This is a genomic window from Bradyrhizobium manausense (assembly GCF_018130615.1).
In the GTDB taxonomy this organism is placed as follows: Bacteria; Pseudomonadota; Alphaproteobacteria; order Rhizobiales; family Xanthobacteraceae; genus Bradyrhizobium; species Bradyrhizobium manausense_A.
The window spans coordinates 1-54,775 of sequence record NZ_JAFCKB010000003.1; the positions used below are offsets into that span (position 1 = coordinate 1).

Annotated in this window: 60 protein-coding genes (1 of these 60 cut by a window edge); 42 read left to right on the plus strand and 18 right to left on the minus strand. The window is 63.8% G+C overall.

The window, feature by feature from the left end:
* Window positions 1-271 precede the first annotated feature (271 nt).
* The 4 genes from JQ587_RS06470 to JQ587_RS06485 all read left to right on the plus strand — a co-directional run bounded on the left by JQ587_RS06470 (window position 272) and on the right by JQ587_RS06485 (window position 3,053).
* Window positions 272-889, plus strand: coding sequence for a TetR/AcrR family transcriptional regulator (locus JQ587_RS06470; RefSeq protein WP_212424757.1), 618 nt, complete (start codon window positions 272-274; stop codon window positions 887-889).
* Between the two features lie 67 nt (window positions 890-956).
* Window positions 957-2,150, plus strand: a complete 1,194-nt coding sequence (locus JQ587_RS06475) for an MFS transporter (protein ID WP_212424758.1) — start codon at window positions 957-959, stop codon at window positions 2,148-2,150.
* Between the two features lie 139 nt (window positions 2,151-2,289).
* Window positions 2,290-2,709 carry a DUF4118 domain-containing protein gene (locus JQ587_RS06480; protein ID WP_212424759.1) on the plus strand — a complete coding sequence of 140 codons (420 nt, stop codon included), beginning with the start codon at window positions 2,290-2,292 and terminating at the stop codon, window positions 2,707-2,709.
* A 134-nt stretch (window positions 2,710-2,843) separates the two neighbouring features.
* On the plus strand, window positions 2,844-3,053 hold the full coding sequence (locus JQ587_RS06485) for a hypothetical protein (RefSeq protein ID WP_212297643.1): 210 nt from the start codon (window positions 2,844-2,846) through the stop codon (window positions 3,051-3,053).
* A gap of 481 nt (window positions 3,054-3,534) precedes the next feature.
* Here the strand turns inward: JQ587_RS06485 and JQ587_RS06490 are convergent, their stop codons facing one another.
* Window positions 3,535-4,512, minus strand: coding sequence for a LysR family transcriptional regulator (locus tag JQ587_RS06490; RefSeq protein ID WP_212297644.1), 978 nt, complete (start codon window positions 4,510-4,512; stop codon window positions 3,535-3,537).
* A gap of 119 nt (window positions 4,513-4,631) precedes the next feature.
* On the opposite strand from JQ587_RS06490, the gene JQ587_RS06495 reads away from it, so the two are divergent.
* From JQ587_RS06495 to JQ587_RS06550, 12 genes are all read left to right on the plus strand, one after another.
* Window positions 4,632-5,669, plus strand: coding sequence for a class 1 fructose-bisphosphatase (locus JQ587_RS06495; RefSeq protein ID WP_212297645.1), 1,038 nt, complete (start codon window positions 4,632-4,634; stop codon window positions 5,667-5,669).
* Between the two features lie 12 nt (window positions 5,670-5,681).
* The gene (locus JQ587_RS06500) at window positions 5,682-6,557 is read left to right on the plus strand and encodes a phosphoribulokinase (RefSeq protein ID WP_212297646.1); all 876 of its coding nucleotides are present in this window, start codon (window positions 5,682-5,684) and stop codon (window positions 6,555-6,557) included.
* Between the two features lie 28 nt (window positions 6,558-6,585).
* Window positions 6,586-8,607: a transketolase gene (gene tkt, locus JQ587_RS06505; RefSeq protein ID WP_212424760.1), complete on the plus strand. Its 2,022-nt coding sequence runs from the start codon at window positions 6,586-6,588 to the stop codon at window positions 8,605-8,607.
* Window positions 8,608-8,621: 14 nt separating this feature from the next.
* Complete coding sequence (gene fba, locus JQ587_RS06510) at window positions 8,622-9,707, plus strand: class II fructose-bisphosphate aldolase (RefSeq protein WP_212297648.1); 1,086 nt, start codon at window positions 8,622-8,624, stop codon at window positions 9,705-9,707.
* A 31-nt stretch (window positions 9,708-9,738) separates the two neighbouring features.
* Window positions 9,739-11,199: a form I ribulose bisphosphate carboxylase large subunit gene (locus tag JQ587_RS06515; protein WP_212297649.1), complete on the plus strand. Its 1,461-nt coding sequence runs from the start codon at window positions 9,739-9,741 to the stop codon at window positions 11,197-11,199.
* A gap of 11 nt (window positions 11,200-11,210) precedes the next feature.
* Entirely contained in the window at window positions 11,211-11,618 is a 408-nt protein-coding gene (locus JQ587_RS06520; protein ID WP_212424761.1) for a ribulose bisphosphate carboxylase small subunit, read from the plus strand.
* A 98-nt stretch (window positions 11,619-11,716) separates the two neighbouring features.
* Complete coding sequence (cbbX, locus tag JQ587_RS06525; RefSeq protein ID WP_212424762.1) at window positions 11,717-12,649, plus strand: CbbX protein; 933 nt, start codon at window positions 11,717-11,719, stop codon at window positions 12,647-12,649.
* Window positions 12,646-13,377, plus strand: coding sequence for a ribulose-phosphate 3-epimerase (gene rpe, locus JQ587_RS06530; RefSeq protein WP_212424763.1), 732 nt, complete (start codon window positions 12,646-12,648; stop codon window positions 13,375-13,377). Before cbbX ends, rpe begins: the two co-directional genes overlap by 4 nt.
* A 178-nt stretch (window positions 13,378-13,555) precedes the next feature.
* Window positions 13,556-14,044: an FIST N-terminal domain-containing protein gene (locus JQ587_RS37130; protein ID WP_212424764.1), complete on the plus strand. Its 489-nt coding sequence runs from the start codon at window positions 13,556-13,558 to the stop codon at window positions 14,042-14,044.
* A complete protein-coding gene (locus JQ587_RS36865; protein ID WP_212424765.1) occupies window positions 13,929-14,705 on the plus strand; it encodes an FIST signal transduction protein in 777 nt (258 codons plus the stop codon). The genes JQ587_RS37130 and JQ587_RS36865 overlap by 116 nt, the downstream gene beginning before the upstream one ends.
* Window positions 14,702-16,579, plus strand: coding sequence for a putative bifunctional diguanylate cyclase/phosphodiesterase (locus JQ587_RS06545; RefSeq protein WP_212424766.1), 1,878 nt, complete (start codon window positions 14,702-14,704; stop codon window positions 16,577-16,579). Before JQ587_RS36865 ends, JQ587_RS06545 begins: the two co-directional genes overlap by 4 nt.
* Before the next feature lie 175 nt (window positions 16,580-16,754).
* Window positions 16,755-16,967, plus strand: a complete 213-nt coding sequence (locus tag JQ587_RS06550; RefSeq protein WP_212297655.1) for a hypothetical protein — start codon at window positions 16,755-16,757, stop codon at window positions 16,965-16,967.
* 22 nt (window positions 16,968-16,989) lie between these two features.
* Here the strand turns inward: JQ587_RS06550 and JQ587_RS06555 are convergent, their stop codons facing one another.
* Window positions 16,990-17,826 (minus strand): universal stress protein, encoded by an 837-nt coding sequence (locus JQ587_RS06555; protein WP_212297656.1) that lies wholly within the window; start codon window positions 17,824-17,826, stop codon window positions 16,990-16,992.
* 212 nt (window positions 17,827-18,038) lie between these two features.
* Here JQ587_RS06555 and JQ587_RS06560 point away from each other — a divergent pair, with 212 nt between their 5' ends.
* Both JQ587_RS06560 and JQ587_RS06565 read left to right on the plus strand, forming a co-directional pair.
* Window positions 18,039-19,586: a Do family serine endopeptidase gene (locus JQ587_RS06560; protein WP_212424767.1), complete on the plus strand. Its 1,548-nt coding sequence runs from the start codon at window positions 18,039-18,041 to the stop codon at window positions 19,584-19,586.
* Between the two features lie 264 nt (window positions 19,587-19,850).
* A complete protein-coding gene (locus tag JQ587_RS06565) occupies window positions 19,851-20,213 on the plus strand; it encodes a hypothetical protein (RefSeq protein WP_212298046.1) in 363 nt (120 codons plus the stop codon).
* Between the two features lie 10 nt (window positions 20,214-20,223).
* Here the strand turns inward: JQ587_RS06565 and JQ587_RS06570 are convergent, their stop codons facing one another.
* The gene (locus JQ587_RS06570) at window positions 20,224-20,493 is read right to left on the minus strand and encodes a DUF6496 domain-containing protein (protein WP_212297658.1); all 270 of its coding nucleotides are present in this window, start codon (window positions 20,491-20,493) and stop codon (window positions 20,224-20,226) included.
* A gap of 67 nt (window positions 20,494-20,560) precedes the next feature.
* Complete coding sequence (locus JQ587_RS06575; protein WP_200472691.1) at window positions 20,561-20,755, minus strand: DUF3072 domain-containing protein; 195 nt, start codon at window positions 20,753-20,755, stop codon at window positions 20,561-20,563.
* A gap of 115 nt (window positions 20,756-20,870) precedes the next feature.
* Between JQ587_RS06575 and JQ587_RS06580 the strand changes: the two genes are divergently transcribed.
* From JQ587_RS06580 to JQ587_RS06590, 3 genes are read left to right on the plus strand one after another with little or no spacing between them, the layout of a single operon-like run.
* Window positions 20,871-21,092: a hypothetical protein gene (locus JQ587_RS06580; protein ID WP_212424768.1), complete on the plus strand. Its 222-nt coding sequence runs from the start codon at window positions 20,871-20,873 to the stop codon at window positions 21,090-21,092.
* Between the two features lie 34 nt (window positions 21,093-21,126).
* On the plus strand, window positions 21,127-21,336 hold the full coding sequence (locus tag JQ587_RS06585) for a hypothetical protein (RefSeq protein WP_212297659.1): 210 nt from the start codon (window positions 21,127-21,129) through the stop codon (window positions 21,334-21,336).
* Window positions 21,337-21,371: 35 nt separating this feature from the next.
* Window positions 21,372-21,572, plus strand: coding sequence for a hypothetical protein (locus JQ587_RS06590; protein ID WP_212297660.1), 201 nt, complete (start codon window positions 21,372-21,374; stop codon window positions 21,570-21,572).
* A gap of 79 nt (window positions 21,573-21,651) precedes the next feature.
* Here the strand turns inward: JQ587_RS06590 and JQ587_RS06595 are convergent, their stop codons facing one another.
* Window positions 21,652-21,885 (minus strand): hypothetical protein, encoded by a 234-nt coding sequence (locus JQ587_RS06595; protein ID WP_212297661.1) that lies wholly within the window; start codon window positions 21,883-21,885, stop codon window positions 21,652-21,654.
* Window positions 21,886-21,978: 93 nt separating this feature from the next.
* Window positions 21,979-22,185 carry a hypothetical protein gene (locus JQ587_RS06600; protein WP_249149058.1) on the minus strand — a complete coding sequence of 69 codons (207 nt, stop codon included), beginning with the start codon at window positions 22,183-22,185 and terminating at the stop codon, window positions 21,979-21,981.
* A gap of 175 nt (window positions 22,186-22,360) precedes the next feature.
* Between JQ587_RS06600 and JQ587_RS06605 the strand changes: the two genes are divergently transcribed.
* On the plus strand, window positions 22,361-22,612 hold the full coding sequence (locus tag JQ587_RS06605) for a hypothetical protein (RefSeq protein WP_249154208.1): 252 nt from the start codon (window positions 22,361-22,363) through the stop codon (window positions 22,610-22,612).
* Here the strand turns inward: JQ587_RS06605 and JQ587_RS06610 are convergent.
* The gene (locus JQ587_RS06610) at window positions 22,609-24,102 is read right to left on the minus strand and encodes a sensor histidine kinase (RefSeq protein ID WP_212424769.1); all 1,494 of its coding nucleotides are present in this window, start codon (window positions 24,100-24,102) and stop codon (window positions 22,609-22,611) included. The two genes, JQ587_RS06605 and JQ587_RS06610, sit on opposite strands and share 4 nt — an antisense overlap.
* A gap of 14 nt (window positions 24,103-24,116) precedes the next feature.
* Window positions 24,117-30,413, minus strand: a complete 6,297-nt coding sequence (locus tag JQ587_RS06615) for a HAMP domain-containing protein (RefSeq protein WP_212297665.1) — start codon at window positions 30,411-30,413, stop codon at window positions 24,117-24,119.
* 284 nt (window positions 30,414-30,697) lie between these two features.
* Here JQ587_RS06615 and JQ587_RS06620 point away from each other — a divergent pair, with 284 nt between their 5' ends.
* Complete coding sequence (locus JQ587_RS06620; protein WP_212297666.1) at window positions 30,698-30,991, plus strand: hypothetical protein; 294 nt, start codon at window positions 30,698-30,700, stop codon at window positions 30,989-30,991.
* Window positions 30,992-30,996: 5 nt separating this feature from the next.
* Here JQ587_RS06620 and JQ587_RS06625 read toward each other — a convergent pair whose 3' ends face one another.
* A complete protein-coding gene (locus JQ587_RS06625) occupies window positions 30,997-31,509 on the minus strand; it encodes a DUF4142 domain-containing protein (RefSeq protein WP_212424770.1) in 513 nt (170 codons plus the stop codon).
* Window positions 31,510-31,606: 97 nt separating this feature from the next.
* On the opposite strand from JQ587_RS06625, the gene JQ587_RS06630 reads away from it, so the two are divergent.
* The 3 genes from JQ587_RS06630 (at window position 31,607) to JQ587_RS06635 (ending at window position 32,337) form a co-directional block, all read left to right on the plus strand.
* Entirely contained in the window at window positions 31,607-31,801 is a 195-nt protein-coding gene (locus tag JQ587_RS06630; protein WP_212424771.1) for a hypothetical protein, read from the plus strand.
* A gap of 113 nt (window positions 31,802-31,914) precedes the next feature.
* On the plus strand, window positions 31,915-32,046 hold the full coding sequence (locus JQ587_RS36870) for a hypothetical protein (protein ID WP_283815599.1): 132 nt from the start codon (window positions 31,915-31,917) through the stop codon (window positions 32,044-32,046).
* Window positions 32,047-32,130: 84 nt separating this feature from the next.
* Window positions 32,131-32,337, plus strand: a complete 207-nt coding sequence (locus JQ587_RS06635; RefSeq protein ID WP_212424772.1) for a hypothetical protein — start codon at window positions 32,131-32,133, stop codon at window positions 32,335-32,337.
* 134 nt (window positions 32,338-32,471) lie between these two features.
* On the opposite strand, the gene JQ587_RS06640 is transcribed toward JQ587_RS06635, so the two are convergent.
* Window positions 32,472-32,720 carry a hypothetical protein gene (locus JQ587_RS06640; protein WP_212424773.1) on the minus strand — a complete coding sequence of 83 codons (249 nt, stop codon included), beginning with the start codon at window positions 32,718-32,720 and terminating at the stop codon, window positions 32,472-32,474.
* 173 nt (window positions 32,721-32,893) lie between these two features.
* Between JQ587_RS06640 and JQ587_RS06645 the strand changes: the two genes are divergently transcribed.
* The 3 genes from JQ587_RS06645 (at window position 32,894) to JQ587_RS06655 (ending at window position 33,695) form a co-directional block, all read left to right on the plus strand.
* On the plus strand, window positions 32,894-33,052 hold the full coding sequence (locus JQ587_RS06645) for a hypothetical protein (RefSeq protein ID WP_212424774.1): 159 nt from the start codon (window positions 32,894-32,896) through the stop codon (window positions 33,050-33,052).
* Complete coding sequence (locus JQ587_RS06650) at window positions 33,036-33,230, plus strand: hypothetical protein (protein ID WP_212424775.1); 195 nt, start codon at window positions 33,036-33,038, stop codon at window positions 33,228-33,230. Before JQ587_RS06645 ends, JQ587_RS06650 begins: the two co-directional genes overlap by 17 nt.
* 90 nt (window positions 33,231-33,320) lie before the next feature.
* Window positions 33,321-33,695 carry a PRC-barrel domain-containing protein gene (locus JQ587_RS06655; RefSeq protein WP_212424776.1) on the plus strand — a complete coding sequence of 125 codons (375 nt, stop codon included), beginning with the start codon at window positions 33,321-33,323 and terminating at the stop codon, window positions 33,693-33,695.
* A gap of 22 nt (window positions 33,696-33,717) precedes the next feature.
* On the opposite strand, the gene JQ587_RS06660 is transcribed toward JQ587_RS06655, so the two are convergent.
* The gene (locus tag JQ587_RS06660) at window positions 33,718-34,182 is read right to left on the minus strand and encodes a winged helix-turn-helix transcriptional regulator (RefSeq protein ID WP_212424777.1); all 465 of its coding nucleotides are present in this window, start codon (window positions 34,180-34,182) and stop codon (window positions 33,718-33,720) included.
* 151 nt (window positions 34,183-34,333) lie between these two features.
* Between JQ587_RS06660 and JQ587_RS06665 the strand changes: the two genes are divergently transcribed.
* The 6 genes from JQ587_RS06665 to JQ587_RS06690 all read left to right on the plus strand — a co-directional run bounded on the left by JQ587_RS06665 (window position 34,334) and on the right by JQ587_RS06690 (window position 40,022).
* Complete coding sequence (locus JQ587_RS06665; protein WP_212424778.1) at window positions 34,334-35,071, plus strand: SDR family oxidoreductase; 738 nt, start codon at window positions 34,334-34,336, stop codon at window positions 35,069-35,071.
* 63 nt (window positions 35,072-35,134) lie between these two features.
* Entirely contained in the window at window positions 35,135-36,136 is a 1,002-nt protein-coding gene (locus JQ587_RS06670; RefSeq protein WP_212424779.1) for an NAD(P)H-dependent flavin oxidoreductase, read from the plus strand.
* 107 nt (window positions 36,137-36,243) lie between these two features.
* Complete coding sequence (locus JQ587_RS06675) at window positions 36,244-36,663, plus strand: hypothetical protein (RefSeq protein ID WP_212424780.1); 420 nt, start codon at window positions 36,244-36,246, stop codon at window positions 36,661-36,663.
* 118 nt (window positions 36,664-36,781) lie between these two features.
* Complete coding sequence (locus JQ587_RS06680; RefSeq protein ID WP_212424781.1) at window positions 36,782-38,347, plus strand: alkaline phosphatase D family protein; 1,566 nt, start codon at window positions 36,782-36,784, stop codon at window positions 38,345-38,347.
* A 343-nt stretch (window positions 38,348-38,690) separates the two neighbouring features.
* A complete protein-coding gene (locus JQ587_RS06685; protein ID WP_212424782.1) occupies window positions 38,691-39,509 on the plus strand; it encodes an aldo/keto reductase in 819 nt (272 codons plus the stop codon).
* A gap of 96 nt (window positions 39,510-39,605) precedes the next feature.
* Window positions 39,606-40,022, plus strand: coding sequence for a DUF7674 family protein (locus JQ587_RS06690; RefSeq protein WP_212424783.1), 417 nt, complete (start codon window positions 39,606-39,608; stop codon window positions 40,020-40,022).
* A gap of 150 nt (window positions 40,023-40,172) precedes the next feature.
* Here JQ587_RS06690 and JQ587_RS06695 read toward each other — a convergent pair whose 3' ends face one another.
* Window positions 40,173-40,394 carry a hypothetical protein gene (locus tag JQ587_RS06695; protein ID WP_212297687.1) on the minus strand — a complete coding sequence of 74 codons (222 nt, stop codon included), beginning with the start codon at window positions 40,392-40,394 and terminating at the stop codon, window positions 40,173-40,175.
* Window positions 40,395-40,512: 118 nt separating this feature from the next.
* On the minus strand, window positions 40,513-40,965 hold the full coding sequence (locus JQ587_RS06700; protein WP_212297688.1) for a hypothetical protein: 453 nt from the start codon (window positions 40,963-40,965) through the stop codon (window positions 40,513-40,515).
* A gap of 157 nt (window positions 40,966-41,122) precedes the next feature.
* Between JQ587_RS06700 and JQ587_RS06705 the strand changes: the two genes are divergently transcribed.
* On the plus strand, window positions 41,123-41,395 hold the full coding sequence (locus JQ587_RS06705; RefSeq protein ID WP_212297689.1) for a helix-turn-helix domain-containing protein: 273 nt from the start codon (window positions 41,123-41,125) through the stop codon (window positions 41,393-41,395).
* Here the strand turns inward: JQ587_RS06705 and JQ587_RS06710 are convergent.
* Both JQ587_RS06710 and JQ587_RS06715 read right to left on the minus strand, forming a co-directional pair.
* Window positions 41,392-42,624 (minus strand): aminotransferase-like domain-containing protein, encoded by a 1,233-nt coding sequence (locus JQ587_RS06710; RefSeq protein WP_212297690.1) that lies wholly within the window; start codon window positions 42,622-42,624, stop codon window positions 41,392-41,394. The genes JQ587_RS06705 and JQ587_RS06710 overlap by 4 nt on opposite strands.
* 260 nt (window positions 42,625-42,884) lie before the next feature.
* Window positions 42,885-43,412, minus strand: coding sequence for a DUF3124 domain-containing protein (locus JQ587_RS06715; protein WP_212424784.1), 528 nt, complete (start codon window positions 43,410-43,412; stop codon window positions 42,885-42,887).
* Between the two features lie 67 nt (window positions 43,413-43,479).
* Here JQ587_RS06715 and JQ587_RS06720 point away from each other — a divergent pair, with 67 nt between their 5' ends.
* From JQ587_RS06720 to JQ587_RS06735, 4 genes are all read left to right on the plus strand, one after another.
* Window positions 43,480-45,210 (plus strand): cation:proton antiporter, encoded by a 1,731-nt coding sequence (locus tag JQ587_RS06720; RefSeq protein WP_212424785.1) that lies wholly within the window; start codon window positions 43,480-43,482, stop codon window positions 45,208-45,210.
* Between the two features lie 189 nt (window positions 45,211-45,399).
* Window positions 45,400-46,476 (plus strand): 3,4-dihydroxy-2-butanone-4-phosphate synthase, encoded by a 1,077-nt coding sequence (gene ribB, locus JQ587_RS06725; RefSeq protein ID WP_212297693.1) that lies wholly within the window; start codon window positions 45,400-45,402, stop codon window positions 46,474-46,476.
* Between the two features lie 135 nt (window positions 46,477-46,611).
* Window positions 46,612-47,826, plus strand: coding sequence for an acyl-CoA dehydrogenase (locus JQ587_RS06730; protein ID WP_212297694.1), 1,215 nt, complete (start codon window positions 46,612-46,614; stop codon window positions 47,824-47,826).
* A gap of 136 nt (window positions 47,827-47,962) precedes the next feature.
* Window positions 47,963-48,883, plus strand: a complete 921-nt coding sequence (locus JQ587_RS06735; RefSeq protein ID WP_212424786.1) for an MBL fold metallo-hydrolase — start codon at window positions 47,963-47,965, stop codon at window positions 48,881-48,883.
* A gap of 68 nt (window positions 48,884-48,951) precedes the next feature.
* On the opposite strand, the gene JQ587_RS06740 is transcribed toward JQ587_RS06735, so the two are convergent.
* Window positions 48,952-49,806: a DUF1499 domain-containing protein gene (locus JQ587_RS06740; RefSeq protein WP_212424787.1), complete on the minus strand. Its 855-nt coding sequence runs from the start codon at window positions 49,804-49,806 to the stop codon at window positions 48,952-48,954.
* 198 nt (window positions 49,807-50,004) lie between these two features.
* Between JQ587_RS06740 and JQ587_RS06745 the strand changes: the two genes are divergently transcribed.
* Window positions 50,005-51,201, plus strand: coding sequence for an HTTM domain-containing protein (locus JQ587_RS06745; RefSeq protein ID WP_212424788.1), 1,197 nt, complete (start codon window positions 50,005-50,007; stop codon window positions 51,199-51,201).
* Between the two features lie 63 nt (window positions 51,202-51,264).
* Here the strand turns inward: JQ587_RS06745 and JQ587_RS06750 are convergent, their stop codons facing one another.
* Window positions 51,265-52,893, minus strand: a complete 1,629-nt coding sequence (locus JQ587_RS06750) for a fatty-acid--CoA ligase (RefSeq protein WP_212424789.1) — start codon at window positions 52,891-52,893, stop codon at window positions 51,265-51,267.
* Window positions 52,894-52,958: 65 nt separating this feature from the next.
* Here JQ587_RS06750 and JQ587_RS06755 point away from each other — a divergent pair, with 65 nt between their 5' ends.
* Window positions 52,959-54,062 (plus strand): extensin family protein, encoded by a 1,104-nt coding sequence (locus JQ587_RS06755; RefSeq protein WP_212424790.1) that lies wholly within the window; start codon window positions 52,959-52,961, stop codon window positions 54,060-54,062.
* A 37-nt stretch (window positions 54,063-54,099) separates the two neighbouring features.
* On the opposite strand, the gene JQ587_RS06760 is transcribed toward JQ587_RS06755, so the two are convergent.
* Window positions 54,100-54,775, minus strand: partial view of a L,D-transpeptidase gene (locus tag JQ587_RS06760; protein ID WP_212297700.1) — the 3' portion only. 5 nt of this gene lie beyond the right edge of the window; the window shows 676 of its 681 coding nt (coding positions 6-681); the start codon falls outside the window, past its right edge — the gene reads right to left on this strand; it ends in the stop codon at window positions 54,100-54,102.

The window sequence follows — 54,775 nt, forward strand, 5'->3', positions numbered from 1 at the left end:
CGCCCCGCCGCCGACCGTCCAAGATCAGCGGCAGATGTGCCTAAGTCTTCCTCAAACCTAAACCGGACAGCCGTGGGCTTGACCGGACGATCCAGTATTCCAGAGGCGGTTGGGATTGAGCTGAAAGGCCGCGGCGTACTGGATTCCCCGCCTTCGCGGGAAACGACAGCGTCATTTGGAGAACACTCTAAGAGAGCCGGGACACGGCGCTCCATCCCCAATCACAACCACGTGTCTTTATTTGGAAACGATCATTCCCTATTATCCCGCAATGCAAAAGGCTGCCCGAAAATCCGACCCGACCCATCCACCCGGCCGTCCCCGGGAGTTTGACATGGACACCGCACTGGACGGCGCGATCCGGGTGTTTTGCGAGCGCGGCTATCATGCCACCTCGATCGGAGACCTCACGGCGGCGATGCGGCTTGCCACTGGCAGCGTCTACAAGGCGTTTCGCGACAAACATGCCGTCTTCCTGGCGGCCTTCGAGCGCTACGCCGCGGTGCGCCGGGAGCAGACCCGCAACGCGGCTGCGCGCGGCGCGAATGGCCGCGAGCAGGTGCGCCACGTGCTGCTGTCCTATGTCGAGCACTCCCAGGGCAGCGAGGGGCGACGCGGCTGCATCGTGGTCGGCAGTGCGGTCGAGCTGTCGGCGGTCGATCCGGCGATGCGCGCGCGTGTCACGGCGCAGCTCAAGACCAACGAGAGCTTCATCGCCGGCCTCATTCGCGAAGGACACGCCGACGGGTCGATCCCTCGCCATGTCGAAGCCGACGACACCGCGCGGCTGATGATCTGCCTGACGCAGGGCCTGCGTGTTGTCGGCAAGGCGCGGCTGCCGCTCAACGGCGACCGCCTGGTCGGCGTCGCGATGAGGCTGCTGGCTTGAATTCTTGTCAAATTAGGAAACGAGCGTTTCCTATATGTGGAGTTTATGACTTGTCGGAGTGTTTGGAATGACGATGAATGCCACCATCGAGACCGCGCCGGAGACGGATGCGGTGTCGCGACGACTGACCTTCGTGCTGGCCGCGGCCTGTGGCATGGTCGCCGCCAACATCTACTATGCCCAGCCGCTGATCGCCCCGATCAGCGCCGCGCTCGGCCTGTCGCATGCGGCCGCAGGCCTGATCGTGACCATGACGCAGATCGGTTACGGCACCGGGCTGCTCTTCATCGTGCCGCTCGGCGATCTCGTCGAGAATCGCGCGCTGATCTGCACCGTCATCGCGCTCGGCGCGGCGGCGCTGCTCGCGGCCGCGTTTGCGACCCATGCGCTGCCGTTCCTGATCGCAGCACTGTTCATCGGCCTCGGCTCGGTCGCGGTGCAGATCATCATCCCCTATGCCGCCCATCTGGCGCCGGAAGCCGTTCGCGGCCGCGTCGTCGGCAACGTCTCGACCGGCCTGATGCTCGGCATCATGCTGGCGCGCCCGGTGTCGAGCTTCGTCACCGCGGCCTCGTCGTGGCATGCGGTGTTCTTCTGCTCGGCGGCGTTGATGATCGTCCTCGCAATCGTGCTGCGCCTCACGCTGCCGAAGCGCAGGCCGGTGGCGCGCATGCATTACGGCGCGCTGCTGCTGTCGATGCCGCATCTGGTGCGCACCACACCGCTGCTGCGCCGCCGCGCGCTTTACCAAGCCGGCCTGTTCGGCGCCTTCACGCTGTTCTGGACAGTGGTGCCGCTGCAGCTCGTCAGTCAGTTCGGCTTCACCCAGCGCGGCATTGCCTTGTTCGCGCTCGCCGGCGTGTCCGGCGTGTTCGCGGCGCCGATCGCAGGACGGCTCGCCGATCGCGGCCACAGCCGCATCGCCACGCTCGCCGCGATGCTGTTCGTTGCCCTGGGCTTCCTGGTGACCCATGTCGGGGTGGCCGGCTCGGCGCTCAATCTCGCCGGCCTCGTCGTGGCGGCGATCGCGATCGATTTCGGCGTGCAGGGCAATGTGGTGCTCGGCTTCCGCGCGATCTTCGTGCTCGGGCACGAGCACCGCAGCCGCCTCAACGGCCTCTATATGGCGACGTTCTTCGCGGCCGGCGCCGCCGGATCCGGGCTCGGCGCCTGGGCATTCGCGCAAGGCGGCTGGACGCTGGCCTCGGCCATTGGCCTTGCGCTGCCGGTCGCAAGCCTGATCTACGCGGTAACCGAATAGCGGTACGATTGTGTGCCGTCGCTGTTTACCAAGCGGCGGAGACGGCGGCACGGAGGAGGCAATTTCCACCTCGCAGATTCCCTGCTTCTGTAGTACTTTGGTCGCAAGCAGCCTGGTTAACGGCGGCAGGGGAGGCCTTATGAGGCGTGCGGGACTGTATGGCGTACCGCGGGTACGGCCATGGTCGTGGCAGGCATTTCTGCTCGGATTTATCGTAGTCGCAGCATCGGCTGCGCTTCAAGGCGTCTGCGTCGCGCTCGGTGCAAAGCTCTATTTCGCGGCGTTCCTGCCCAGCCTGTTCGTGCTCGGCATCGTCGCGGGCGTGCCGGCAGCGATGTTCGCCGCGCTGCTCACCATTCCGCTGGTATGGTGGGCGTTCATGCCGCCCTTCTTCGAGTTCACGGCGCTCTCCAGCGCGAACGCTGATTCCATCAATTTGTTCTGCCTGCTCGCCGTGCTGCTGATCGGCCTTGCCGATCTCTGCCGCGCGAGCATGACGATCAACAGCCGCGGCAGGTTGAAGTCGTCAGGCGAGAGCGCGGCAACGAATTCGCAATAAACAAGGCGTGTGCCATCGGCCGTTGCGCTCGCGCAACACTCGGGCAACCATCCGCGCGCCTGGATCGCGCCGCTAACTTTTCGAAAAAGATTTGGCCGCAATTTCTCCCGCGGGAATACGAGGGAGTTTTCGACATGAACGGCCAGATCAACGGACAGGCCATCTTTGAGAACGTGCGCCGCTACCGCGGCATCGCATCGCTCTATCGCCAGACCGCGGCGTTTCGGCCGGGCCAGCGCTGGTCACTGCTGGAGCAGGCCAGCGAGTGGGAAGCCCGCGCGCTGTCGGAGCTCGAAGCCTATTTCGCCGGTCGGGTGGACTACGCTGCTCCGCTCGCTGCCTGAGCATTAACCATCCGACGCGAACGTCAGCGAAGGGATCGCTGACGTCAAACGATCAGAATCGGTAGCTCGCCTGAACCCTCACCGTGCGTCCGTCGGCTGCGATGCAGTTCATCGCGCCCTCCCTCACACTTCAAAGCTTGCCCGATTCCCCAAGGATGCGGCCGGATGCGGGCAAGGAGCATCCGTGCACGCGAAGTCACTGCGTGCATGAACAAGTCGCGCGCTCAGCAATTCCTGAATGTCGGATTTGAATCGTTCGAAACATCTCGGGTTCCGGTGATCTGGTCGCGCGCGGAGTCCGTGGCGACTACGGAGTTGCCCCGCTGCGTCCGTGTGCTAGCAACTTGCCCGAATCTCCACGATGGCCGGGGCAAGCGATGGCGACCTTCAACCGCATCTTCACGACAGAGCGTCTGCTCCAGATCATCCTCATTCTGGCGGCGACGGTCGCGATGAAGCTGATGGTCTGAACGCCGGCTTGCTATCGCTCGCCGAAATCGGGCACCTCGGGCAGATAGTTCGAGCCTTCCGATCCGAGGAAGTCGAACATCGCCTGCGCCGGCGGCAGCAGCACCTTGTCGCTGCGGCGGATCACGTACCATTGCCGCACGATCGGCAGGCCCGCGACGTCGAGCACGATCAGGCGGCCTTCCGCCAGTTCGTGCGCAACTGTGTGTGCCGAGATGAAGGCGATGCCGAGACCTGCGATGACCGCCTGCTTGATGGTCTCGTTGCTGCTCATCTCCATGCCGATGATCGGCTCGAGATCCGACTTCTGGAACATCCCCTCCATCAGCGTGCGCGTGCCCGAGCCGGGTTCTCGGGTGAGGAAGGTCTCGTGCACGAGATCGGTCAGGCTGAGGCCTGAATCCTTTTCCAGCCAGTGACCCTTGCGTGCGACGATGATGTGCGGATTGCGCCCGAGCTGACGCACGTCGACGCTGACATCGGCCGGCGGCCGACCCATCACCGCGAAGTCGAGGTCGTAGCCGTGCATGGCCTCGCGGATCTCCTCGCGGTTGCCGATGGTGAGCTTGATCTCGATCTTCGGTGAGCGCTTGGAGAAGGCCGCGATCGCGTGCGGCACGAAATATTTCGCGGTCGACACTGCGCCAAGATGCACCGTGCCGCCGGTCTTCCCGGCAAGAAGGTCAAGCGCGCCCTGGCAGTCCGTGATCGCGGCTTCGACGCGCTCGGCGAGCGCCAGCACCTCGCGGCCTGCTTCGGTCAACAGCATGCCGTCGCCGGTCCGCTGCACCAAGGGCAGGCCGGCGAGGTCCTGAAGCTGCCGGAGCTGCTGGGTCACGGCCGGCTGCGTCAGCCCGAGCTGGGTCGACGCCGCGGTGACGCTGCCCTTGGCCGACAGTGCCGCAAGCGACCGCAGCTGCCGGATCGTCAGATGCCGGAGCTGGGCCGCCGCATGGCCGGGTCCATTATAAGAAAAATCTTTGACACTCATTATGATTAGAAATTTTCCTTATTAAGTGCGCCCTGTCAATCTCCTGATGCCGGGACTGACCGCACCGACCTCCAGAGGGGAGGGAACTGGATGCGGCGCCCGCAAGGGGATGAACGCAGATGACCGGGCAACTCAGGCTGGATGACCACCTTCAACGGTATTCCGAGACGGCGCCACACGCGCTGGCGGTGGCCGCTGCAGTCGATGCCATCGCGGCGGCTGCGATCGAGATCGCCGACCTCATCGCCACCGGCGATCTTGCGGATGCCTCGGGCCTGACCACGGGCCGCAACAGCGACGGCGACGTCCAGCGCGATCTCGACGTGCAGGCCGATGCGATCCTGCGCCGCTGCCTGAGCAGGCAGCCGATCGCCGCGCTCGCCTCGGAGGAGATGCGCGAGCCTCAGATCTGCGACCGCGAAGCAAAGATCTGCGTTGCGATCGACCCGCTGGATGGCTCCTCCAACATCGACATCAACATGACCGTCGGCACGATCTTCTCGATCCTGCCTTCGCTCGATGATCTCTCCCTCGCCTTCCATCAGCGCGGGTCGGCGCAGCTCGCGGCAGGGTTCATCACCTATGGTCCGCAGGTCTCGCTGGTGCTGACGCTCGGCGAGGGTGTCGACATCTTCACCCTCGACCGCAAGTCCGGCTGTTTCCGTCTGGCGCGGAGCGGCGTGCAAATCTCCGAGGCCAGCGAGGAGTTCGCAATCAACGCCTCCAACCGCCGCCATTGGGATGCACCGGTGCGAGCCTTTGTCGACGAGTGCCTCGCCGGTGTCGACGGGCCCGCCAACCACAATTTCAACATGCGCTGGATCGGCTCGCTGGTGGCGGAAGCCTATCGCATCCTGACCCGCGGCGGCGTGTTCCTCTATCCGTCCGATGCGCGGCCTGGCTACGGCGACGGCCGCCTGCGTCTCGTCTACGAGGCGCACCCGATGGCCATGATCATCGAGCAGGCCGGCGGCTCGGCCTCCACCGGCCGCGAGCGCATCCTCGATCTCTCAGCGCAAACCCTGCACCAGCGCGTGCCGCTGATCATGGGTTCCAGCAATGAGGTGCGGCGCGTCGCCGAACTGCATTGTGATCCGCTGCTGGTTGCCAGCGTCTCCGCACCGCTGTTCGCGCGTCGCGGCTTCTTCCGGCTGTGAGGGAGGTGACCCATGTCCAGGAAGCATCCGATTATCTCGATCACCGGCTCCTCCGGCGCCGGCACGACCTCGGTCAAGAAGACGTTTGAGCAGATCTTCTTCCGCGAGAAGGTCAACGCCGTCTACATCGAGGGCGACGCCTTTCATCGCTACGACCGCGCCGAGATGCGCGCACAGATGGCCACGGAGGCCGAGCGCGGCAACAAGCACTTCAGCCATTTCAGCCCCGAGACCAATCTGTTCGAGGAACTCGAGCGGGCCTTTCGCGACTACGGCGAGACGGGCTCCGCGACGACGCGGCACTATGTGCATGATGCCGAGGAATCCGCATTGCATGGCGCGGCCCCCGGCACTTTCACCGAATGGGAGCGGCTGCCGGAGAACTCGGACCTGTTGTTCTACGAGGGCCTGCACGGGGCCGTCGTCACGGACAGGGTGAATGTTGCGCGCTATGCCGACCTCAAGATCGGCGTCGTGCCCGTCATCAATCTGGAATGGATCCAGAAGCTGCACCGTGACCGTAGCGCGCGCGGCTATTCGACCGAGGCCGTCACCGACACCATTCTGCGGCGGATGCCGGATTACATCCACTACATCTGCCCGCAATTCACCGAGACCGACATCAACTTCCAGCGCGTGCCGACGGTGGACACCTCCAATCCGTTCATTGCGCGCTGGATCCCGACGCCGGACGAATCGATGGTCGTGATCCGGTTCAAGAACCCGCGGGGCATCGATTTCCCTTATCTGCTGTCGATGTTGCCGCACAGCTTCATGTCGCGCGCGAACTCGATCGTTTGCCCGGGTGCGAAGCTCGATTTGGCCATGCAGCTGATCCTGACGCCGCTGATCATGCAGCTGATCGAGCGCAAGCGGAGCCTGAAGTGATCCGCAAGACCAACAATTGGAGGATCTGATGAATATCTCGGTTCATGCCGACGCCGACCTCACGGCAGTCGCGCACAGTGATCTCGCCAACGCCGTCCGCTTCCTCGCGGTCGATGCCATCGAGACCTCGCAGTCCGGACATCCCGGCCTGCCCATGGGCATGGCCGACGTCGCGACCGTGCTGTTCTCGCGCTTCCTCAAATTCGACTCGGCGCACCCGAACTGGCCGGATCGCGACCGCTTCGTGCTGTCGGCGGGCCATGGCTCGATGCTGCTCTATGCGCTGCTGCATCTGACCGGCGGCGATGTCAGTCTCGACGACATCAAGGCCTTCCGGCAATGGGGCTCGAAGACACCGGGCCATCCGGAATACGGCCACACGCCTGGTGTCGAGACCACCACCGGTCCGCTCGGACAGGGCATTGCAACGGCGGTCGGCATGGCGCTCGCCGAGCGCATGGCCAACGCGCGTCATGGCGATGGCCTCGTCGATCACTTCACTTATGTGATCGCCGGCGACGGCTGCCTGATGGAGGGCATCAGCCAGGAGGCGATCTCGCTCGCGGGCCATCTCAAGCTTGGCCGCCTCATCGTGCTGTTCGACGACAACGGCATCTCCATCGATGGGCCGACGTCGCTTGCGACATCCGATGACCAGCTCGCGCGCTTTGCTGCGTCCGGCTGGTCGGTGCGGCGCGTCGACGGACACGACCCCGAAGCCGTTGCGCAGGCGATCGCGGAAGAGCGCGACACTGCAAAACCGTCGCTGATCGCCTGTCGCACCATCATCGGCTACGGCGCGCCGGACCGGCAGGGCACCGAGAAGGCGCATGGCGCGCCGCTCGGCACCGAGCAGGCCGCAGCAGCGCGGCGGACGCTGGGCTGGGACTACCAACCTTTCGTCGTGCCGATTCCCGTCGCGAAGGCGTGGCGAATGATTGGGCAGCGCGGGCAGGTCGAGCGTCTCGCCTGGCTCGACCGCTATGAAGATGCGACACCGGAGCAACGCGAGCTGTTCATCGAGGGCAAGCCGGTTGCCCTGCCGAACGCCTATGCCCAGGCCTCGGCGAAATTGCGCGAGCGATTTGCCACCGAGCGCCCCAAGCTCGCGACGCGGCAGGCCTCGCAACAGGTGCTCGACGGCATCGCGACAACGATCCCCGGATTTGTCGGCGGCTCAGCTGATCTGACCCATTCGAACCTGACGCATGCCAAGGCACAAGCGCCCGTCCGACGTGATGCATTCGCCGGTGACTACATTCACTACGGCATCCGCGAGCACGGCATGGCCGCCGCAATGAACGGCCTCGCGCTCCACGGTGGCTTCATTCCCTATGGCGGCACGTTCCTCGCATTCTCCGACTACAGCCGGCCGGCGATCCGCCTCGCGGCCCTGATGCGGCTGCGCGTCATCCATGTGATGACGCACGATTCCATTGGGCTCGGCGAAGACGGCCCGACGCATCAGCCGGTCGAGCACCTCGCGGCGCTGCGCGTCATTCCCAACTTGCTAGTGTTCCGCCCCGCAGACGCGGTCGAGACGTTGGAGGCCTGGGACTGCGCGCTCGAAGCGAAGAATCGTCCTTCCGTGCTTTGTCTATCGCGTCAGGCGCTGCCGACCTTCCGCAGCGACGTCCGCGGCAGGAATCGCGTTGCGCGGGGTGCCTATCTGATCGTCTCGCCGGACGGCGGCCGCGATGTCACGCTGATGGCAACGGGCTCGGAAGTCTCGATCGCGCTGGAAGCTGCACGCCTGCTCGCGACCGAGCACGTTCGTGCGGCTGTGGTGTCCGCGCCGTGCTTCGCGCTGTTCGAGGAGCAGCCGGACGATTATCGCGCGACCGTTCTCGGCGCCGCGCCCCGGGTCGGCATCGAAGCCGCGGTCGCTGGCGACTGGCATCGCTGGATCGGCGCTGACGGCGAGTTCGTCGGCATGCGCGGCTTCGGCGCCTCGGCGCCGGCGCCGGTGCTCTACCGGGAATTCGGCATCACGCCGCAAAGCGTTGCCGAAGCCGCCCGCCGGGCAATCGCCCGCGCCCGCAAGCCATAACAGGAGGACTCTTCGTGGCCCGTATCACCCTTCGCCAACTGCTCGATCACGCCGCCGGCCATGGCTACGCGGTGCCGGCGTTCAATATCAACAACATGGAGCAAGGCATCGCGATCATGCAGGCGGCGGCCGAGGTCGACGCGCCGGTGATCATCCAGGCCTCGCGCGGCGCGCGCAGCTATGCCGGCGATCTCATGCTGTCGCACATGATCGACGCGCTGGAGCGGACCTATCCCGACATCCCCCTGTGCATGCACCAGGACCACGGCAATGACGAGGCGACCTGTGCCTCCGCCATTGCCCACGGCTTTACCTCGGTGATGATGGACGGCTCGCTCAAGGCCGATGCCAAGACCGCGGCGGATTACGACTACAACGTCGCCATCACCCGCCGCGTCGTCGATCTCGCCCATTGGACCGGCGCCTCTGTCGAAGGCGAGCTCGGGGTGCTCGGCTCGCTCGAGCATGGCGGCGGCGAGCAGGAGGACGGGCATGGCGTCGAGGGCAAGGTCAGCCACGACCAGCTCCTGACCGATCCCGACCAGGCCGTCGATTTCGTCCGCGCCACCAAGGTGGATGCACTCGCGATCGCGATGGGCACCTCGCACGGCGCTTACAAGTTCAGTCGCAAGCCCGACGGTGACATCCTGGCGATGCGGGTGGTCGAGGAGATCCACCGCCGGCTGCCGAACACGCATCTGGTGATGCACGGCTCATCCTCCGTGCCGCAGCCGCTGCAGGACATGTTCAACCAGTTCGGCGGCGAGATGCCGCAGACTTGGGGCGTGCCAGTCGAAGAAATCGTCCGTGGCATCAAAAGCGGCGTGCGCAAGGTCAACATTGATACCGATTGCCGCCTGGCGATGACCGCAGTGTTTCGGAAAGTGGCTGCGCAATCGCGCTCCGAGTTCGATCCGCGCAAGTTCTTGAAACCCGCGATGGACGCAATGCGCGAGCTATGCCGTGACCGTTTCGAGCAGTTCGGCACTGCGGGCAACGCCAGCAAGATCAAGGTCGTTCCCTTGAGTGAGATGGCACGGCGCTACCGTACCGGCGAGCTCGATCCGCGCACCGGCGCGCGCGAGCCGGTCGCAGCCTAATCATTCAGAGAGAGAAGAGCAGGAGAGAGCCATGAATGCACATGCAGGAACCGTCCGCGGCAAGGAGCGCTATCGATCGGGCACGATGGAATACGCGCGCATGGGCTATTGGGAGCCCGAATACACGCCGAAGGACACCGACGTCATCGCGCTGTTCCGCGTGACGCCGCAGGAAGGTGTCGACCCGATCGAGGCGTCAGCGGCCGTGGCCGGCGAATCCTCGACCGCGACCTGGACGGTGGTTTGGACCGATCGCCTGACGGCGGCCGAGAAATATCGCGCCAAGTGCTACCGCGTCGATCCGGTGCCGGGCACGCCGGGCTCGTATTTCGCTTATATCGCCTATGACCTCGACCTGTTCGAGCCCGGTTCGATCGCGAACCTCTCGGCGTCCATCATCGGCAATGTGTTCGGCTTCAAGCCGCTCAAGGCGCTGCGCCTGGAGGACATGCGCTTCCCGGTTGCCTATGTGAAGACGTTCCAGGGGCCGGCGACCGGCATCGTGGTCGAGCGCGAGCGGCTCGACAAATTCGGCCGGCCGCTGCTGGGCGCAACGGTCAAACCGAAGCTCGGGCTTTCGGGCCGCAATTACGGCCGCGTCGTCTACGAGGCGCTGAAGGGCGGACTCGATTTCACCAAGGACGACGAGAACATCAACTCACAGCCCTTCATGCACTGGCGCGACCGCTTCCTCTATTGCATGGAGGCCGTGAACCGCGCGCAGGCAGCCTCAGGCGAGGTGAAAGGCACCTACCTGAACATCACTGCAGGCACGATGGAGGACATGTACGAGCGCGCCGAATTCGCCAAGGAGCTCGGGTCGTGCATCGTCATGATCGACCTCGTGATCGGCTACACCGCGATCCAGTCGATGGCCAAGTGGGCGCGCCGCAACGACATGATCCTGCATCTGCATCGCGCCGGTCACTCGACCTATACGCGGCAGAAGAGCCACGGCGTGTCGTTCCGCGTCATCGCCAAGTGGATGCGGCTCGCGGGCGTCGACCACATCCATGCCGGCACGGTGGTCGGCAAGCTGGAAGGCGATCCCAACACCACGCGCGGCTACTACGACGTCTGCCGCGAGGATTTCAATCCGACCAAGCTCGAGCATGGCCTGTTCTTCGACCAGTCCTGGGCGAGCCTGAACAAGATGATGCCGGTGGCGTCCGGCGGCATCCATGCCGGCCAGATGCATCAGCTGCTCGATCTGCTCGGCGAGGACGTCGTTCTGCAATTCGGCGGTGGCACCATCGGTCATCCCATGGGCATTGCGGCCGGCGCGATCGCCAACCGCGTGGCGCTGGAAGCCATGATCCTCGCCCGCAACGAGGGGCGTGACTACGTCCACGAGGGTCCGGAGATCCTCGCCAAGGCGGCGCAGACCTGCACGCCGCTGAAGTCGGCGCTCGAGGTCTGGAAGGACGTGACTTTCAACTATCAATCCACCGACACGCCGGACTTCGTGCCGACCGCGCTCGAAACCGTTTGAGGAGACGCAGCATGAAACTCACTCAGGGTTGCTTTTCGTTCCTGCCTGATCTCACCGACGACCAGATCACCAAGCAGGTGCAGTACTGCCTTGGCAACGGCTGGGCGGTGAACATCGAATTCACCGATGATCCGCATCCCCGCAATACCTATTGGGAGATGTGGGGTTTGCCGATGTTCGATCTCCAGGACGCCGCCGGCGTGATGATGGAGCTCGCGGAGTGCCGCAGGGTGTATGGCGACCGCTACATCCGCATCAGCGGATTCGATTCCAGCCACGGTTGGGAATCGGTGCGGATCTCCTTCCTGGTCAACCGCCCGCCGCAGGAGGCCGAGTTCGAGCTGGTGCGGCAGGAGGTCGGCGGCCGCGCGATCCGGTACAGCACGGTTCGCAAGGTGGCCACTCACGCCCCGCAATAGCCATTCTTCTCCGCGCGGAGCGCTCCCTGCTCCGTATCCTTGGCGGACCACTGCTTCGCCGCTTCCCCCGCGGCGAAGCTCTTTTCTTCGAGGTGCCGATGCTCGACGTTCCCCACGCGACGACCGCAGAAAGCAACGAGACCAGTTTCGATCTCCGCAAGGAGGCCGAGGCTGCCGGGATTACCGACACGCTGCAACAGCTCGAGCAGGAATTGATCGGGCTCAAGCCGGTCAAGAACCGCGTGCGCCAGATCGCCTCGCTGCTGCTGATCGAACGCATCCGGCAGCGCGCCGGCCTGGCATCGGCGCCACCGACACTGCACATGTCGTTCACCGGAAATCCCGGCACCGGCAAGACCACGGTGGCGCTGCGCATGGCAAAGATCCTGCACGGCCTCGGCTTTGTGCGGCGCGGGCAGGTGATCTCGGTGACGCGTGACGATCTCGTCGGGCAATATATCGGCCACACCGCGCCGAAGACGAAGGAGATCCTGAAGAAGGCGATGGGAGGCGTGCTGTTCATCGACGAGGCCTATTACCTGCACCGCCCCGACAACGAGCGCGACTACGGCCAGGAGGCGATCGAGATCCTGCTCCAGGTGATGGAGAACCAGCGTGAGGACCTCGTCGTGATCCTCGCCGGCTACGGCGAGCGGATGACGAGCTTCTTCGCTTCCAATCCCGGTTTCCGCTCGCGCATCGCTCATCACATCGAGTTTCCGGATTATGCGGAAGCCGAGCTGCTGGTGATCGCCGAGCTGATGCTGAAAGAGCGCGGCTATCGCTTCTCGAAGGCGGCTCGCGAGGCTTTTGAGAGGTACATCGCATTGCGCCGGACGCAGCCGTTCTTCTCCAACGCGCGCTCGATCCGCAATGCTGTCGACCGCATCCGCCTGCGGCAGGCCGATCGCCTGGTGTCCGATCTTGATCGCATGCTCGATGTCGCCGATCTTGAAACGATTGATCCCGCTGATGTCCTGGCGAGCCGCGTCTTCAGCGGCGGCGCTGACGCGCGGAGTGTCAAGCCATGACCCGGGAGATCATCATCGCTCCTTCGATCCTGGCCGCTGATTTTGCGCGCCTCGGTGAAGAGGTGACCGCGATTGACACAGCTGGGGCCGATTGGATCCATTGCGACGTGATGGACGGGCACTTCGTTCCGAACATCAGCTTTGGCGCCGATGTCATCAAATCGATCCGGCCGCTGACGAAGAAGACCTTCGACGTGCATTTGATGATCGCACCTGTTGATCCCTATCTGGACGCGTTCGCGAAGGCGGGAGCCGATGTCATTACCGTGCATGCCGAGGCGGGCGCGCATCTCGATCGTTCGTTGCAGGCGATCCGTGCGCTCGGCAAGAAGGCGGGTGTCAGCCTGTGCCCCGCGACGCCCGAAAGCGCGATCGAATATGTGCTCGATCGTCTCGATTTGGTGCTGGTGATGACGGTCAACCCGGGCTTCGGCGGCCAGTCCTTCCTCGAATCCCAACTCGAGAAGATCGCGCGGCTGCGGAGCATGATCGGCGAGCGGCCGATCCGGCTCGAGGTCGATGGCGGCGTCACGCGCGACAATGCGGCGGCGGTTGCCGCCGCAGGCGCAGATACGCTTGTGGCGGGTTCCGCTGTGTTTCGGGGCAAGAGCAACGCCGACTATGCCGACAACATCGCTGCCATTCGCGTTGCGGCAGAGTCCGGCCGGGTTCCGCGCGAAAGTTCCGTGCAGCCGGGACGTGCCGGCGAACGCGTGCGGGCCCGCTAGATTACGGACGCATTGCGCGTGCACGGGACAGTTCCCCGCGGTCCTACGGAGAATCGATCGCAAATCGGCAACAGCCTTCATGCCGGGGTAACCAACGGTCGTGAAGCAGGTGCCCGATTAACGGCGGCGCAATGCGCCGCGACACAATCTGTGGTTCAAGGACTGCAGAGAGTGTGGGATGCAGATTCAATATCGTCACTGGAATGCAGCTCATGGCTGGCGCGGAGCGAACGCCCTGCGCGAGCCTGCCCAGCTCGTGCTTTATTTCGGCAGTCGGCAGGCGCTGGCCAGCGGAGCGCGCTATCGCGAGCTGCGTGGTCTTTATCCCGATAGTCACATCGTGGGATGCAGCACCGGTGGACAGATCCATGGCGACGACATCAGTGACGATGAAGTGGTCGCTGTGGCCCTGCGTTTCGCGCATACGCAGGTGCGAGTGGTGAACGAAGTCATCGAATCGCGCGAGACGTCGCGGGCTTGCGGCGCCCGTCTCGCCCGCCAGGTGATGGCGGAGGCTGGCGGGGCTGTTCGTTCTGTCCGACGGATTGAGCGTGAACGGCACGGAGCTGCTTGCCGGCCTGACCGAGTTGCTCGGGCCGAATTTGCCCGTCACCGGCGGCCTTGCCGGCGACGGTGCTCAGTTCGAGCAGACATTGGTGGGGGCTGATGGTGAGCCTTTGCAGAACCGCGTTGCTGCAGTCGGATTCTATGGCAATTCCTTTCGTTTCACGCATGGCTGCGCCGGTGGTTGGGACGTGTTCGGCCCACGGCGCAAGGTGACGAAGTCGAACGGCCCGGTGGTCGAGGAACTCGACGGCAGTCCGCCGCTGGATCTCTACACGCGGTATCTCGGCGAGGAAGAGGTCGCGGCGATGCCCGGCTCGGGCCTTGCGTTTCCGTTGCGTATCCACGACGAGTCCGAGCCCGACCGGCAGATCGTGCGTTCCGTCTTCGCCGTGGACCACAGTGCCCGCACGCTGACGTTTGCGGCCGACATTCCGGAAGGGTGCACCGCACAGCTGATGCGCGCCAATTTCGACAGTCTCGCGGCAGGCGCGGGCGAAGCGGGCCGGCAGGCGCGCCGCGCACTTGCAGACGAGATCGCAGGCGACAAGCTTGCGATCCTGGTGAGCTGCACCGGCCGTCGCAAGGTCATGGGGCAGCGCACGCAGGATGAGCTCGACGCGGTTGCCGCCGAACTCGGCGACGACGTCACCCGTATCGGCTTCTATTCTTACGGCGAGATCGCGCCTCCGGTGGCCTCCGGTCGCTGCGAGTTGCACAACCAGACCATGACGGTCACGATGATCGCGGAGGCGGCAGCGTGACCACGCATCGCCTGTTGGCAAGGCAGATCAGGCAGGCGACGGACGAGTCCGGGCAGGTCGACCTGACCAGGCTCGGCGAGCTTGTCAGCGCGGCTTATGAGGAGAGCGACGGCGATCGCCGGCGCACCGACCGCGCAATCAAGCTGATGATCGAGGAGCTCGAGCAGACGCACAAGCGCGCCGAGCAGGACCTGTTGCGCGCGCGCGAATTTCTCGACAGCATCATCGAGAACATCCCGATCGCGGTGTTCGCAAAGGACGCGAAGGATTCGCGGTACATCCTGCTCAACCGGGCCGGCGAAGACTATTACGGCATACCCCGCGAGGAGATGCTCGGGAGGACCCCGGAGCAGATTTTTCCCGACGACATTGCCCGCGTCGTCAGCGAGCAGGACCGACGTGTGGTCGACAGCGGCACCCCGATGTTCCTGGAAGGGCATGTGCTCGAGGTCGGCGTCAAGGGCCACGATCGCGTCGTCAATTCGCGCAAACTGTTGATCAGAGACAGCAACGGCGCAGCACAATATCTGGTCGGCGTGATCGAGGACGTCACCGAGCGGATCACGAACGAAGCGCGGATTAGTCATCTCGCTCACCATGACGCGTTGACCGACCTGCCGAACCGCAGCGCTTTCAACGCGGCGCTGGACGAGCGGCTCGAGCGGGCTCAGGAAGCCTCGACCAGCTTTGCCGTCCTCAGCCTGGATCTCGACCGCTTCAAGGATGTCAACGACGTGTTCGGTCACCCCGTCGGCGACATGATGATGCGGGCGGCCGCCGATCGTCTTGTCGCGGAGGCCGATTGCGCTTTCGTCGCCCGCATCGGCGGCGACGAGTTCATGATCCTGATGCCCGATGACATCAGGCGTGAAGACGTGCTCTCGCTCGCCGAGCGTCTGGTCGAGACGATCGGCAAAGAGCTCGAGGTCGACGATTATCTTTCCCATGTCGGCCTCAGTGTCGGCATCGCGGTCTATCCGGACGATGGCGTCGATGCGGCGACCCTGCTTGCGAACGCCGATTCGGCGCTCTATCGCGCCAAGCGCGAGGGCCGGGCCAGGGTTTGCTTCTTCGAAACCGCGATGGACCGCGAGCTGCGCGATCGCAGGCTGTTGCAGCATGATCTGCGTCACGCGCTCGAGCAGAACCAGTTTCAGGTCTACTTCCAGCCGCAGGCGCGAATGGACGGAGAAATCATCGGCTTCGAGGCGCTGTTGCGCTGGAACCATCCGATGCGGGGCTTTGTGCCACCCGACCAGTTCATTCCGCTTGCCGAGGAGAACGGGCAGATCATCGAGATTGGTGAATGGGTGTTGCGTGAGGCCTGCCGCGAGGCGGCGTCGTGGCCGCGGCCATTGCAGGTTGCGGTCAACCTGTCCCCGATCCAGTTCCAGGCCGGCGACCTCGAGCGCTCCATCCACCAGATCCTGCTGGAGACGGGGCTCGCGCCGATGCGCCTCGAGGTCGAGATCACTGAGGGCGTGCTGATCGGCGATTTCACGCGCGCGCTCAATCTGCTGCGGCGGCTGAAGGCGCTCGGCATCCGCATCGCGATGGATGATTTCGGGACAGGGTACTCATCGCTGTCCTATCTGCAGTCGTTTCCGTTCGACAAGATCAAGATCGATCGCAGCTTCATTCTGAACCTCGAGGCAACGCCGCAATCGGCCGAGATCGTCCGCGCGGTTCTGAGTCTCGCTCACGCCCTGCACATTCCGGTCGTCGCGGAAGGGGTGGAGACGGAGGCGCAGCGCGCCTTCCTGGAGCGCGAGGCTTGCGAGGAGATGCAGGGCTATCTGATCGGGCGGCCCGAACCAATCGAACAGTATTCGAATTTGATCGGCATCAACGTCGAACGCCGCCGCTACGCATAAAATTGCACTGCAAGTTCCACGATCGGTTCGCCGACAGGAACTATCGCGCGTCTGCGCCTTTAAAAAAAGTTAACCTGAGTTGGGCGGCCGTGCGCTCAAAAAATGTTTTGCACAACTGCCATCGGCGTGACGTAAATGAGGGCAATAAGCCCGAGTGAGTACGAGGGAGGGTCTGATGGAAAACGTACGTCGCTACCGCGCGCTGGCGTCCCTCTGTCGTCAGCAGGCGGCCTATCGGCCGCTCCAGAACTGGCAGTTGCTAGGCCAAGCCGAGCATTTCGAATATCTCGCCGAGATGGCGCTGAAAGCGCATTTTGATGCGTGCAATGCACAACGCGAGGACGATGCCGTTGCAGCCGCGGCATGGGAGGCCCCTGCCGCAGCGTAAGGGTGTGACCGTTCCGCCTTCGCTAATGCGACATAAGCGTCGGGATCGTCATGGCTTCCAGCATGGCGCGGGTGACGCCGCCGAGAAAGCGCTCCTGCAGGCGGGAGTGGCCGTACCCGCCCATCACCAGCAGATCGAGGTTCTCGTCAGCCGCCAGTGACAGGATGGTCGGCTGGATATCGGCGCGCGTGGCCGACAGGCTGACGGCACGGGTCGACAGGCCGCGCCGTCCGAGATGCTTGGCGAGATTGTTCGCCGAGACGTCGCCGGGGACGGTCTCAGCCTCGTTGATCGCAATGATCACGATTTGCTCGGCGCGCGCCAGAAATGTCGCTGCATCGCGCAACGCGCGCGCCGCGACGCGGCTGCCGTCCCAGCAGATCCCGATCCGGTTCGCCTTGAAGGCTCCGCGGAACGTATAGGGCAGGAACAGGACCGGGCCACCGGCCTGAAACAGGATCTCGCGGGGCACGTCGTTGTCGAACGAGACCTGCTCGGGATCCGGCTGAAGCACGACGCTGAGGTCGTGAAGCCGCGCCATCTCGCCGAGCGAGCCGGCTGCGTCCACCGGAATCGCGCCGAGCGCACGACAGGTGTAGGAAATGTCGGCGCGCGCCGCTTCGCTCTTGAACACCGCAAGCGCCGCCTCGGCCCGCTCAACCGCGCGCTCGCGTTCCATCTCGAACACGGCCGCTACGGCAGCGCCGCCTTCCATCACATAAGCCGCGCTGCTTGCGACATAGCCGATCGCGACAGCATCGACATGGGCATTGAGGTTGGCTGCGAGCGAGATCGAGCCATCGACCACGGCGCGCATCGGCCGCTCGGTCGGGACGTGGACGAGAATGTCTTTGTACATGGCGGCGCCTCCAATGGACATCATTCGATTTGTCCAGCTTTTCACGGCGCGCAGGGCTCGCGTTGAGCTGCATCAAATGCACCGCGAGGATCATGCCTGCGTCCGCTGGACGCACCTTTCTTTGCCAAGATTTAATCGCGTGGACGGGACGCCGTAAGGTGACGACGTCCATGTTGGGTGCAGGGCGACTTACCCAACATGGACATTTCGACATGATCGATCGCGTCAATTCCGACACCACCAAGACCCGTACAATTCTGAAGCCGCGTCGGCTGGCGCTGCTTGGCACCGTGGCCGCGCTTGGCATCGCCGTGCTGGCTGCCTCTCCGGCCTCAACGCCGTTCGGCGTCACCTCCCTGATCTCGCCTGCGCAGGCCGCTGAGGGGACTGCGACGCCGCCGGGCTTCGGCGACCTCGTCAGCAAGGTCAAGCCGGCCGTCATCTCGGTCCGGGTGAAGATCGACCAGGACAACGACAAGAGCGCAATGCTGCAACAGAACCGGATGGATCAGGACGAGAATTCCCCGTTCGACCAGTTCTCGCGGGAGTTCGGGTTCCGCTTTCCGGGTGGCATGAACGGCATGCCGCGCCAGCGTCACCAGATGATCACGGGCGAGGGGTCCGGCTTCTTCATCTCGGCCGACGGTTATGCCGTGACCAACAACCATGTCGTCGACCATGCCGAGTCCGTGCAGGTGACGACAGACGACGGCACGATCTACACCGCGAAAGTGGTCGGTACTGATCCGAAGACCGATCTCGCGCTGATCAAGGTCGACGGCAAGAAGGACTTTCCGTTCGTCAAATTCGCTGACCAGAAGGCGCGGATCGGCGATTGGGTGGTTGCGGTCGGCAATCCCTTCGGCCTCGGCGGCACCGTGACCGCCGGCATTGTCTCGGCGAACGGCCGCGACATCGGCAACGGTCCCTATGACGACTTCATCCAGATTGATGCACCGATCAACAAGGGCAATTCCGGCGGTCCGGCCTTCGACATGAACGGCAACGTAATTGGCGTGAACACCGCGATCTTCTCGCCGTCGGGCGGCTCGGTCGGCATCGGCTTCGACATTCCGGCCTCGACCGCAAAGCTCGTCATCGCGCAGCTGAAGGACAAGGGGGCCGTTACCCGCGGCTGGCTCGGCGTGCAGGTGCAGCCGGTGACTGCGGAGATCGCCGATAGTCTTGGCCTGAAGGCGGCACGCGGCGCGATCGTGGACAACCCGCAGGATGGTAGCCCGGCGGCGAGGGCCGGCATCGAGGCGGGCGACGTCATCACCGCCGTCAACGGCACCGCGATCAAGGACTCCCGCGATCTCGCCCGCACCATCGCCACGCTGGCGCCGGGTACGTCCGTGAAGCTCGACGTCGTCCACAAGGGCGACACCAAGACGGTGACGCTCGCGCTCGGCGAACTGCCGAACGAGCGGCAAGCCAAAGGAGGCGACAAGGCTGACGACGGCAAGACGCAGCAGGCCCCCGGCACGCCGCGCCTCGGCCTCAGCCTGGCGCCGGCTGGCGACGTCCAGGGGGCCGGGCAGAAGGGCGTCGTGGTGACCGAGGTCGACCCGCAGGGGCCGGCGGCGCAGCACGGCATCCAGACCGGCGACGTCATCCTCAATGTCGGCGGCAAGGCGGTCGCCAATGTCGGCGACGTCCGTTCCGAGCTGGCGCAGGCCAAATCGTCCGGCAAGAGCAGCGTGCTGTTGCAGGTGAAGAACGCGGAGGCGACCCGGTTCGTCGCGGTGCCGCTCGCCTGATCGCTCAATCCTGCAGCAAATTCAAAAGGCGGCCCGCGGGCCGCCTTTTTCGTGCGCGACCGCGAGATACCCACAGGGCACCGATAACATTCTCGTTAACGGCAGCAATGATGACAGGTTCGTCCGAAAAAGCCGCGTTCGCTCGTCAGACTTCGGAATCGCTTTGGCGGCAATGACGGCGCCGAGGCAGTTGCAGGAGTGGAACTTCGGACGTCCGGCTGCTTTGTGGAACCGGCCGGTGGTCCGCATTTGATCGGTGCCGACATGGATCGATTGAAGCTCTCGCTGAAGCTTGCGCTGCTCGCGGCGCCGCTCGTGATGTCGACCGGAAGTGCCCTGGGACGCGATGACGGCCGCTTCGCCGACTCGCCGCTGAAGCCCTGGTTCGATAGCCTGCGCAGCCATCTCGGTCCGTGCTGCTCGGACGCCGACGGCGTTGCCGTGGCCGATCCTGATTGGGACTCCCATAATGGTCATTATCGGGTCCGTATCGATGGGGAGTGGGTCGATGTCCCCGACGAAGCCGTGATCACTGAGCCGAACCGCGCCGGCCGCACCATGGTCTGGCCGGTCAAGACGGCGTTCGGCGTTTCGATCCGCTGCTTCATGCCCGGCAGCATGATCTGACAGGTCGGCGCTATCGCTTGGTGGATTTGCGCTTCGAGCTCTTTTTCTTGGTGGTCTTTTTCTTGGACGTCTTTCGCTTCGACGACTTCTTCGGGACCTTCTTGCCCTTCTTGCGCGCCTCAGAGAGGCCGATCGCAATCGCCTGCTTGCGGCTCTTCACGGGTCCGCCGCGACCGCCCCGTCCGCTCTTGGCGGTGCCTTTCTTGTAACGCCGCATCTCGCGCTCGACATCATCGCCGGAGCTGCGCGAATAGCGGCGCTTCTTTGCCTTGCGTGCCATCAACTCTCTCCCTTGACCTCGGAAGAGAACAGGAGGGCTGACGCAACGTTCCAAAAGCTGTCGCGCCTCAGAATGAGTTCGCGAGCTCGATCTCCGCCTCCAGCACCTGGATGCGGCGCGCGGCTTCGGCAGAGGACAAGCCTCGATCATATTGCGCCGGCTGGTAAGCCTCTTCGCTCAGCCGTTTCAGCCGCAGCCCCTGCGCCCGGGTCATCTGCTCCATGAGAAAAGCCTTGGCGTCGTATTTACCCTGAACCTGCATGTTCGCTCTCCGTCCTGAATTCGTGGCTTGACTATATGTTCTTATTTTGTTCTAACAAGCCATGGACAACAGAATTAATGAAATTCGACGTAAAATCAGCGCCTTGAGGCTGGAGATGGCCGATGTGGAGGCGTCTGTACGCGATCTCATCAACCGTGATCGCGACTGCACCGAACGGGCCCGGGCGCAGATGGATCTGCGCCGGAAAATCAACCTGCTGATCGGCGAATGGAAGACTGCTAGCGGAGGCGAAGTATTGCCCGATATTCGCGACCGCGTGCGTCTTCGTCCCTTGAAGAACGAGATCGGGCCGGCCGGTGTGGCCGCGCGCCGCTGAGATAGGTCACGCACGCGGCAGAGGGAGGCGGGCGGTGGAGGAAGACCCGGACACCTACCGGATCCTGAAGCTGCGCGCCGAGATCCTTGAATTGGGCTCAGCGATCCGGCAATTGCAGCGTGAGGGTCTCGATGATGCAGCGGCCCAACTGCTGATCGCGCGCAAGCGGGCCCAGCTCGATCAACTCGTGAAGACGGGCTCCGCAGGCAGCGGCCTGAACATCACTGACATCCGACGCAGCTAAAGCGGTCGCGCAACGCGACATGCCGGAGCTCGTCCATGCCGGATCCCGAAATGGCCGCCCTGCTGCGAGCGGTTCTTGATGAAGTCTGCGCGGAAATTCCTCTGTCGGATACGACGACGCGCGAGCGTGTCGCTGCGAGGCTGCGTAAGGCCGCACAGACAAATCGCCACGCCGTGCAAGATCTGCGACAGGCCGCGCGTGACGCTCTGATCCGTGCACCGACGATGTGGCGCTAGAGCTCCGCTGCCGGCGCGACGTGGCTGTCGCAAAAAGCCCCGCGTGGCCGCGGGGCTCCTGATTGCGGTGAACCCGTCCTTACTTGCTCATTCCGTTCTGGGGCTTGGTCATGCTGCCGCCCTGATCGCTGCCGGGGCCGGCTCCGCCCTGTCCGGACGCGTCGGGCGGAACGGTCTTCTTCATGTTGGCGCCCGTCGTGGTCTGCGACATGGAGGCGTGGTGCTTCTTGTGCGACTTTGCTTCAGCCGCGAACGGCGCGGCGGCAAGGCCGGTTGCCAACATCACGGCAAGAGCGAGCTTGATCGTCTTCATGTGGGGAACTCCCTGAGTTGAATTGACGCAGGCAGCCAACCGCCATTTGTCCCAGGAGTTCCGAACAAAGCGTCGGATCGTTTCGCGTGCGATTCAAGATTCCTTGTCTTCGTCGAGGATGAACACGACGCCCGTCAGCGTTGAGCCGATGGCAAACGTCGTCACCATCGTGCCGACAAAAACCAACGCAGCCGCACTGCCGCCGTGGCTCAGCAGTTCTGCGACCGCAGGATTGGCCAGAATGAGCGCGAGTGTGAAGATCAGACCGAGTGCCGCACCCATCATTGCATGCGTCATCATCTTGATGACGCCCGTGGGAGAGATCAGGCCTGGCCACCTATTTGGCGACTTTTTTGCGCGCATGGAACTGCCGATCGATCTGGCATGCAAACGCGCGCGGTGATAGCGGGTTCCATTTCGCCTGAAGGAATTGTCATCAGCCGCTTCATCCGGCGTTCATGCCCAACTTGCGAGGATGAACACCATCAACACGGGAACATTCGCTATGGGTAAGGTGGTCTTCCTCTATCGCTCGCTGGCCTACCGTAATGCGGCGGCCGACATGTTGCGCAAGGCGCGCAAGCTGCCGCGCGGTGTGGAGCGCAGCGCGGCCCGCCGCTACGCGACCGCGTTGCGCGACCTCGCGCAAACAGAAGCCTGGCTCGAAGGGCGTGTCGCTGATGAACCGCGGCCGATGCTAAGGCTGAGGGTGGCTGCGTCGCGCTAACCCGATGCGCGCTGGAGTTCGGGAGAGGTGCTGGCCTCGAACTTGTCCTGCGCCGTCGACGTTGCCGCGCTCTTGCGCGTCAGCGGCACCTCGAGACGGCACACCAGGCCCTCTGAACGCCAATCGAATTGCGCCTGTCCGCCGAGCTGGGATTCGACGCTGGCGAGCAGGCTTCTCGTTCCGAAGCCGCGCGACTTTGGTATCCTGACCAGCGGCCCTCCGGTCTCCTCCCAGGTCAGCGTGAGAAGATCGTTCTCGGCCTGCCAGCCGATCGCGAGCCGCCCCGATCTGGTCGAGAGCGCGCCGTACTTCGCCGAATTGGTGAAGAGCTCATGCAACGCCAGAGCGAGCGTCTGGGCGGTCGTGGGCAGCAATTGAACTTCGGGACCCGCCAGCCTGATCTGCCCGCCGGGCGAATAGGGGGCAAGCTCTTCATCGATCAGCTTGGAGAGCTCGGCGCCCTGCCAGCTCGACAACGACAGGATCGTGTGCACGCGCGCGAGGGCATTGATGCGCCCTTCGACTGCATGGACATAGGCCTTCACCTCGTCGGCGCGGGTGAGGCGCACGATCGACTGCGCCAGCGCCAGCGCATTCTTGGCGCGGTGATCGACTTCGCGCGCCAGCAGATTCTGCCGTTCCTCGGCGCGCTTGCGTTCGGTGATGTCGACGGTGACGCCACTCACCCGCACCACGCGGCCGCCCGGATCCACCGTCGCGGCCGCCGTGCCGACGCACCAGCGCACCTCGCCATCGGGCCGGCACACGCGAAACTCTCCTTCATAGGCGTGCGCGCCGGTACTGAAGGCGGCAATCGCCTGGCCGAATTGAGCGACGTCATCCGGGTGCAGCAGCGCCTGGATATTGGCCGAGCTGACGTTGAACGTCTCCGGCGTCACGCCGAAAATGCGGTACTGCCCCTCGTCCCACATCCAGTCGCCGTTGACCCAGTCCCAGTCCCACGACCCCATCTTGCCGGCCGCAATCGCCATGCTGCGCCGCTCTTCACTCTCGCGCAGCTTCGCCGTGGAATTCTCCAGCTCCGCCGTGCGGGCGCGAACGCGGTCCTCGAGATCCTGGTTCAGCCGTTCGAGCTCTCGCGTCTTGCGATAGAGTTCGGCAAACACCTTGACCTTGGCGCGCAGCACTTCCGGCACGACGGGCACGGGGACGTAATCGACCGCGCCCATCTCGTAGCCGCGCAGACGGTCGATGTCGCTGACTTGAATCGCCGAGATGAAGATCATCGCGGTCTTCTGGAAGCGCGGATGCTCGCGGATCATCGCTGCGAGCTCGAAGCCGTCGAGCTCGGGCATGCAGACGTCGACGAGGATCACCGCGATTTCCGTCTTGAGCAGCACCTCAAGCGCCTCGCGGCCGGACGAGGCGATCACGAGGTTCTCGCCGAGTTCCTTCAGGATCACCTCGTAGGCAAGCAGCTTCGCCGGCTGGTCGTCGACGAGGAGGATGTTGACCTTTTCGTGGTCCATTCTCGGATCCAAGCTCAACGGTGCAGCCACATGCGGATCGCAAGCAGCAATTGATCGGTGTTGACGGGTTTGGCGAGGTAGTCGGACGCGCCGGCCTCCAGGCATTTTTCGCGGTCGCCCTTCATCGCCTTCGCCGTCAGCGCGATGATCGGCAGGCGCAGGAATGCCGGGTTCTCCCGGATCACGCCGATGGTCTGGTAGCCATCCATCTGCGGCATCATGATGTCCATCAGCACAATGGCGATTTCCGGGTTGGATTCGACCAGCGTCACCGCCTCGCGGCCGGTGGTTGCCGTCAGCACCTTCATGCCGCGCCGTTCCAGTACGCTCGACAGCGCGAAGATGTTACGGGCGTCGTCGTCGACCAGCAGCGCGGTCTTGCCGATCAGATCCTCATCGGAACTGTTCAGCTTCTCCAGCATGCGCTGTTTCTCGACCGGAAGTTCCGTGATCACGCGATGCAGGAACAGCGCGGTCTCGTCGAGCAGGCGTTCGGGCGATTCCACGCCCTTGACCACGATGCTGCGCGCCATGGTGTGGAGCTCGGCATCCTCCTCCGCCGAGAGCTCGCGCCCGGTGAACACCACCACGGGAACGTTCGACAGCGTGTCGTCGCGGCGGATCTGCTCCAGCACCTCGAAGCCGCTCATGTCGGGCAGCCGGAGGTCGAGCACCACGCAGTCGCACGGTGCCTCGCGCAGGGTCGAAAGCGCGCCGGCGCCGGTGTCGGTGGTCACGATCTCGATGTCGTCGTGATGCAGCAGCTCGCGAATCGACAGTTGCTCGGCCTCGTTGTCCTCGACGATCAAGAGCCTTTTGCGCCGCGGCCGGGCATATTCCTTGATCTGCGTCAGCGCGGCGGCAACGCCCTCGGTCGTCGTCGGCTTGTTGACGAAGGAGAAGGCGCCGCGGGCGAGCGCATGCTGGCGGTCTTCGTCGAGCGTGATGATCTGCACGGGAATGTGGCGCGTCAGCGGGTTGTGCTTGAGCTGGCTCAGCACCGTCCAGCCGAGCATGTCGGGCAGGAAGACGTCGAGCGACACCGCGCGCGGCTGATATTGTTTTGCGAGTTCGAGCGCCTCCGCGCCGCGCGCGGCGACCAGGACCTTGAAACCCTTGTCGCGCGCAAGGTCGACCAGGATGCGCGCATAATGCGGATCGTCCTCGACGATCAGCAGGATGCTGTCACCGGGTTCGAGATTGAGCCGGTCGTCGGGCAACTGCTCGATGACACGTTCGGGCGCCGTTGCGGCCGGCTGCAGGGCCAGCGGCTGGTTGAACTGCTGCGGCGTCGATACCGTGCGCGGCGCCAGCGTCGGGCCGGAATATTTCAGCGGCAGATACAGGGTGAAGGTGGAGCCCTTGCCGGGGGAGCTGCGCAAATGGATTTCGCCGCCGAGCAGGCTTGCGAGCTCGCGGCTGATGGCAAGACCAAGACCGGTGCCGCCATATTTGCGGCTGGTGCCGGCGTCCGCCTGCTGGAATGCCTCGAAGATCAGCTTCTGCTTCTCCAGGGGAATGCCGATGCCGGTATCGGAGACTTCGAAGGCGATCACGGCCGGCGCGGAGTTCAGCACCGGATGATCCGTGCCCCAGCCGCCGAGCGCGCCGGCGACCTGCAGCCGCACTTCGCCTTCGGCGGTGAACTTGAAGGCGTTGGAGAGCAGGTTCTTCAGCACCTGCTGCAGGCGCTTGGAGTCGGTGACGATGCTGCGCGCGAGGTTCGGATCGACGTCGATCTTGAACGACAGATTGCGGTTCTCGGCCTCATGCCGGAACGGCCGCCCGACCGTCTCGAGCAGGTTGGCGGTGAGAATTTCCTCGGCGTCGACCGTCACCGTGCCGGACTCGATCTTGGAGAGATCGAGAATGTCGCTGATGAGGTTGAGGAGGTCGGTGCCGGCGCCATGGATGGTGCGGGCAAATTCGACCTGCTTGGCGGAAAGATTGCCATCCGGATTGTCGGTGAGCTGCTGTCCGAGGATCAGGATCGAGTTTAGTGGCGTGCGCAGCTCGTGGCTCATATTGGCCAGGAATTCCGACTTGTACTTCGATGTCAGCGCGAGCTCGGTCGCCTTTTCCTCGAGCGCGCGGCGGGCCTGCTCGATTTCCTGGTTCTTGCGCTCGACCTCGACATTGCGTTCGGCCAGCTGCTGGGCCTTCTGCTCGAGCTGGTCGTTGGTCTGCTGCAATTCGCGCTGCTGGGTCTGAAGCTCTCCGGCGAGCTGCTGCGATTGCTTGAGCAGGCCCTCGGTCTGCATCGTGGCTTCGATCGAGTTGAGCACGATGCCGATGGAGTCGGTGAGCTGCTCCAGGAACGTCATCTGCGAGGTCGTGAACGAGGTGAGCGAGGCGAGCTCGATCACCGCCTTGACCTGGCCCTCGAACAGCACCGGCAGCACCACGAGGTTCTTCGGGGCGACGCGGAGCAGCGCCGAGTTGATGGGTACCACGTCGGCCGGAATGTCCGAGACCACGCGCGGGCGCCGGTCGATTGCACACTGTCCGATCAGGCCGTCACCGAATTGCAGCACGCGCTGATAGGGATAAACACCGTCGCCGGCATAGGAGGCAAGCAGCAGGAGCTGCGGATTGTCCTCGTTCTCGACCTGGTAGATCACGCCGGTATGCGCGTTGACCAGCGGCGACAGCTCCGTCAGCAGCAGCCGTCCGACGGTGGCGAGATCGCGCTGGCCCTGCAGCATGTTGGTGAACTTGGCGAGGTTGGTCTTCAGCCAGTCCTGCTCGGTGTTCACGTCCGTCGTCAGACGGAGGTTCGTGATCATCGTGTTGATGTTGTCTTTCAGCTCGGCCACTTCGCCGCGGGCATCGACCTGGATCGACCGCGTCAAATCGCCTTTGGTCACCGCAGTCGCCACTTCCGCGATCGCGCGCACCTGCGAGGTGAGGTTGGCCGCGAGCAGGTTCACGTTGCCGGTGAGGTCCTTCCAGGTGCCGGCGGCGCCGGGCACGTCGGCCTGGCCACCCAGGCGGCCTTCGACGCCGACTTCGCGCGCCACCGACGTCACCTGGTCGGCGAAGGTCGCGAGTGTCTCAGTCATGTTGTTGATGGTGTCGGCAAGCGCCGCGACCTCGCCCTTGGATTTGACGGTGAGATTTTGCTTCAAATCACCATTGGCGACGGCGGTCACCACCTTGACGATGCCGCGGACCTGCTCGGTGAGGTTCGCCGCCATGAAGTTGACGGTGTCGGTGAGGTCCTTCCACGTGCCGGCCACACCGGGCACCTGGGCCTGACCGCCGAGCTCGCCCTCGGTGCCGACCTCGCGCGCGACGCGGGTGACTTCGCCGGCGAAGGCGTTGAGCTGATCCACCATGGTATTGATGGTGTTTTTCAGCTCGAGGATTTCGCCCTTCACGTCCACGGTGATCTTGCGGGACAAGTCGCCGCGCGCGACCGCGGTCGTCACTTCGGCGATGTTGCGGACCTGCGTGGTGAGGTTCGCGGCCAGGAGGTTGACGTTGTCGGTGAGGTCCTTCCAGGTGCCACCGACGCCGGGCACGACGGCCTGACCGCCGAGCCGGCCTTCGGTGCCGACCTCGCGCGCCACGCGCGTCACTTCGGCGGCGAAGGAGCGGAGCTGCTCGACCATCGTGTTGAGGGTGTCCTTGAGCAGCAGGATCTCGCCGCGTACGTCCACCGTGATCTTCTTGGAGAGGTCGCCGCCGGCGATCGCGGTTGCGACCTCGGCGATGTTGCGGACCTGGGCCGTCAGGTTCGAGGCCATGAAGTTGACGTTGTCGGTGAGGTCCTTCCAGGTGCCGGCAACGCCCGACACTTCGGCCTGGCCGCCGAGCTTGCCCTCGGTGCCGACCTCGCGCGCCACGCGCGTGACTTCGCCGGCAAACGCGTTGAGCTGGTCCACCATGGTGTTGATGGTGTTTTTCAGCTCGAGGATTTCGCCCTTCACGTCCACGGTGATCTTGCGGGATAGATCGCCGCGCGCCACGGCGGTGGTCACTTCGGCGATGTTGCGGACCTGGGCCGTGAGGTTGCCCGCCATCGAGTTCACGGAGTCGGTCAAATCCTTCCAGGTGCCGGCGACGCCGGGCACGTTGGCCTGGCCGCCGAGACGGCCTTCGGTGCCGACCTCGCGCGCCACGCGCGTCACCTCACCCGCGAAGCGGTTGAGCTGGTCGACCATCGTATTGAGGGTATCCTTGAGCTGGAGGATCTCGCCGCGGACGTCCACCGTGATCTTGCGCGAGAGGTCGCCGCCGGCGATGGCGGTCGCGACCTCGGCGATGTTGCGGACCTGGGCGGTCAGGTTACCCGCCATCGAGTTGACGGAGTCGGTCAGATCCTTCCAGGTGCCGGCGACGCCGGGCACGTCGGCCTGGCCGCCGAGCTTGCCGTCGGTGCCGACCTCGCGCGCCACGCGCGTCACTTCGCCGGCGAAGGCGTTGAGCTGGTCGACCATGGTGTTGAGCGTTTCCTTCAGCTGAAGGATTTCGCCCGAGACGTTCACCGTGATCTTCTTCGACAAATCGCCCTTGGCGACCGCGGTCGCGACTTCGGCGATGTTGCGGACCTGGCCGGTCAGGTTCGACGCCATCGAGTTGACGGAGTCCGTCAAGTCTTTCCAGGTGCCGCCGACGCCGCGCACCACGGCCTGACCGCCGAGCTTGCCTTCGGTGCCGACCTCGCGCGCGACGCGCGTGACTTCGCCGGCGAAGGCGTTGAGCTGGTCCACCATGGTGTTGATGGTGTCCTTCAGCTCCAGAATTTCACCGCGCACGTCCACGGTGATCTTCTTCGACAGGTCGCCGCCGGCGACCGCCGTCGTCACCTCGGCGATGTTACGAACCTGTGCGGTCAGGTTCGACGCCATCGAGTTGACGCTTTCCGTCAGGTCCTTCCAGGTGCCGGCAACGCCGAGCACGTTGGCCTGGCCGCCGAGCCGGCCCTCGGTGCCGACCTCGCGCGCCACGCGCGTCACTTCGCCGGCGAAGGCGTTGAGCTGGTCCACCATGGTATTGAGCGTTTCCTTCAGCTGAAGGATCTCGCCCGACACGTTCACCGTGATCTTCTTCGACAAATCGCCGCCGGCAATGGCGGTCGCGACGTCGGCGATGTTGCGGACCTGCGCGGTCAGGTTTGACGCCATGAAGTTGACGTTGTCGGTGAGGTCCTTCCAGGTGCCGGCGACGCCGGGCACCTGCGCCTGGCCGCCGAGCTTGCCTTCGGTGCCGACCTCGCGCGCCACGCGCGTCACTTCGGAGGCGAAGGAGTTGAGCTGGTCCACCATGGTGTTGATGGTGTCTTTCAGCTCGAGAATTTCGCCGCGCACGTCCACCGTGATCTTGCGGGACAAGTCGCCGCGCGCCACGGCGGTGGTCACGTTGGCGATGTTGCGGACCTGGGCGGTGAGGTTGCCGCACATCGCATTGACGGAGTCGGTCAGATCCTTCCAGGTGCCGGCGACGCCGGGCACGATAGCCTGGCCGCCGAGCTTGCCGTCGGTGCCGACCTCGCGTGCCACGCGCGTCACTTCGGAGGCGAACGAGCGCAGCTGGTCCACCATCGTGTTGATGGCTTCCTTGAGCTGAAGGATCTCGCCGCGGACGTCGACCGTGATCTTCTTCGACAAGTCGCCGTTGGCGACCGCGATCGTCACCTCGGCGATGTTGCGAACCTGGTTGGTCAGGTTGTTCGCCATCGAGTTGACGCTCTCGGTCAGGTCTTTCCAGACGCCGGTCACCTCCGGCACCTGGGCCTGGCCGCCGAGCTTGCCCTCGGTGCCGACCTCGCGCGCGACGCGCGTCACCTCGGAGGTGAACACGCCGAGCTGCTTGATCATCGTGTTGACGATGGTCGCCGATTGCAGGAATTCGCCGCGGAGCGGGCGACCCTCGACGTCGAGCTTGACGGTTTGCAGCAGGTCGCCTTGCGCCACGGCCGCGACCGCGCGCGTCACCTCGCGCGTCGGCCACAACAGGTCGTCGATCAGCGTATTGACGGAGCCTTCCATGTCCGCCCAGGAGCCGGAGGCGAGGCCGAACTTCACGCGCTGGCGGGTCTTGCCTTCGCGTCCGACCACTTGGCCGACCAGCTCGAGCTGCTGCGCCATGCGCTGGTTGGCCGCGATGATTTCGTTAAAAGTGTCGGCAATCTTGCCGTCGATGCCGAGATAGTCGCCGCTCATCCGCACCGAGAAATCGCCACTGCGCATCGCCTGGAGCGCAAGGAGCAGTTCGGCCCGGGAATCCGGCTCGGACGTGCCGTTGGGTTTTGGCTTTTGGACGCGACGACCGGAGCGTGATGCTGTTCCGGGATCGAGGTCGCTCATACTGATTCCCCCGCAGGCGTCGGCCGAATCTCAAGGCGTGACGCGAGTGATCAAAATAGAGCGTCAGCCAAATTCGAAATCAAGCGCCAAGGTTGCGACGCGAGGAAATGGAACCTGCCGTGCTCAGCCCGACGAAGCTAACGGCGAGGATTGCCCAGGGTTCCATCCGATTGCAGAAAAACTCCGAGCCGCATGCTGTTCCTGTTCTGAAACCTCGGCGCCCTGCGGCATAGGAACGCCGACATAGTCCGCAAGGTTAGCCCGCAAAGACAGGGAGAGCGCATATGAAAGCCGGATTGGCCGTCTTCGTCGCCGCATTGTTCGCCGCCGGATCGGCACTTGCGCAAGGTGCGCCAAGTGGGCGCGGGGCCGTCACGGGCGATCCCGCTGCCAGCTCCGCCACGCCGCAGGCGGGTTCGCAGACAACGGGGACCGCCAACAGGTCAAACCCCAGCGGCAGCGGCACCTCGACCTCGGGTGGCAAGGATGCCAATGGCGACGCCGGGCGGGACAAGATGCCCGACAGCGATCGTACCGTCCGTCCGATGGACCAGCAGCATCATCCGCAGGACAAGTAAGGCTGCTATTTGTCGGCCATCGTGCGCTCCGCGTCCTTCAACTGCGCACGCAGCACCGGCAGATGCTCGCGCGCGAAGGTGGCGAGCGCGGGATTGTCGGGCGTCCTCAGATAGCGCTCGAGCAAGGTGATTGCGGTTTCATATTCGGGAATTTGGGCGGCATAGAAGTTTCTGACATACGCTGGCCCGTCCGTATCGTCGGGCTTGGCGAGGCTGACGCCAGCTGACGCCGTCTTGCTCACGCGCGGCTCGGCCCCGATGGTGTTCTGAATCTCCTTCAGCGTCCTGTCGCGTTTGGCCGCCTCTTCGGCGCGCAAGGCGGCGAGGTTCTTGACCTCGGCATTGCCTTTCAGGTCGGTGCTCTCCAATAGGGCCTGCTGGAAGCGGCTGAAGGTGTGGAGGCCGCTAATGACCATCGTCGCGTCAGGCGCGCGGTCGCCGCGCATCTGCTCGCCGGTGCTGTCGGCAAGCGCCGCGGTGCTGAAGAAAGCCAGAAAAAGCACGACGAATATCCGCATGATTCTCCAATGACCAATGGCGTGCTAAGTTCCGTCGGAAGTTACGATCCCGTAAGGGGCGGTTGCAGGGCAGGGGTTCCATGCCCAAGTGTTGTCCATGAAGCAGTCTGACATCTTCAGGGACAACGCCGAGAACTGCCTGCAACTGGCTGAGCGCTCGGACGGACGACCCGCTTATAATCGCTATTCGCGGATGGCGGACGCCTGGACGGCCCTGGCGAAAGAGCAGGACTGGCTTGATGGCGAAGTCCCGCCCGTCAAGGTCAACGTCCTGCGCAGCCAGGATGCTTGATTGATCTCGTTTTCGTGACTCCGGGTGTGAGACCGCTCACGGAATGAGCGGCATCGATCAGCAATCATACGGGAATAGTCGATCGCGTTGATTTTTCCAGAAGGAGGTTTGCGATGGCTCCACGTCTGGCACTTCTCTCACTCATTCTCGCCTTTGGCGTTTCGGTCGCGTTCGCGACGGTGACGACCGTCCGGCAGGTGCATCAGGAAAATGCATCGGTTGTGGTTCACGCGGCGCACAGCTAGCGCCGCGCGCCCTCGCCCATTTCGGAACATTCGACGCCCCGATGCGTAAGCGCTGCGAGGCATCGGAAGAGGCGAGAGGACAACATGGCACATTCCGACCACGGCATCGTCAGGGACAAGCGCGCGGAAGAGCAGCCGCGCGACAAGCAGCGTGCGCAGACCGCGCACAAGACGGACCAGAAGGGCTCGCCATCGCGCGAAGCGACACGGGATCCCAAGCTCAATGATGACAGCAAGACGTCCGGTTCGGGCATGACGCCGGACGATTCCGGCGCGGCGCCCAGCGGCTAATCGCGCGAGGAACGAAAGGCTTCACGAAGAGTCGACGGATTGCTTCCGGTGACATGCCCCCGGTGCTCCGGAAGCAATCTCCAAGGACGGCCCTGGCACCCACCGTGCCGGGGCCGTTTTGCCTTGTGGGATGATCAGTCTTCGTTGCCGCTCTCTGGCTCGCCCTGGGTATGGCCGTCAGGGCCGCGGCCGAACACGCCGAAGCTGCTCGACTTCACACCGGGCACTGCATCGACGCCCACGGAGGCCAGTCCGAACTTGAGGAGTTCGCGGACTGCTGCCGCTCGCGTCGGCATGCGATGTCTAAACCGGAAATCATCAACGGCGGCCAGCTCTTCCGGCGAAAGCATGACCTGAAGGCGCTCGGCGCGAAGGTCATTCATGGTCGATCACACAAAGTGAGTAAGTTGAGTATTTTGCTCAACGGACGAATTTGGCGCGAGTTCCGCAAGAGTCGGAAAAATCTCCAAATGAGTAAAAATACTCAATAAAATCAATCGGATAGCATTGAAACGACTCTGCCATTGGCGCATTCCCTTTGAAAGGGAGAGCCGCCATGACGGATGAAGTCAGGTTACCCCGCAAACTTTCCGAGGAGCCCGAGGCGCCGAAGCCGGTGCGCCCGAGCCACCAGAAGGTCATCGATCAGGTCGAGCGCTGGGCCAACAGCCCCGGCCTGCAACCACCAAGGATGGAAGATGCGAAAGCGATCTGAGCCCCACACCTTCGAACAGCGCCTCGACGAGCAAAAGCTGCGGCTCGAGCACGAGTTGGCGCGTTTGCCGGCGGGCGAGCTGCGCGATGCCGTCAGCGTGCGCATCGAGCAGCTTCACACCGCGGCCGAGATGTATGAATTCTTGATGTCGCGGGAGTCGCCAGCAGACACGCGTTAGCTCGCTTTGCGGCACTTCGGCGCGGCGCTTCTTGGAACGATCATCTAAAGGCCCGGTTGGTCCGGCTTATCGGCTGAGTGGAGACGTGAGATGTTGAATCAAGGCGAGCTGGGTCGTGCTGAAATGGGCCGGTTGATCGGCAGCGACAAGGTCGAGGGAACATCGGTCTACGGCGCCGACCGCAACAAGATCGGTTCGATCGAGCGCGTGATGATCGACAAGGTCAGCGGCAAGGTATCCTACGCCGTGTTGGGCTTCGGCGGCTTTCTGGGCGTCGGCAATGACCACTACCCGCTGCCCTGGCAATCGCTGAAATACGACACTGAACTCGGCGGCTACGTCACCGGGATCACGGCCAAGGAGCTGGAAGGCGCGCCGAGATATGGCGAGCGCAGCGATTGGAATTGGGGTGACGATGCGGCGGTGCGTGGCATCAATGCCTATTACGGTGTGCCGTTCGCTTAAAATCTTCGCGGGGGCCGCTGGACTACCCGATCGCTTCCTTCCGCCCCGGCCCCGGATGCACATGCACCTGCTTCGCGTGCAGCGGCTCGCCGCATTCCGAGCACACCATCACCGGATCGAACTGTTTGCCGCAAGTCTTGTGCTCGTGCAGCAGCGGGCGGCCGCGCTCGTCGCCCATGTGGGTGTCGCCCCAATGCACCATCGCCATGATGATCGGATAGAGATCGAGCCCCTTCTGCGTGAGGATGTATTCGTAGCGCTTCGGCGCCTCGGAATAGGGGACGCGGCGCAGGATGCCGAAGCGCACCAGCTTCTTCAGCCGCTCCGACAGAAGATGCCGCGTGATCTGCAGCGCGGACTGGAACGCCTCGAAGCGGCGCACACGCAGAAAACACTCGCGCAGGATCAGAAGCGTCCAGCGATCGCCGATCACGGCAATGGTGCGGGAGAGCGAGCAGGGCTCCTCGTCCAGCGTGTCCCACTTCATGATTCCCTCTCCGGCCTTGATCTCATAAGTCTGAAAAAGGAACTGACTTGAAAGATCTACAAAGTATTAGCGTAATACCTTGGAGTTTGACAGTTCTATTTTAGAACTATAGCCTCCGCTTCAATCCACGATCTCACCGGAGGAGGCGACCTTGCCCAAGCGAAATGCGACCGCAGCCGTGATCGGGGCCGGCGATTTCATCGGCTCGGAGATCGCCAAGAAATTCGCAGCCGAAGGCTTCTCGATCTATGCGGGCCGCCGCAACGGCGACAAGCTCGCGCCGCTCGTGAAGGATATCGAGGCGGCCGGCGGCGAGATCCACGCGCGCTCGCTGGACGCGCGGAAGGAAGAGGAGATCATCTCCTTCCTCACCGATGCCGATAAGCACGCGCCGCTGGAGGTCTGCATCTTCAATGTCGGCGCCAACGTCAATTTCCCGATTCTCGACACCACCGAGCGCGTGTTTCGGAAAGTGTGGGAGATGGCTTGCTATTCCGGCTTCCTCGCAGGGCGCGAGGCAGCACGGCTGATGCTGCCGCGCGGCGGCGGCAACATCTTCTTCACCGGCGCGACTGCCAGCTTGCGCGGTGGCAGCGGCTTTGCCGCGTTTGCGAGTGCCAAGTTCGGACTGCGCGCGGTGGCGCAGGCGATGGCGCGCGAGCTCGGGCCAAAGAACATCCACGTTGCCCATCTCATCATCGATTCCGGCGTCGACACCGAATGGGTGCGGCAGCGCCGGCTCGAGTCGCTCGGGCCGAGCGCGCTGGACAATCCCGATCTGCTGATGCCGCCGTCGGCCGTCGCCGAGTCCTATTGGCAGCTTTATCAGCAGCCGAAGAGCGCCTGGACCTTCGAGATGGAGATCCGCCCGTTCGGCGAGAAATGGTGACGGCGGGACGAGACTACGGTTAGACTGATCTCAACATCAGCGAAATTCCGGGAGGAGAACTAAGTGAAGACCGCGATCACCGAACTGTTCGGCATCGAGCACCCCATCATCCAGGGCGGCATGCATTTCGTCGGCTTTGCGGAGCTGGCGGCCGCCGTCTCCAATGCCGGCGGGCTCGGCATCATCACGGGCCTGACGCAAAAGACGCCGGAGCTGCTTGCCAGGGAGATCGCGCGCTGCCGCGACATGACCGACAAGCCGTTCGGCGTGAACCTCACCTTCCTGCCGACCTTCGCGGCGCCGCCTTATCCGGAATACATCGCAGCCATCGTCGAGGGCGGCATCAAGGCGGTGGAGACCGCGGGCCGCAGTCCGGAGCAGTACATGCCGGCGCTGAAGGCCGCAGGCATCAAGGTGATCCACAAATGCACGTCGGTCCGTCATTCGCTGAAAGCCGAACGGATCGGCTGCGACGCGGTCAGCGTCGATGGTTTCGAGTGCGGCGGCCATCCTGGCGAGGACGACATTCCCAACATGATCCTGCTGCCGCGCGCGGCAGAGGAGTTGAAGATCCCGTTCGTGGCCTCCGGCGGCATGGCCGACGGGCGCAGCCTTGTCGCGGCGCTGTCGCTGGGCGCGGCGGGCATGAACATGGGCACGCGCTTCATTGCGACCAAGGAAGCGCCTGTGCATCAGAACGTGAAGGACGCGCTGGTCGCGGCGACCGAGCTCGACACCCGGCTGATCATGCGGGCCCTGCGCAACACCGAGCGCGTGCTGAAGAACGCCAACGTCGATCGCCTGCTCGAGATCGAGCGTGCCAAGGGTGACAAGCTCACGATCGACGACATTCACGACCAGGTCGCGGGCGTCTATCCCAAGATCATGCTGGACGGGCAGATGGACGCCGGTGCCTGGAGCTGCGGCATGGTCGCCGGCCTGATTCACGATATCCCCACCTGCAAGGAGCTCGTCGATCGCATCATGACCGAGGCGGAACAAATCATCCGCAGCCGCCTGATGGGGTTCCTGGACGGGACGGGGGCGACGCGAAAGGTCGCCTGACACCACGAAACTTCTTAACCACGGCGGCAATTGACCGCTGGAATTGCGCGCGACGCCTCCTAAATAGGAGTAAATTACTCCTTAACAATCAATTTCAGGAGGCGTCCGTGGTCCTGAAAAGCGCTCCTTTCGTCGTTGCCTTTGCCCTCGTGCTCGCATGGGGCGGCATCGCGCGCGCTGACGACTACAAGCCTGACGAATATCTCAGCCTCGATCTCTCCAAGGCCGTGCTGTCGCCGAAGCGGCTTGGGCCGGAGACGCAGTTCGCTCCTGTCGCGCTGGAAGCGCGCGGCGGCAAAGAGGCACAAGCGCGCGCCGAACCGGTCGACGTGCCGAAGAAGATTGCGGCCGAACGCGTGAAGGCTTCGGAGCCGAAGGTCGCGCATGCGAGAAGCGCGCAGCCGCGTGGCGCAGCCCGCACCAGGCTCGCGCATCGTCACGGCAATCCCTTGGACGCGCAGGCCATGGACACCCGCATCCAGACCTGGCCGTGCCGCTCAGGCGGAATCTGCAACTGGAAGCATTAGTCCCATCCGAGACCGTCATCCCCGCGTCGCAAAACCGTAGGCTCCGAGTCAAGAAACCGTAAGGCAGCCGACAAACGGCGCAGGCACCTTCCGTCGCGATTCGACGAAGGTCTCCTTGATGGCAACGCAACGCGCCTCGCGCGCATGGACCCGGCGACAGTTTTTGGTCCGCTCCACGTCTTCTCTCGCTGTCGCCGCACTCGCAAAGACCAGTATCAGCCGCGCCGCTGACCGTCCGCAGATCGCTGGAGGTATTCAGTCGGGCGATGTCTCCGATGGCTCGGCCGTGATCTGGGCGCGTGCTGATCGACCTGCGCGGATGCAGGTGGAGTGCTCGACCGTCGAGAGCTTTAAGACCATTGTTGCGTCCGGGGCGCGCGACGCTCTGCCCGACGCAGACTTCACGACCAAACTGCAGCTCGACGATCTGCCGCCCGGGCAGGACATCTTCTATCGCGTGCGCTTCGAGGACATTGCGACCGGAATCGCCGGCGAGAGCCGCATCGGCCATTTTCGCACCGCGCCGGCGGCAAGCCAGTCGATCTCGTTCCTGTGGTCTGGCGACGTCGCGGGGCAGGGCTGGGGTATCGACATCTCGCGCGGCGGCTATCGCTGCTATCGTACCATGCTCGACAACCATCCAGATTTCTTCATCCACTCCGGCGACCATATCTATGCCGACTGCACGATCCCGTCCGAGCAAAAGCTGCCGAACGGGGAGATCTGGCGCAACGTCGTGACCGAGGAGAAGGCGCACGTCGCGCATACGCTGGCGCAGTTCCGCGGAAACTACAAATACAATCATCTCGACGAGCATTTTCGCGCCTTTCACGCGCAAGTGCCGATGTTCGCGCAATGGGACGATCACGAGGTCACCAACGACTGGTCGCCGAGCGGCAGCTATGACGCGGCCGGCTATGAGGACGACGGCACGCCGCGCCTCATCGCGCGTGCCCGCCGCGCCTTCTTCGACTTCATGCCGATCCGCGACATCGGCGTGCGGCAGGGCCGGATCTATCGCAAGATCCCCTATGGCCCGCTGCTCGACGTCTTCATGATCGACATGCGCAGCTATCGCGACGATAGCTGGAACAAGGGCCGCGACCAGCGCGGCTGGATTCTCGGCGCCGAGCAGCTCGCCTGGCTGAAGCGGGAGCTCGCCGCCTCACGTGCGACCTGGAAGGTGATCGCGGCCGATTTGCCGATCGGGCTGATCAGCCTCGATGCCGTCGCGCTCGGTGACGGCCTGCCCGACAGGCGCGAGCACGAGATCGCCGATCTGCTCGCATCCATCAAGCGCGCAGGCGTTCGCAACGTCGTCTGGCTCACCGCCGACATGCACTACACCGCCGCCCATTACTACGATCCGAACAAGGCGCAGTTTAGGGAATTCGAACCGTTCTGGGAGTTCGTCTCCGGCCCCCTCCATGCAGGCACCTGGGGTCCCGGCGAGCTCGACAACACCTTTGGCCCCGTGGCGATGTACCGGAACGGTTGCAGCGAAGCCCAGGGTGAGAACCTCGCGCCCTGCTTCGGCCTGCAGTTCTTCGGCCGCGTCGACATCGATGGCACCAGCGGCGTGATGACCGTGACCTTGAAGGACGTCGACAACCGCGACCTCTGGTCGGTCGACATCGCGCCGCAACCGCAGGCGCGCCCGGCGTTGGTAGCCCAGCATTCGTGACGGACGCAGGCTGGTTCAACCTCTCCCGCTTGCGGGAGAGGTCGGCGCGTCCCGGGCGATGCAAAGCATCGTCCGCGCGCCGGGTGAGGGTTTTCTCCCCTTGGGGATTGTCCCGTTGCGGATGCACCCTCTCCCCAACCCTCTCCCGCAAGCGGGAGAGGGCGCTCACCGCGCTTGTGGCGATCATCGAACCTAGTCGCTCCTAACCCGATCTTGATTGGCCGCCACGCACCTGCCGCGCTATGATGCCTGCTCCCGCCATCTCTTTTCCATCACCAAAGAGTCTGCTTACGCGGCATGCCGCGCGTATCAGGCGGGCTGAAATGCCTCAGGAGCCTGTTCAATGGACCATCTGAAAACACAGGGCATCAGCATGCCCAAGCTCGGCCTCGGCACCTTCCGCATGCAGGGCGATGCCTGTCGCGAGGCGGTCGAGAGCGCGCTGTCGATCGGCTATCGCCACATCGACACTGCCGAAATGTACGCCAACGAAGAGGCCATCGGCGCCGCGCTCGCCGCGGCCTCCGTGCCGCGCGGCGAGTTGCACGTCACGACCAAGGTCTGGCACGAGAATCTTAGACCCGATGCGATCCGCCGCGCCTTCGACGCCAGCCTGAAGAAGCTCAGGCTCGACCATGTCGATCTCTATCTCGTGCACTGGCCGTCGAAATCTGCGAACTGGGGTGCGGTGTTCGAGACCCTGATGAAGCTGAAGGAGGACGGACGTACGCGCGCGATCGGCGTTGCCAATTTCACCACGGCGCTGCTCAAGATCGCGGTCGAGGACGTCAAGGCGCCGATTGCGTGCAACCAGATCGAATATCACGCGATGCTGGATCAATCGAAGGTGCTGGCCTATCTCAACGCCAAATCGATCCCGCTCGTCGCCTATTGCCCGCTGGCGCAGGGGCGTTTTGCCTCGGACCCGGTGTTGGCCGAAATCGGTGCCAGGCACAACGCGAGCGCCGCACAGGTCGCCTTGAAATGGCTGCTCGACCAGGACGGCGTCGCCGCGATCCCGAAGGCCTCGCGCCGCGAGAGCCAGCAGGCCAATCTCGATGCGCTGAAGATCACGCTTGATGATGCCGACCGCAAGAAGATCGCGGCGCTGCCGAAGGACAGGCGTTGCGTCAATCCCGGCTTCGGGCCGGCCTGGGATTAGAGCGGGTACTCATGAAGGCGCCAATGTCGGCTTTCGGGGGGCAAGCAGTAATCCTATGCTTCATCAGAGCATTTCTGCTTGTGACCGATTGCCGACATGATCCGCGTCCGACATATTGATCGCATGCCTAGGGATGAGAGCTATCTTGAAAGAACTGCTGATCTTGCACCTCAACTGAGAGAGGCGCTCGCTAAGCTAAAGGCCGAATGGTCGCCTGAAGTGGTGCCCGTAACCCTCGTGGGTACCAGATTGGCGGAGGCTCTTGTCGAGCATTTCAATCGACTGCCAAAAAGCACAATACAATCCGTCTTTGAACTCTGCGAACAAGCGCTCGAAGACGGCTCCGCTCAAGAACGTGCCGCGTTATCAACCGGCTTTCTTGAATCACTACAGCATGCAGATGGCACAAAGGCATTCGATTTCAGGTCGGTGGTAGGTTTCCTGGGGCCGAAGTCCAGAGAGCATTGCTCAGCGATGGATAGGTTTTGGAAAGCCACGACGAGCGGCTTGTAGAGGTCCGCTTCTGGCCCCTAGCCGAAGTAGATCGACGTCCGCTGTTCGGCCGCTATCGGAGGCGGAGCGGACGTGGTGGATTGATGAGTACATGCCCTCGAACGCAAAGAAATGGCCCCGTGAGGGGCCATTTCCATTTTGCGTTGCGCATTAGTAGTCCATGTGGCGATGACCACGCTTGATCACCACGACGCGGTCGTGATGGCGCCAGCCGTGATGCCAGCCATTGTCGCGATGCTCGCGAAATTCGGCGCGGGCGCCGTACGGGCCGTGATGGCCGTGCTTGACGATTACGGTCTCAGCACTTGCCAGCGTCGGCGCCGCAACCGCGAGCGCACCCAGAGCGGCAACGACATAACCAAGCTTCTTCATGATGTCCTCCTCCAATCGAATGCAAACTTAAACCGCGCATTCGCGTGAACGTTCCGGAGCAACGGGAGGAAAATTCTGAATGGATGTTCAGAATCAAGACGATGGTTAATCGCAGCTGTTAATCGCAGCGTTGCTGTTCAAGCGTCGGCGCGCCGGTCCTGACGTATTTGCCGTCCCTGATCGTGTACTCGCCGCGCTCGCTGCGATTATAGATCGCGCGCAAGCTGCCTTCATTCGTGAGCAGCAATCCGAACTCGCGCGTCTGCTGGAGTGCGGGGAAATACACCATCACATTGAGCTGGCCTTCGGCGTCGACCGCGGCGGACACCACCTCGTTCTCGTCCCTGACGTCGCCGAAATTGCGCCGGTACATCACCCGGCCGTCCTTCTGGATTTCGTAAGTCAGCCGCGCGCCCCGGTCGCGGTCGGGCCGGGCCGCGCAGTCGACCGCCCAGGAGCCGAGCAGGCCCCAATGCTCGACCGTCTCGGCGAGCGTCTCGGCACGCGCCAGCGACGCGAACGCAATCCAAAGCACCGCCGCCCCGGTCCAGCGGCTCAAGCAACGCATCATGTCGAAAAGGGCCCCGCCTCGAAGAATTTCAAAGTGTAGCATCCCCGTTGCGGTCGTCCACGGCAGCGCACCATCGCGCGCGAATTTGATCCGCGTCAATGAGGCCGCATGGTTGCGGGGTAGGATGGCGCTCCCGAAGCGGAACGTGGATAGACCGATGCTGAACCAAGTGATGGATTTCGCGGGCGAGGTGTTGCCGGGGAGCTGTGCCGCGCCGCCTTATTCCGAGACCGCGTTTCTGGCCGAATTGGGCGAGCGCCTGCGATCTTCGCGTGCCCGCTGCGAGCTGTCGCGCCGGGAGCTCGCCCGCCGTTCCGGGATTTCGGAGCGGTATATCGCCCAGATTGAGGCCGGAAAAGGTAACGTTTCGATCGTCCTGCTGCTTCGGCTGGCCTCCGCGATCCATGGCAGTCAGCCACAAGCCGCTTAGGCCCGCTTCTCCACATTGGCACTGCGAGCCGGCACGCCGAACTCCTTGCGGCACACCTCAGCCAGCACGGCGACGCCTTCGCGGATCTGCTGATGCGAAGGGCTCGCAAAACAAAGCCGCAGGCGCGAGCCCGCGTGGCCTTTGTTGGTCGACCATTCCGGCCCCGGATTGATCGAGACCCCGGCGGCCAGCGCAGCCTGATAGAGTTTGAGCGTATCGACCTGGTCGGGCAGCTTCACCCACAGGAAGATGCCGCCCTTGGGCGCCTCGAACTCGGCTGCGGTGCCGAACTGCTCGTTGAGGGCTTCCATCAGCGTGTCGAGCTTGGTGCGGAGTGCCTTGGACAACGCCGGCACGTGGCTGGCGAAATGCGGCTTGCAATAGGTGGCGAGCACCATCTGCTCCAGCGCGCCGGAGCCGGCATCCGTCTTCAGCGCCAGCATTCGTGACATCACATCCCAGGGCGCCACGATGAAGCCGACGCGTAGCGCCGGCGCGATCGATTTCGAGAACGAGCCGACATGGATCACGCCGCCATTCCGGCTCATCGCGTAGATCGCCGGCGGCCGTTGTCCCGACCAGACCAGGTCGGCATAGCAATCGTCCTCGAAGATGGGCACGCCATATTCGGCCGACAGCCGCAGCAATTCGGCGCGGCGGCTCTCGGGCATGATGCTGCCGGTCGGGTTCTGCACGGTCGGAATGGTGTAGATGTATTTCGGCCGGATGCCGCGGCCCTTCAGGTCCGCCAGTGTCGAGGCCAGCGCGTCCATGCGCATGCCGTCGTCGTCGAGGGGAATGCCGACGGTGTTGACGCCCAGCCGCGTCAGCCGCTGGAGCGCGCCCTGATAGGTCTCCTGTTCGACGATCACGGTGTCGCCGCGCGTCAGCAGCGTGGTGTTGACGAGGTCGAGCGCCTGGAGCGAGCCGGACACGATCATGAGATCGTCGACCGTGCAGCTGATGCCGGCATCGCGCTTCAGTTTTGTCACCAGGAATTCGCGCAGCGGCACGTAACCCTGCGGACCGTGCGCCAGCCCGTAGGTGGCGAGCGACCGGCCCTCGCGTTGCAGGGCCTTGCTGGCCGCCTCGATCAGCTCGTCGAGCGGCAGCTGCTCGGAATCGTTGTTGCCGCCGACAAAGCTGTATTTGGCAAGGCCCGTCCAGCGCGCAGAAGGGGCCGGCAGCCCTGCGGGAAACAGGGGCGCGAAATCGAAGCTGGACGTCATGGTAGCGTTCCTCGTTTTGTTCTTATTGAGCTTTGTTTTTATTGAGCGGCCGGCCTGGCGCGGAGCGGGCGCCGAGATTTCGATGATGTCATCATGCCAGTGTTTTGCCCGACGCGTCAAACAAAATTCGTAAAATCCGCATCTTCATTGCGGAGGGCCAACAAGGCATTGATTTGACTGTCGCGGCTACTGTGCATGGGGTTGTTTTCGTGTTTTCGATCTGCGGGCGCGATGGCACTCGCTCGAAGCTGCGGCCGACTTTACTTCTTGCCCACCGTCCTGGTCGGGCGACCCTGGCTGATGAAAGCGTAATGTGCATTGGCGACGCCGCCAACCATCAAGGCTTCGACCACCGGCTCGGCGATCTCGCCCGCGGCGGCCCAGTCGACGATGAAATTGGCACCGGTCCCGCCGCGCACGTCGTCGGTTGGAATGAAGATCGAGATGGTGGCGAGCGGCTTCACGGCGACCGGCGCCTTCAGATAGCTCTCGACCTGCTTGCCGGCGGTGTCGAAATAGGCGATGCGCCTGACCACCAGCGATTGCGTCTCGGAGGCGTTATGGACGCTCAGCGTCACCGAAAAATCGACCCGCAGCTTGCCCTGGCTCATCGCGACGCTGGAATAGGCGGGCACGTAGAAGCCGCCGGACACGGCGAGTTCCTCCTTCGGCAGCGCCGTGAGCGAATCGGAGAAGGTCTGTTCAAGGTTCACTTTCGGCTGCGCCGCCGCCGCGCCAGCAAAGGCGAAGGGACATAGCAGCATTGCGATGGCAAGGCCCGCCCGCATGTGACGAATTGCTCGCTTGCCGCGCTGCACTCGGTCTCTAGGGTGCGGCAAAACGGACCGGTCTGGCATGCACGAGCTCATTCGCGACATCACTCTCTGTATCCTGTTCGCCTGGATGCTGGGCCTGCTCGCCCATTTTTCCCGGCAACCGCTGATCCTGGCCTACCTTATCGCCGGCTTCTGCATTGGTCCATTCGGCGCCGGCTGGGTCAAGTCGCAGGAATCGATCGGCGTCATCTCCGAGCTCGGCCTGATCTTCATGCTGTTCATGATCGGGCTCGAGATCGACCTGAAGAAGATCGTGCGCGCGGGCAAGGTGATCCTGTTCGCGGCCGGCGGCCAGCTGCTCGGCGGTTGCCTGCTCGGCATCCTGTTCTTTGTTAGTCTTGGGTTGTCGCTCGGCGGCGGCCATTTCGACGCGCTCTATCTCTGCATTGCCTGCGCGCTGTCCTCGACCGTCATCATCGTCAAGGTGCTCTACGAGAAGCGCGAGCTCGATACCTTGCCCGGCCGCATCACGCTCGGCGTGCTGGTGCTCCAGGACATCTTCGCCATCCTGTTCCTGGCGGTGCAGCCGAGTCTTGCGAACCTGCAAGTCAGCGTCATCCTGCTGTCGATCGGCCGCGTCGCGGTTCTGGTCGCCGCTGCACTGCTGGTCAGCCGCTATTTGCTGCCGCGGCTGTTCCACCAGATCGCCCGCCGGCCCGAGCTGATCCTGCTCGGCGCGCTCGCCTGGTGCTTTCTCGTCGCCGAGACCGCCGAGCAGCTCTCGCTCTCGCGCGAGATGGGCGCCCTGATCGCCGGTGTCTCGCTCTCGACCTTCCCTTACGCGCTCGACGTCACGGCCAAGGTCACGACGCTCCGCGACTTCTTCATCACGCTGTTCTTCGTGGCGCTCGGCATGACCATTCCCGTGCCCGGCCTGTCGGTGATCGGGCTGGCGCTGATGATTGCAGCGTTCACGGTGGTGAGCCGGCTCCTCACCACCTTCACGCCGCTCTATCTGATGAAGCAGGGGCTGCGCGCGAGCCTGCTGCCCGCCATCAACCTGGCGCAGATCTCCGAGTTCTCGCTGGTGGTGATCCAGACCGGCGTCAGCGATAACCATATCGCACCGGAGACGGCGAATGCGGCTTCGTTCGCCTTCGTGGTGCTGGCCGTGCTCTCGACCTTCGTCATGACGCGCAGCGACGAGATCACTCGCTGGGCCATCGGTCCGCTGAAACGGATCGGCTTGCGCGATCTCGACCATGGCAACGGCCATGCCGAGGAGGGACAGGAAGGCGGCCATGGCGAGGCGCGCCGCATCGTCATCCTCGGCTTTTTCCGTGCGGCGAGCGCGCTGCTGGCCGAGATCGAACGGCAGACACCGGTGCTGCTGGAGCAGATCACGGTGATCGACTTCAACCCCAATGTGTACCAGACCCTGCTTTCGCGTGGCCTGCACGTCGTCTATGGCGACATCAGCAACGTCGACACGCTGCTCCACGCCGGGATCGGCAAATCCGAGATGATCATCCTCAGCGTGCCGGACGCGCTGCTGAAGGGTGCCAGCAACGAGAAGCTGGTCCGTCACGTCCGCACGCTCAACCCCAACGCCCTGATCGTCGCCACGGCCGATCTCCTGTCCGACGTCGGCGAACTCTATGCGGCCGGCGCCAGCTACGTCACCGTGACCCGGCTCAGCGACGCCCATGAGTTGTTTACGGTGATCGAGGCGGCCCAGGCTGGGCTTCTGGCCGACAAGCGCGCCGAACTCGACCTGCGGCTCGGCGAGCGGCGCGAAGTGCTGCCCTGAGGACGGTGCGGCCGCCTTCCGCCAGGGCGAGGATCGCCTATATCGCTGGTATCTTCGGTGCAAGCCTGAAAGCCTGGCTTGAAGCGGCCTCCAGGCATATGCGGTTGCATCCAGGACACTAGCGCTTGGGTCCAAGTCCGGCTAAGGCGTCGGTCAAGCCTCAGGCCCATAACCGATAGAGATTGGGAAATGCCCGATACCGTTCAGGAAGTCTTGCAGGCCTTTGCCCGGGGCGAGCTCGTCGTCGTGACCGACGACGAAGATCGCGAGGGCGAGGGCGATCTCATCGTCGCCGCCTCGTTCTGCACGGCGGAAAAAATGGCCTTCATCATCCGCCACACCTCCGGCATCGTCTGCGCGCCGATCACCACCGAGGACGCGCGCCGGCTGCGGCTCGATCCAATGGTCGCCCACAATGATTCCGCCCACACCACGGCGTTCACGGTGTCGATCGACTACAAGCCCGACGGCGGCACCGGCATCTCGGCCGAGGAGCGTGCCTCGTGCTGCCGCGCGCTGTCCAATCCCAATGCCGGCGCTAACGACTTCGCCCGTCCGGGGCACATCTTCCCACTGATCGCCAAGGATGGCGGCGTGCTGCTGCGCTCCGGCCACACCGAGGCCGCGGTCGATCTCTGCAAGCTCTCGGGCCTGCCGCCGGTCGGTGTCATCAGCGAGTTGATGAACGACGATGGCAGTGTGATGAAGGGCGAGCAGGTGGCCCAGTTCGCCGCCAAGCACAAGCTGAAGCACGTCACCATCGCCGACATGATCGCCTACCGACAGGCGCGCGAAAAGCTGATCGAGCGGGTCTCGACCTTCACGACCGACAGTCCGATCGGACCGCTCCAGGGCTATGCCTACCGATCGCCGTTCGATTCCATCGCCCACGTCGCCTTCGTCTACAACGGCGTCGGTGATGGCAAGAACGTGCTGACGCGCTTCCACAAGCCGAACATCGTCAAGGACACTTTTACCGGCCACAAGCGCATGGCAGCGGTGCTCGAGCACTTCAAGAAGTCCGGCCGCGGCGTGCTGGTTTATCTGCGCGACGGCGCGGCCGGCGTTCCCGTGTCGCCGCTGTCGGACGAGACGGCGACGGAGGCGGACCGCAACCGCCAGTGGCGCGAGGTCGGTGTCGGCGCGCAGATCTTGCGCGATCTCGGCGTCACCTCGATCCGCCATCTCACCTCGTCGGTGCACGACTACAAGGGCCTCTCGGGCTTCGGCATCGAGATCGTCGCCAACGAGCAGCTTGAAAGCTGACAGGCAGCGTCATTCCGGGTTCGACGCTGCGCGTCGCCACGGAATGACCGAAGCAGGATGCAATTGCACTTGTTGCCGCGTCGCATTAATTTGTCCGGCAATTTTTCGACGGAACCAGACCCGAAAGGACGTTTCATGAGCGTGCGCCCTCAGACCAAGGACAAGCCGGCTGCGGCTTCCTTCCAGTGGGACGATCCATTCCTGCTCGACGAGCAACTGACTGAAGACGAGCGCATGGTGCGCGACACCGCGCGCGCCTACGCCCAGGACAAGCTGCTGCCGCGCGTCACCAAGGCCTATCTGGAAGAGACGACCGACCGCGAGATCTTCAACGAGATGGGCGAGCTCGGCCTGATCGGCATCACGCTGCCGGAGGAATATGGCTGCGCCAATGCCAGCTATGTGGCCTATGGCCTCGTCGCCCGCGAAATCGAGCGGGTGGATTCCGGCTATCGCTCGATGAACTCGGTGCAGTCCTCGCTGGTCATGTACCCGATCTACGCCTATGGCGACGAGAGCCAGCGCAAGAAGTATCTGCCGAAGCTCGCCAGCGGCGAGTGGGTCGGCTGTTTCGGCCTGACCGAGCCCGATGCCGGCTCCGACCCGGCCGGGATGAAGACCCGCGCGGAAAAGGTCTCAGACGGCTATCGCCTGACTGGCAGTAAGATGTGGATCTCGAACGCGCCGATCGCCGACGTGTTCGTGGTCTGGGCCAAGTCGGCCGAACACGACAACCAGATCCGCGGCTTCGTGCTGGAGAAGGGCATGAAGGGCCTGTCCGCGCCGAAGATCGGTGGCAAGCTCAGCTTGCGCGCCTCGATCACCGGCGAGGTCGTGATGGACGGCGTCGTGGTGCCCGAAAGTGCGCTGCTTCCCAACGTCTCCGGTCTCAAGGGCCCGTTCGGCTGCCTCAACCGCGCCCGCTACGGCATCTCCTGGGGTGCGCTCGGCGCCGCCGAGGACTGCATGCATCGCGCCCGCCAGTACACGCTCGACCGCAAGCAGTTCGGCAAGCCGCTCGCCGCGACGCAGCTGGTTCAGAAGAAGCTCGCCGACATGGAGACCGAGATCGCTCTCGGCCTTCAGGGCTCGCTTCGCGTCGGCCGCCTGATGGACGAAGGCAAGTTCGCGCCCGAGATGATCTCGATCATGAAGCGCAACAATTGCGGCAAGGCCCTCGACATCGCCCGCACCGCGCGTGACATGCATGGCGGCAACGGCATCTCGATCGAGTACCACGTGATGCGCCACGTCCATAACCTCGAGACGGTCAACACCTACGAGGGCACCCACGACGTCCACGCCCTGATCCTGGGCCGCGCGATCACGGGCATTCAGGCGTTTTTCTGATTTGGTCATCCGTCATTCCGGGGCGCGCGAAGCGCGAACCCGGAATCTCGGGCCGCATTATTCCTGTTCCATCGAGATTCCGGGTCTGGCCCTGGCGGGCCATCCCGGAATGACGTCAAAGAACAAAGAAGAAGCCATGTCCGACAACGACGACGTCCCGTTCAACCGCAACTTTCCGCTTAAGTCCGGCGTCGTCGAGGAAGTCCGTCCCGGGGTGCGACGGGTGCTCTGCAACAATCCGAGCCCGTTCACCTTCACCGGTACCGTCAGCTACATCATAGGCACCGGCAACGTCGCGATCATCGATCCCGGTCCGGACGACGGGGCCCACGCGGCCGCGCTGCTCGACGCCGTGCGCGGCGAGACGGTGAGCCACATTTTCGTCACCCACACCCACCGCGATCACTCACCCAACACGGCGCGGATCAAGCAGGCGACCGGCGCCTCGGTATACGCCGAAGGCCCGCACCGCGCCTCGCGCCCGCGTTTCGAGAGCGAGAAGCACAATCCGGAATCGGGCTCCGATCGTGACTTCGTTCCCGACATCAGGATCGCCCATGGTGACGTCGTCGAAGGCGCCGGCTGGCGGCTCGAGGCCGTGGCGACGCCCGGCCATACCGCCAATCACCTTGCCTTTGCCTGGCCGGAGCGAAAATTCAACTTCGTCGGTGATCACGTGATGGGCTGGTCGACCTCGATCGTGGCGCCGCCCGACGGCTCGATGATCGACTACATGGAATCGCTCGACCGGCTCGCTGGGCGCGACGAGGATCTGTATTTCTCCGGTCACGGCCCGGAAATCCCGGAGGGCCAGCGCTTCGTGCGCTTCCTGATCCGCCATCGCAAGGCCCGCGAGGCCTCGATTCTGCACCGCCTCGTCAAGGGCGAGACGGACATCCCGACACTGGTGCGTGCGATCTATATCGGTATCGATCCCAGGCTGACCACGGCCGCCGGCTATTCAGTGCTGGCGCATCTGGAAGACCTCGTCGCGCGCGGCGTTGTCGCGACGGACGGCGATCCCGTGATTGGCGGGACTTACCGGATGGCGAGTTAAGGCGAATGGGGAGTAGCGAATAGATTGTCTTCCACTTGCTATTCGCTACTACTCCCCATTCGCCAATTTCACTTCTTCACCGTCTTCGCCGGCGCCTTCGGCGGCGCCACCGGGGTCTTCTTCGCCGGCTTGAGCGCGTCCGCGTCGGCCGCGGTGTTGAGGTCGTCGATGAATTTGGTCACGCGCGCGGCGTTGCTGCCGAGGTCGCTGTCGAAGTAGCGCGAGGCGGAGCGGATATCGACGCGGGAATCATCGCCGTCAGGCACGACCCTGATCGAGATGTCCTCGCGAAAACCCATGATCGGTGTGCGCGCCACTGCCTCGATGCGGCCGATGCGGCGTGGCGGCTGCGGCTCGCGTTCGTCGATGACTGTCCATTTGCGCTTGATGACGAGCTGGCGCGCGATCGCATAGGCGCGGTCGACGGGGATCTCGAGCTCGATCGGCTCGATATCGGGATAGAACTGGCGCTGCTGCTCGGCCGAATAGAGGCCGGCATAGACGGCGGTGTTGGTGCCGTCCCCGGTGCGCAGGCGCGACAGCGCGTCGAAGCGCGGCGGGTCGATCGGATCGGTGGTGATGTCGTAGATATGGGGCAGCTTGCGGTAGAGAAGGCCTTGATACGCGGGATAGGCGAGGATCGCCCCGTCGATCAGGAAGGCGAGCAGGATGCGCGCCATGCCGCGCGAGCCGTTCTGCCAGATCGCGGCAAAGCCGGCGAGGCCGAACAGGATGGACAGCCCGGCAATCGCGAGTCCACCGAAGAACGTGGCGAGCGCCGGCTTCATCTCCAGGAAGTCGAAACGGACGATGATGGTCGACACCACTACCGCCACCACCGCGAACATGGCCAGATTGCGCGCCCAGGTCGCGAGGCTGGACACGGGCTCCGACTGGTAGGGAGCGGAAAACCTGCGGGCCATGCTGTTCCATCACCGATATGAGCCGCCGGTCGAGGGCACGAGCGACGGGAGCAAGCTGACCTAGCGCATTTTCCGCAGGGCTGTGAAGCGGTTTATCCCCGTTCTGAACCGATGAAGGGCCGGGCAGTTGCGATCGAACCAGTGGCGCGCGCCCGGCCACATACAATGTGTATCGTGGTTGGCGGGAGGGGTATGGGAATGCAGGGGGAGGTGGGGACGCAAGGCAAGGCGGAGGATGGTGGCGCGGCTCTCGCGCGGCGCCTGCTTCTGCTGCGGTTGACGATCCTTGTCGCATTTTGCATTGGGTTGGCAATGTCGCCGGGGCTATGGATAGGGCCACGGTCTTATCCACAGGTGCCGGTCTGGTCGCTGCTGCCGCCGATCGAGGGCGCTGTGGCGGCAACACTCTATGGCGCGCTGTTCGCGCTGGCGGGGCTTGCCGTGATCGTTCCTCGCGCCCGCTGGCCGATCGCGGGCTTCCTCGCCATCATTGTCGCGTTCTGTGTTGCCGACCAGACGCGATGGCAGCCCTGGGTGTTTCAATACAGCTTCCTGCTTATGGTCGTCGGGCTCGCGGGCGGTGGTAGCGCGGACGTCAATCTCCAGACGCTGAACCTGGCCCGTCTGGTCATCGTTTTCACCTACGTCTTCTCCGGACTCCAGAAGATCAACCTCAACTTCATGGAGAACGAGTTTTCCTGGATCATCACGCCGATCACCGGTCTGCTTCCATCGATGAGCACCCCTCTCGATGCCCTCGGCTTTCTGGTCCCCTTCGTTCAGGTGGCGTTCGGCGTCGGTCTGTTGACCCGGCGCTTCCGTCGCGCCTCGCTCACCGCCGCGGTTGGCATGCACATCTTCATTCTGGCGATGTTCGGTCCGCTGGGGTTGAACTGGAACGACATCGTCTGGCCATGGACTGCGGCCATGGCGGTGTTCGACGTGCTGCTGTTCTCGAGCCCCGATGACTTCACGTGGCGCGATATCGTCTGGAACGTGCGCGGCCTTCGCCATGGCGCGGCGATGGCACTGTTCGTGGTGCTGCCGGCACTGAGCTTCTTCAACCTCTGGGATTCCTACCTGTCGTCGGCGCTCTATTCCGGCAATCTCACCGAGGCGCAGATCTATCTGAGCGACCTCGGCGCGGCTTCGACGCCGGGCGGGCTCCGTCCGTACCTGGTCCACACCTCGGAGAACACCAACGTGCTCAATCTTCAGCGCTGGGCGATCGAGGATCTCAACGTGACGCCCTATGCGGAAACGCGCGTTTTCAAGACCATTGCCGGAAATCTGTGCCACGCCTTGCACGACGGCAACCAGCTCGTGCTCGTGGTGAAGGAGCAGCGTCTGTTCTTCAGTCGCCCGGAGGTCGGCTTTCGCTGCTCGCAATTGTGAGCGGCCCGAAAACAATGCGGCCCCTTCGGGGGCCGCATTGCCGGTGCCGTTGTCGTGCCGCGCTTACGCCGCCGCGTTCGGGAAGCGATATTCCTTGAACTGATCGCGTAGCGCCGTCTTCAGGATCTTCCCGGTCGCAGTGTGCGGAATGCCGTCGACGAAGGCGACGTCGTCGGGCATCCACCATTTGGCAATCTTGCCGTCCATGTATTTCAGGATGTCCTCGCGCGTAGCCTGCTGGCCCTGCTTGAGTTGCACAATCAACAAGGGACGCTCGTCCCATTTGGGGTGGAAGACGCCGATCACGGCGGCCTCGGCCACGGCTGGGTGGCCGACCGCGAGGTTCTCGAGGTCGATCGAGGAAATCCACTCGCCGCCGGACTTGATCACGTCCTTGGAGCGGTCGGTGATCCGCATATAGCCGCCCTCGTCGATGGTCGCGACGTCACCGGTGTCGAAGAAGCCCTCCTCGTCGAGGATGTTGGCGTCGACCCGGTAATAGGCCTTGGCCACCGCGGGGCCCGAGACCTTGAGGCGGCCAAAAGTCTTGCCGTCCCAGGGCAGTTCCGTGCCGGCATCGTCGGTGATCTTCATTTCGACCGCGAAGGGGGCATAGCCCTGCATCTGCAGCACGTCGAGCCGCGTGTCGCCGGTCGCGTTCTGGAACGGCGGCTTCAGCGCCGAGACGCTGCCGATCGGGCTCATTTCGGTCATGCCCCAGGCGTGGCGGACGTTCGAGCCCATGTCGAGGAAGGCCTTGATCATCGAGCGCGGCATCGCCGAGCCGCCGCAGATCACCATCTTCAGGTCGGGCAGCTTCAGATTATTGGCGGTCATATGTTGGAGCAGCATCAGCCACACCGTCGGCACACCGGCGGTGTGCGTCACCTTCTCGGTGGCCAGCAGTTCGTAGACGGAGGCACCGTCGAGCTTGGGTCCGGGCATCACCAGCTTGGTGCCCTGCGACGGCGCGGAGAAGGCGATGCCCCAGCTGTTGGCATGGAACAGCGGAACCACCGGCAGCATTGTCTCGGAGGCGCTGGTGCCGAGCGCGTCGACATTGTTGGCCATCAGCGCGTGCAGCACGTTGGAGCGATGCGAATACAGCACACCCTTTGGATCGCCGGTCGTGCCGGATGTGTAGCACATCGCGGCCGCCGTGTTCTCGTCAAAGTCCTTCCATTTGAATTTGCCGTCGGCCTCGGCGATCCAGTCTTCGTAGGCGACGACGTTCTTCAACGTGGTCTCTGGCATATGCGCCTTGTCGGTGAGGATGACGTACCGTTCGACGCTCGGCAGCTTGTCGGCGAGCTTCTCCAGCACCGGCACGAAGGTGAGGTCGACCATCACGATGCGGTCTTGCGCATGGTTGATGATCCAGGCGATCTGCTCGGGGAAAAGCCGGGGATTGACGGTATGGCAGATGGCGCCGATGCCCATGATGCCGTACCAGACCTCGAGATGGCGCCAGGTGTTCCAGGCGATCGTGGCGATGCGGTCACCGAGCTTGATGCCGTTGCGCTCCAGCATCTGCGAGACCTTGAGCGCGCGCTTGTGGATTTCGGCATAGGTGGTGCGATGGATCGGTCCTTCGACCGAGCGCGTCACGACCTCCTGCTGGCCATGAATCTTGGCGGCGTGTTCGATGATCCGGTGGCAGAGCAGGGGCCAATCTTGCATCAAGCCGAGCATTCAGACGTTCCTCCAAGAAGTCGCTGGGCGCATTGTCGCTCTCAGCGCAGGGCCAAAGAATTGTCATGAGTTTTAGCCTGCCGGACTTTCGCCGCAAATGGTCTTGTCGCGGCAATATGTCCGCTGGCGCGGCAATGGTTACCGCTGGGCTCGGCCTGTCTCTCGTGCTGTTCGAGCCCGCCAATGCGCGAAACTATGCCGCGCCATTCGATATCTTTGGGCTTGGTACGCCACGGCCGCACCGAAGCGTTCATGCCACCAAGATACCGCTACCAAAACCTCGCCCTGACGAGGCTCCCAAGGCAACGGAGGAGGCCGCGCCGGAGGCTGACGGCAAGCCTTCCCCGGACAAGCCCAGCGCCACCAAGCCGGTCGAGGCTGCGCCACCGCCGGAGAAGCAGCTCTCTGCGTGCCGCGTCGCGCTGACCGAGGAGATTGCGGTTGCGCCGTCCATTCCCGATATCCGCGGCCCCGGCGCCTGCGGCGGAGAGGATCTGGTGCGGCTGGAAGCGATCGTCCTGCCGGACAGGCGCAAGGTTGCGGTGAAGCCGGCGGCGATCCTTCGCTGCACCATGGCATCAGCGATCGCCGATTGGGTGCGCACCGACATGGTGCCGCTGGCCGCGAGCCTCGGCTCGACCATCACCGACCTCGACAATTTCGACAGTTTTGAGTGCCGCGGCCGTAATCGTGTCGTCGGAGCAATGTTGTCGGAGCACGGCAAGGCCAACGCACTCGACGTGCGCTCGCTCAAGCTCGCCAACGGGCAGTCGATCGGCCTCACCGACCGCACCCTGTCCCGCGACGTCCGCGAGCGCGTGCTGCACTCGGTCTGCTCGCGTTTCTCCACTGTGCTCGGCCCGGGGTCGGACTGGTACCACGAGGACCACATCCACCTTGATCTGGCGCAGCGGCGCAACGACTACCGGATTTGTCAGTGGAGCGTCTGGGATTCCTTGCCCCAGGTCGCGCCTCTGCTGCCGGCCGAGCGCCCCGAGGAGGCGCCGCCGCGTGAGGTTGCGGCCAAGTCGGAGGGCGCCAATGATGGGGGCAAGGATCGGAGCAGGGATGGAGCCGACGATCAGGAGAGCGCGAAACCTGGCGCACCGGCAGACAAGCCCGCAGCCGCTCCCGGTAAGAGTAAGCCGGCAACAAAAAAGCGCCGGTGAGACCGGCGCTTTTCAAAATCATCAGGCCAAAGCTTCTTCAGTAAGAAGAGGAGTTGCCGCCGCCCTGGAGCGCGAGGCGCGAATTGTAGGGCGAGTCGCCGTGCTTCGGCTCGAGCACCACGACAATGGTGCCGACCTTGACGCGGCTGTAGAGATCGATCGCGTCCTCGTTGGTCAGGCGGATACAGCCCGACGAAATCGAGGCGCCGATATATTCCGGCTGGTTGGTACCGTGAATCCGGAACAGCGTGTCCTTGCCACCCGAATAGAGGTACATCGCGCGCGAGCCCATCGGATTGTCCGGACCCGGGGCGACATAAGTCGGCACGCCGAGGCGCGAAATCTCGCCAGGGGTGGGGTGCCAGGCCGGCCATTCGGTCATGCTGCCGACCTTGGCGATGCCGGACCAGGCCATGGCTTCTTCGCCGACGGTGATGCCGTAGCGAATCGCCTTGCCGCCATCCATCACGTAATAAAGGTAGTGGTTGTCGGAATCGACCACGATGGAACCCGGTGATTCCTTGCGGTGATAGTCGACGATGGCGCGACGGAACGGCTCTGCCACCGGCGTATTCTCATACCGGATCTTGGCAAGGAGCTCCTTGTCCTTCGGCTTGAAATTCTGGGTGTTGGTGGCTTCGTAATGCGTGGCCTGCATGCAGCCCGACAGCATGAAGCCGGCAGCCAAAACCCCCAACATAACTTTCAGCGAC

Coding starts and splice junctions, on each gene's coding strand:
- JQ587_RS06490 (WP_212297644.1), bottom strand. CDS start 4,512: ATGAGTGTCAAAGATTTTTCTTATAATGGACCCGGCCATGCGGCGGCC.
- JQ587_RS06595 (WP_212297661.1), bottom strand. CDS start 21,885: ATGAAGACGATCAAGCTCGCTCTTGCCGTGATGTTGGCAACCGGCCTT.
- JQ587_RS06755 (WP_212424790.1), top strand. CDS start 52,959: ATGAGTTTTAGCCTGCCGGACTTTCGCCGCAAATGGTCTTGTCGCGGC.
- JQ587_RS06600 (WP_249149058.1), bottom strand. CDS start 22,185: ATGATGACGCATGCAATGATGGGTGCGGCACTCGGTCTGATCTTCACA.
- JQ587_RS06575 (WP_200472691.1), bottom strand. CDS start 20,755: ATGCAGGTTCAGGGTAAATACGACGCCAAGGCTTTTCTCATGGAGCAG.
- JQ587_RS06700 (WP_212297688.1), bottom strand. CDS start 40,965: ATGATGCGTTGCTTGAGCCGCTGGACCGGGGCGGCGGTGCTTTGGATT.
- JQ587_RS06520 (WP_212424761.1), top strand. CDS start 11,211: ATGAAACTCACTCAGGGTTGCTTTTCGTTCCTGCCTGATCTCACCGAC.
- JQ587_RS06590 (WP_212297660.1), top strand. CDS start 21,372: ATGCCGGATCCCGAAATGGCCGCCCTGCTGCGAGCGGTTCTTGATGAA.
- JQ587_RS06550 (WP_212297655.1), top strand. CDS start 16,755: ATGGAAAACGTACGTCGCTACCGCGCGCTGGCGTCCCTCTGTCGTCAG.
- JQ587_RS06565 (WP_212298046.1), top strand. CDS start 19,851: ATGGATCGATTGAAGCTCTCGCTGAAGCTTGCGCTGCTCGCGGCGCCG.
- JQ587_RS06720 (WP_212424785.1), top strand. CDS start 43,480: ATGCACGAGCTCATTCGCGACATCACTCTCTGTATCCTGTTCGCCTGG.
- JQ587_RS06605 (WP_249154208.1), top strand. CDS start 22,361: ATGAACACCATCAACACGGGAACATTCGCTATGGGTAAGGTGGTCTTC.
- ribB (WP_212297693.1), top strand. CDS start 45,400: ATGCCCGATACCGTTCAGGAAGTCTTGCAGGCCTTTGCCCGGGGCGAG.
- JQ587_RS36870 (WP_283815599.1), top strand. CDS start 31,915: ATGGCTCCACGTCTGGCACTTCTCTCACTCATTCTCGCCTTTGGCGTT.
- JQ587_RS06680 (WP_212424781.1), top strand. CDS start 36,782: ATGGCAACGCAACGCGCCTCGCGCGCATGGACCCGGCGACAGTTTTTG.
- JQ587_RS06620 (WP_212297666.1), top strand. CDS start 30,698: ATGAAAGCCGGATTGGCCGTCTTCGTCGCCGCATTGTTCGCCGCCGGA.
- JQ587_RS37130 (WP_212424764.1), top strand. CDS start 13,556: ATGCAGATTCAATATCGTCACTGGAATGCAGCTCATGGCTGGCGCGGA.
- JQ587_RS06555 (WP_212297656.1), bottom strand. CDS start 17,826: ATGTACAAAGACATTCTCGTCCACGTCCCGACCGAGCGGCCGATGCGC.
- JQ587_RS06580 (WP_212424768.1), top strand. CDS start 20,871: ATGGCCGATGTGGAGGCGTCTGTACGCGATCTCATCAACCGTGATCGC.
- JQ587_RS06705 (WP_212297689.1), top strand. CDS start 41,123: ATGCTGAACCAAGTGATGGATTTCGCGGGCGAGGTGTTGCCGGGGAGC.
- JQ587_RS06500 (WP_212297646.1), top strand. CDS start 5,682: ATGTCCAGGAAGCATCCGATTATCTCGATCACCGGCTCCTCCGGCGCC.
- tkt (WP_212424760.1), top strand. CDS start 6,586: ATGAATATCTCGGTTCATGCCGACGCCGACCTCACGGCAGTCGCGCAC.
- JQ587_RS06740 (WP_212424787.1), bottom strand. CDS start 49,806: ATGGCCCGCAGGTTTTCCGCTCCCTACCAGTCGGAGCCCGTGTCCAGC.
- JQ587_RS06470 (WP_212424757.1), top strand. CDS start 272: ATGCAAAAGGCTGCCCGAAAATCCGACCCGACCCATCCACCCGGCCGT.
- JQ587_RS06640 (WP_212424773.1), bottom strand. CDS start 32,720: ATGAATGACCTTCGCGCCGAGCGCCTTCAGGTCATGCTTTCGCCGGAA.
- JQ587_RS06615 (WP_212297665.1), bottom strand. CDS start 30,413: ATGAGCGACCTCGATCCCGGAACAGCATCACGCTCCGGTCGTCGCGTC.
- JQ587_RS06745 (WP_212424788.1), top strand. CDS start 50,005: ATGCAGGGGGAGGTGGGGACGCAAGGCAAGGCGGAGGATGGTGGCGCG.
- rpe (WP_212424763.1), top strand. CDS start 12,646: ATGACCCGGGAGATCATCATCGCTCCTTCGATCCTGGCCGCTGATTTT.
- JQ587_RS06685 (WP_212424782.1), top strand. CDS start 38,691: ATGGACCATCTGAAAACACAGGGCATCAGCATGCCCAAGCTCGGCCTC.
- JQ587_RS06735 (WP_212424786.1), top strand. CDS start 47,963: ATGTCCGACAACGACGACGTCCCGTTCAACCGCAACTTTCCGCTTAAG.
- JQ587_RS06710 (WP_212297690.1), bottom strand. CDS start 42,624: ATGACGTCCAGCTTCGATTTCGCGCCCCTGTTTCCCGCAGGGCTGCCG.
- cbbX (WP_212424762.1), top strand. CDS start 11,717: ATGCTCGACGTTCCCCACGCGACGACCGCAGAAAGCAACGAGACCAGT.
- JQ587_RS06655 (WP_212424776.1), top strand. CDS start 33,321: ATGTTGAATCAAGGCGAGCTGGGTCGTGCTGAAATGGGCCGGTTGATC.
- JQ587_RS06625 (WP_212424770.1), bottom strand. CDS start 31,509: ATGCGGATATTCGTCGTGCTTTTTCTGGCTTTCTTCAGCACCGCGGCG.
- JQ587_RS06630 (WP_212424771.1), top strand. CDS start 31,607: ATGAAGCAGTCTGACATCTTCAGGGACAACGCCGAGAACTGCCTGCAA.
- JQ587_RS06480 (WP_212424759.1), top strand. CDS start 2,290: ATGAGGCGTGCGGGACTGTATGGCGTACCGCGGGTACGGCCATGGTCG.
- JQ587_RS06495 (WP_212297645.1), top strand. CDS start 4,632: ATGACCGGGCAACTCAGGCTGGATGACCACCTTCAACGGTATTCCGAG.
- JQ587_RS06475 (WP_212424758.1), top strand. CDS start 957: ATGACGATGAATGCCACCATCGAGACCGCGCCGGAGACGGATGCGGTG.
- JQ587_RS06695 (WP_212297687.1), bottom strand. CDS start 40,394: ATGAAGAAGCTTGGTTATGTCGTTGCCGCTCTGGGTGCGCTCGCGGTT.
- JQ587_RS06690 (WP_212424783.1), top strand. CDS start 39,606: ATGATCCGCGTCCGACATATTGATCGCATGCCTAGGGATGAGAGCTAT.
- JQ587_RS06485 (WP_212297643.1), top strand. CDS start 2,844: ATGAACGGCCAGATCAACGGACAGGCCATCTTTGAGAACGTGCGCCGC.
- JQ587_RS06730 (WP_212297694.1), top strand. CDS start 46,612: ATGAGCGTGCGCCCTCAGACCAAGGACAAGCCGGCTGCGGCTTCCTTC.
- JQ587_RS06645 (WP_212424774.1), top strand. CDS start 32,894: ATGACGGATGAAGTCAGGTTACCCCGCAAACTTTCCGAGGAGCCCGAG.
- JQ587_RS06560 (WP_212424767.1), top strand. CDS start 18,039: ATGATCGATCGCGTCAATTCCGACACCACCAAGACCCGTACAATTCTG.
- JQ587_RS06650 (WP_212424775.1), top strand. CDS start 33,036: ATGCGAAAGCGATCTGAGCCCCACACCTTCGAACAGCGCCTCGACGAG.
- JQ587_RS06610 (WP_212424769.1), bottom strand. CDS start 24,102: ATGGACCACGAAAAGGTCAACATCCTCCTCGTCGACGACCAGCCGGCG.
- JQ587_RS06570 (WP_212297658.1), bottom strand. CDS start 20,493: ATGGCACGCAAGGCAAAGAAGCGCCGCTATTCGCGCAGCTCCGGCGAT.
- JQ587_RS06715 (WP_212424784.1), bottom strand. CDS start 43,412: ATGCGGGCGGGCCTTGCCATCGCAATGCTGCTATGTCCCTTCGCCTTT.
- JQ587_RS06660 (WP_212424777.1), bottom strand. CDS start 34,182: ATGAAGTGGGACACGCTGGACGAGGAGCCCTGCTCGCTCTCCCGCACC.
- JQ587_RS06515 (WP_212297649.1), top strand. CDS start 9,739: ATGAATGCACATGCAGGAACCGTCCGCGGCAAGGAGCGCTATCGATCG.
- JQ587_RS06750 (WP_212424789.1), bottom strand. CDS start 52,893: ATGCTCGGCTTGATGCAAGATTGGCCCCTGCTCTGCCACCGGATCATC.
- JQ587_RS06635 (WP_212424772.1), top strand. CDS start 32,131: ATGGCACATTCCGACCACGGCATCGTCAGGGACAAGCGCGCGGAAGAG.